This is a genomic window from Pseudomonas sp. ML2-2023-6, from assembly GCF_037055265.1.
GTDB classification, from domain to species: domain Bacteria; phylum Pseudomonadota; class Gammaproteobacteria; order Pseudomonadales; family Pseudomonadaceae; genus Aquipseudomonas; species Aquipseudomonas kulmbachensis.
Genome location: NZ_CP146347.1, coordinates 3,219,423 through 3,277,093, shown reverse-complemented (window position 1 = coordinate 3,277,093; position 57,671 = coordinate 3,219,423). Strand labels below are relative to the sequence as shown.

Here is a 57,671-nt window from a genome sequence, read left to right as displayed (position 1 = left end):
TGAAGGCCGCGTAGTCTCTCGATTAAGCACCTTGCAAGTCCTTGCAGGCTTGGCTATAGGCGCTGTGGGCAGTGTTGCACTGGGCGCCGCAATGGCCCATTGGACAGACTCCGATTTCCCCTGGTCCGATGCCACGCTGACGGCTTTCAGCCTGGTTGCGCAATTGTGGATGGCCCAAAAACGCCTGCAGTGCTGGGCCCTGTGGTGCGTGATAGACGTGCTTTACATCGGTTTTTTCGCCTATCAGGATCTGTACCTGACCGCCGGTCTCTACGCGCTGTTTACCGTGATTGCCATTCAAGGCTTGCGTGACTGGCACCGCGACCCGGCGCTACGGACATGAAGGTATTGGTGCTGGCAGGGCCCGAGTCGAGCGGTAAAAGCTGGTTGTCGGCGCTATTGCAGCAGCGTTTTGGCGGCATTTTGGTGGGCGAATACGTTCGTTACTTTATCGAGCAAAACCCTCGGGATACCTGCCTGGCGGACATCCCGGCCATCGCCCGCGGCCAGCTTCAATGGGAAGATCAAGCCCGTGCCAGACAGCCCGAATTGCTGATTCTGGACACTCATCTGCTGAGTAATATCCTGTGGAGCCAGACCCTGTTTGGCGACTGTCCCTCCTGGCTTGAGCCTGAGTTGTTGAGCCGTCATTACGACCTGCATTTACTGCTGTCCCCCGAAGGTGTGGAGTGGACAGCTGATGGCCAACGCTGCCAACCCTCCCTGGCTGAGCGCCAAGCGTTTTTCAGTGCCAGCCGCCAGTGGCTCGAACAGCATCAGCAACCCATGCTCGTGATTGCCGGCGACTGGCAGGCTCGTCAGCAACAGGCTTGCGCGGCGGTTGAACGATTGCTGGCGAGCAAAATCGATTGCGGGTTACCAACAAGGCCAATAGCCAGCTACGCTCAAGATGTGACACAGCCTGAAAATTGACTTGGATCAGTCCGGTCAAGAAAGTTTTAAAAAAGTGACGAAAGTGTGTGACCTGATACGGGTCTGAAGTCATCAGTACAAGTAACCAACCGAACGGTACGCCCAGCCGACGGTTAATCACTTGATGGGCACACCAGAGAGACGACCCTATGAACGCCCCGCTCCGTTTCAACGAAGCACTTTTGATTGCCGGCCACGCCTTTGAACCTTTTCAATGCGTCGCATGGGCTGCCCAAGATGGCAACGGCGAATTGAGCCTGACTGTCATTGACCGCACCAACACCCGTATCGGCCGCAAACAGATCCCGCGCAGCGCCTGCGCAGACGCTGCCCAGCTCGAAAGCCTGCTGGCACAAGCCCGCGCTGAAATCAGCAGCGAAGGCTACACCCTGCAGCCTTGGGTCATGCCAGCGTAATCAGCTGCACAGCTGATACGTGGGAACGGGTTTGCTCGCGATTGAAACGCAACGGTCTTCCAGCAAAATCAATGCGTTTCGTCGCAGCACCGCTCCCACAGCGGGTTAACCATGTTTACACGGGTTCCAACCCGTCAATATGCTGATAGTCGACATTCAGCTCCGTCGCCATCTGACGCGAGCGACCCAGTCGAATCGGGCCTCTCTCGATATCGATCAACAGCCCCGGGCAGTCTATTGCGGGCATCCCTGACCACTGTTTCAAACGGCCATCGGTCAGCAGTAAAAAGCGCTGCTGCTCTTGCGGGTAGTGTTTGCGCCGCATCTCAAGCCATTTGGCAACTTCCTGCAAAGCTTCCAGTAACGGCGTGCCGCCCCCCGCCCCCAATGCTTGCAGCCACGCATTCAGGGCTGAGGATGCCTTGGCACCACTGACTTGCCACTGCGCAGTCTGCCCGCTGGCCGTCATGACCGCGACGCGGGCACGTTGCCGATAAGCATCCTCAAACAATTGCGCCAACAGCCCCTTGGCGTCACTCAGGGCCTGATGCCGCCGGGTCGAGGCCGATGCATCGACCACAACCAGCCACAGTTCCTGGGCAGCACTTTGCCGGGTTTTCCAGGCCAGATCAGCACGCTGACGTGGACGCCCACGCAGCAAAGTCTGCACCCAGTCGATCATTCCGCTACCAGCACTGCGACTGGCCCCCTGCTTGCCCGTGGCGAGTTGCCCAGGCTGGGGTCTGGCATCCGCCCCCGCAACAGATCGAGGGCGAATGCCTAGGGCTTTTTTGGCCAGCTCGGCACTTCTCGGCGCGCACCCACTGCCTGGGCTTGTGCTGGCAGTTCACCCCACTGGCCCTGCCCCGAACCGGGCGAAGCGCTGCTGGATTGCGGTTGCGACTGCGGCGGCTCAGGTGTCGGCGCCTGCCCCGTTTGCGCGCGACGCCGATGGCGCAAGGCAAACTCGGCCACGGCATCGATATCTTCCAGGCTGATCGCCGTTGCTCCGCGCCATGCGGCATGCGCCCGCGCAGCACGCAGCCACACCAGATCGGCACGCATGCCGTCGACCGCAGCGGCAAAGCAGCGCTCGGTAATCATCGCCAGGGACTGATCATCCAGCGCAATGTTGTTCAGCAATTCACGGGCCTGCTGGCAACGCAGGCGCAAAGCTGTCTGTGCCGTTTCCCACTGCGCGCAAAACCCTTGCGGGTCAGCGTCAAAGTCCAGGCGACGGCGGATGATTTCGCCGCGCTCAGCCGGTTGAGGCTGGCCGCTCATGGCCACGTTCAAACCAAAACGGTCGAGCAGTTGAGGGCGTAACTCTCCCTCTTCCGGGTTCATGGTGCCAATCAGAACAAAGCGCGCCGCGTGCCGATGGGAAATGCCATCGCGCTCGACCAGGTTGGTGCCGCTTGCTGCGACATCCAGCAGCACATCCACCAGATGGTCAGCGAGCAGATTCACTTCATCGACATACAGCACACCACCATTGGCCTTGGCCAGTACGCCTGGGGAAAACTGCGCCTTGCCCTGCCCCAGCGCCGCGTCCAGATCGAGGGTGCCGACCAGACGCTCTTCGGTGGCGCCCAGAGGCAAAGTGACGAACTGACCGCTGGCGAGCAGATCAGCCAGACCACGGGCCAGGGTCGATTTGGCCATGCCTCGCGGCCCTTCGATCAGTACCCCGCCAATTTTCGGGTCGATGGCTGTCAGGCACAGCGCAAGCTTCAAAGAGTCCGCGCCGACCACCGCCGATAACGGGAAATGCGGGGTGTCAGTCATGTTTTCGGGTTCCAAATTTTAGAATATTGATCCACTTCAAAAAGCCCCTCACCCCAGCCCTGTCACTCTTCTTCTATATCCAGCAACAGGTTTTCCAGCGCCGCTTGGTACTCGCCTGGCTCGCTCCAGAGCCCGCGCTGCTGAGCTTCGAGCAAACGCTCAGTCATGTCGCGCAAGGCATGCGGGTTGTGCTGGCGCACAAACTCGCGGGTATCCGGGTCCAGCAAATAAGCATCCGCAAGCAGGGCGTACTGGTGGTCGTCGATCAAATGCGTGGTCGCATCAAAGGCAAACAGGTTGTCCAGGGTCGCGGCCATTTCGAACGCGCCTTTATAGCCATGCCGCTTGACCCCGTCGATCCATTTCGGGTTGGCCGCCCTGGAGCGGATCACCCGGTTCAGTTCTTCCTTGAGCGTGCGGATTTTCGGCAAGTCCGGCTGGCTGTGATCACCGTGGTAACTGGCCGCCGCCTGCCCGCTCAAGCTTTCGACCGCAGCCAGCATGCCGCCCTGGAACTGGTAATAGTCGTTGGAATCGAGCAAATCGTGCTCGCGATTGTCCTGATTCTGTACCACTGCCTGCATTTGCCCCAGGCGCTGGGCGAACTGGCCGCGTGCCGCAGTGCCCTCATCGGCGCCGCCATAGGCATACCCACCCCAGTTCAGATAGACCTGCGCCAAGTCATCGCGGCTTTCCCACAAGCGGCCATCTATCGCGTTCTGGACACCCGCGCCGTAAGCCCCGGGCTTGGCGCCAAACACCCGCCAACCTGCCTGGCGCGCCGCCAGTTCAGGCGCGAGGCCATCGCGCTCAAGCTGTTCGCGCTCAGTACGGACCTTGGCCGCCAACGGGTTCAGATCATCTGGCTCGTCCAGTGCCGCCACGGCTTGTACGGCAGCATCGAACAGGCGAATCAGGTTGGCAAACGCATCGCGGAAAAAACCCGACACGCGCAAGGTTACATCCACTCGCGGGCGGTCCAGCAGGCTGACCGGGAGGATTTCAAAGTCATCCACCCGCTGGCTACCGGTGGCCCATACCGGGCGCACGCCCATCAGTGCCATGGCCTGGGCGATATCATCGCCGCCGGTACGCATGGTCGCCGTGCCCCACACCGACAGGCCCAACTGGCGCAGATGGTCGCCGTGGTCCTGCAGGTGACGCTCAAGAATCAGGTTGGCCGACTGAAAACCTATCCGCCAAGCCGTGGTCGTGGGCAGGTTGCGCACATCCACCGAAAAGAAGTTGCGCCCGGTCGGCAGTACATCCAGCCGCCCACGACTCGGTGCACCGCTGGGGCCTGCCGGTACAAAGCGCCCGGCCAGGGCATCCAGCAGGCCCTGCATCTCGGCTGGGCCGCAGGCATCCAGACGCGGGGCCACGACCTCAAGCAAGGCGTCGAAAATTGCCCGAACCTCGGCCCATTGCGCGGTATCGGGCAGTTGCAGGGTGCCCTGTAAAGCCTGTTCGATCAGTTGCGCAGCGTACAATTCCAGACGCTCGCGAGTGTCTCCGGCTGTACGCCAAAGCTCGGCGCTGATGGCCTGCAACACGCGAGGCTGGCGTGCTGTCCAGGGTTCGGCCAACGCGCAGTCCAACGGGTCAAAGCCCAGCTCAAAGGCTTTGGCCAGTGCCCGCAGCACACTCGATTGCGCGCCACGGCCATCCCCACGGGGGATGCGCAATAACGCCAGCAGCGTGTCAATACGCAGGCGCCCGGCTGGCGATTCACCGAAGATATGCAGCCCGTCACGGATTTGCGACTCTTTAAGGTCACACAGATAGGTGTCGAGCCGCGGTAGCCAGATCGCCGCATCTGCGTCACTGTCCAGCTTCTCGTCCAGTTGCAGCTCGCGGTCGATGCGGGTTTCACGTACCAACGCAAGAATGTCGCGCTGCAGCTCGCGGGCGCGACGTGGATCAAGTAACTGCGCTTCGTAATACTCGTCGGCCAGCAACTCCAGATTACGCAGCGGCCCGTAGGTTTCGGCACGGGTCAGCGGCGGCATCAGATGATCGATGATCACCGCCTGCGTACGGCGCTTGGCCTGGGCACCCTCGCCCGGATCATTGACAATAAAGGGGTAGACGTTGGGCATCGGCCCCAAAATTGCGTCCGGCCAGCAGTTTTCGGACAGCCCCACGCCCTTGCCCGGCAGCCACTCCAGATTGCCGTGCTTGCCCACATGCACCACCGCATGGGCACCATAGGTATTGCGCAGCCAGAAGTAGAACGCCAGATAAGCATGGGGCGGCACCAGGTCCGGGTCGTGGTACACCGCACTGGCATCCACCTGATAACCCCGCGCCGGTTGAATACCGACAAACGTCAGGCCAAAACGCAGCCCGGCAATCATCAACCGACCGCTGCGAAACATCGGATCGTTCTGCGGCTCTCCCCAGCGCTCGGTCACTGCCTGACGATTGGCCTCAGGCAGACGATTGAACATCGCCAGGTACTCATCCAGAGCCAGGCTCTGCATGCACGGGCGCAGATCGAGACTGTCGAGGTCATTGCTGACCCCTCCCAGCAAGGCTTGAATCAGTGCAGTGCCGGTTTCAGGCAGTTCGCAGTCCACGGGATAACCCTGGGCCTGCAAGGCACGCAAAATGTTCAGCGCCGCCGCCGGTGTATCCAGCCCCACACCGTTACCAATCCGGCCATCGCGGGTCGGGTAGTTGGCCAGGATCAGCGCAATACGTTTTTGCGGGTTGGCCACACGGCCCAGCTCAACCCAGCGCCGCGCCAGCTCTGCGACAAAGTCCATGCGCTCGGGGTGGGCGCGATAACACACCACATCCGACTGGCTGCGTTCACTGCGCCATGCCAGGTCCTTGAAACTGACTGGACGGCTGATAATTCGCCCATCCAGTTCGGGCAAAGCAATATGCATCGCCAGATCGCGCGGCCCCAACCCCTGTTCACTGGCTTGCCAGCCGGGTTCGTTGTCTTGGGCGCAAATGGCCTGAATCACCGGAATATTGCGCCGAAACGGACGCAGGTGCGGGGCTTCTGGGCTCGATTGGGCAAAGCCTGTGGTGTTGAGAATGACCCCGGCCTCGACGTCATCCAACAAGTCCTGCACCACCGCCAGGCACCCCGGCTCCTTGAGACTGGCCACGGCAATCGGCAACGGATTCAGCCCGGCGGCCTGCAGCCGCTGGCAAAACACATCGACAAATGCGGTGTTGGCAGCCTGCAGGTGTGAGCGATAGAACAACAGCGCCGCCACCGGTTGCCCGGCTTGCCAGTCGGCCTGCCAGTTCTTGAGCTCGGCGCTGGAGTGCTGCGGATGATAAATCGCGGTGCGCGGCAAGGTTTGCGGTTCGTCCCACTCATAATCGCGGCCCAGCCACTGACTGGCCAGGCAACGATAGAGTTGCAAGGCGTTATGCCGCCCGCCCTGACGCAAAAAATGCCAGAGCCGCTCGCTCTGTTCGACGGGCACGGTGCTCAGTGCGCTGAGTTCCGGGTCGGGGCGGTCGTCGCCGGGCACCAGAATCAGGGTCACGCCGCGCTCGGCCAATTGCACCAGACGCTCAATACCGTAGCGCCAATAGCCAATACCGCCGTGTAACGACAGCAAAATCACCTTGGCGTGCTGCAGCACCTCATCGAAATATAAATCGACTGAACCATGGTTTTGCACCTGCATCGGGTTGGCCAGACGCAGGCTTGGATAATCTTCAGGCAACTGCTGCGCCGCTTCGGCCAGCAGTGCCAGGCTTGAATCACCACTGCACAGGATCACCAACTCGGCGGGGGTCTGGCCTAAATCGGCAATATTGTCGTCCGATACAAAGCCACCGGGCTGGGTCCTGAGCAAATGCATGGCTTATACGCTCAACGCTGTACGCAAGGTGGATTCAAGCAGTGCCGCGTCCAGATCCTGGCCGATCAGTACCAGTTTGGTGGTGCGCGCTTCATCGCTGCCCCAGGCGCGGTCGAAGTGCTTGTCAAAGCGTGTGCCCACACCCTGGATCAGCAAACGCATCGGCTTGCCCGGGATTGCGGCAAAGCCTTTGACCCGTAGAATCCCGTGCTTGACCACCAGTTGGGTCAGGGCCTCCATCAATACGCGTTCTTCGCCCTGTGGCAGCTCGATGGAAATCGAGTCGAAGGCATCATGGTCGTGATCATCGTGGTCGTCATCGCCGTCGTGGTGATGGTCGTGGTGGCTGTGGCGGCCATCGATATGATCTTCCGAACCTGCGCCCAGGCCCAGCAATACGTCCAGTGGCAAGCGGCCGCTGCTGGCTTCGATGATTTTGACCGCAGGCGGCAGTTCTTCAGAAACTTCGGCACGTACTTTTGCCAGGTCTTCAGGGCTGATCAGATCAGCCTTGTTGAGGATAACCAGGTCGGCGCTGGCCAGTTGGTCAGCAAACAGTTCGTGCAGCGGCGACTCGTGGTCCAGGTTCGGATCAAGTTTGCGTTGGGCATCCACCTGATCCGGGAACGCCGCAAAAGTGCCAGCGGCCACAGCCGGGCTGTCGACCACGGTAATCACCGCATCAACGGTGCAGGCGCTGCGGATTTCCGGCCACTGGAAGGCCTGAACCAGTGGTTTGGGCAGGGCCAGGCCCGAGGTTTCGATCAGGATATGGTCGATATCGCCACGACGCGCCACCAGCTCGCGCATCACCGGGAAGAATTCTTCCTGCACGGTGCAGCACAGGCAGCCGTTAGCCAGTTCATAAACACGACCGTTGGCTTCTTCTTCGGTGCAACCGATGCTGCACTGCTTGAGGATTTCGCCGTCGATGCCCAGCTCACCGAACTCATTAACGATCACGGCGATGCGGCGGCCCTGAGCGTTATCGAGCATATGACGGAGCAACGTGGTTTTGCCCGAACCGAGAAAGCCGGTAACGATCGTGACAGGGGTTTTGGCCAGTGTTTTCATCGGATGCCCTTTGGCAAAGCGGCGGGCATACGGGACGACGACCGCAGGCAGAGCGCGGTCAGTCTTCGCCACCGGATCACCCCGCCCGGTTGAAGTAAGAATCTGTCACGAGGCAGGTCTCCTGGCTTACGGCTGTGCATCAAGCTGATGATGCACAACCCTGCGCCTTCCCGCCTGTGAGGCAGTGGCATTGCAGGGTCAATGACCGTTTACAGTTGCGGGGGCAGCCGCGGCATACCGCGTTCCCTTCTTAGCTTCGCGTGGCGAAGAACCTCGAACCCGCAAGGCTACGCAGTGCTTTGTAACAGGTCAACACGCTGTAGATACTCTATTGCGGGTCAAGCCCCTTATGGGAGTGAGCCTGTTCGCGAATGCTCTTCGCGAGCAGGCTCACTCCCACAATTGAAGTATCTCTGTCGCTGAGGAGCGAGGCTGCGGCTACGGTGCTGGCTCATGAGTTGTGGTTTAATTGCCGCCTTTTTTCAGCCGCCACGCTTCAAGGATCTGCCCATGCCCGCCTCTAAACCGACCCACGTCCTGATTATTGGTTACGTGTGGCCTGAACCGCGCTCTTCGGCGGCAGGCGGGCACATGATGCAAATCATCGAGAGCTTTTTGCAGCAAGGCTGGCAGATCACCTTCAGCAGCCCGGCCGGTATCGGCGAGCACAAGGCCGACCTGGCTGTGCTGGGCATCGATGAAGTGACCATCGAACTCAATAACAGCAGCTTTGATGCCTTTATCACTGAACTGGCCCCGGATATCGTGCTGTTCGACCGATTCATGATGGAGGAGCAGTTTGGCTGGCGTGTCGAGAAGCACTGCCCGCAGGCCTTGCGCGTGCTGGAAACCTCCGACCTGCAAAGCTTGCGTGACGCCCGTCAGCAACAGCTCAAGGCGCGCCTCAAGCAAAACACCGAACAGGACGACTTCAGCAGCCTGTTCGCCCCTGCGCAACGCGAAACTTTCGAACAGATGGCAGACGCTGATCTGGCACAACGGGAAATCGCCGCGATCTATCGCAGCGACCTGAACCTGATGATTTCCGAATACGAGATAGACCTGCTGGTCGAGCAGTTCCATGTACCCAAGGCCCAGCTGCACTGGTGCCCGCTAATGGTCGACAGCGTGCCCGCCGAGTTCGTGCCCTATGAACAGCGCCAGCACTTCCTGAGCATCGGCAACTTTCGTCATGCACCGAACTGGGACGCGGTGCTATGGATGAAGACTCATATCTGGCCCCTGATCCGCCAGCAACTGCCGACAGCACAACTGCATGTCTACGGTGCTTATACCCCACCTAAAGCCACCGCGTTGCACAATCCGGCGCAGGGTTTTCACGTGCTCAACTGGGCTGAAGATGCCCTTGAAGTGATGAGCAATGCGCGCATTTGCATGGCTCCGCTGCGATTTGGCGCGGGGATCAAGGGCAAGATTGCTGACGCCATGCTTTGCGGAACCCCCAACGTGACCACCCCGGTGGGCGCCGAAGGCATGCACGGCGATTTGCCGTGGGCCGGCGCCATCGAACAGAGTGCCAGCGCGATTGCCGCGGCTGCGGTTGAGCTGTACCAGAACTCCGAATCCTGGCATCAGGCCCAACGCCATGGCCAGGCATTGCTTGAGGCCCGCTACCTGCAAAGCGAACACGGCCCGGCGCTGGTGCAGCGCATCGAAGCCTGCCGCGCGGGGCTTGAGCAACATCGGCGCAACAACTTTACCGGGGCGATGCTGCGTCATCACCAGCACAAAAGTACCCAATACATGTCGCAGTGGATCGAAGCCAAGAACCGTCCAAGCACCGTCTAAAAGACCCCACCAGTAGGTCAGTGTGTACGCCTGAGCAGGTAGGTATCCATGATCCAACCCTTGCGCTGGCGTGCAGCTTCACGGGTTTGCTTGATCTGCTCACACACGTCAGCCAGCTTGCCGGCAATCAAAATCTCGTCCGCAGTGCCTATATACGCGCCCCAGTAAATATCCAGATCCTCATCGATAAAGGCCTGGAACGCGCAGTTGGCATCGAGCATCACCACCACATTGTCGAGGTCTTCGGCCACCAGACGCCGACCCGTGGTGATACGAATCGGCTGGCCTATGTCATTGAGCGGCACCCGATGCCGCGCCGCCAAAGCCTGAACACTGCTGATGCCCGGAATCACCTGATAGTCGAAACCGCTGCAGCCATTGGCCCGTACCCGATCCAGAATACGCAAGGTGCTGTCGTACAAGCCCGGCTCACCCCACAGCAGGAATGCACCGCACTCGCCTTCGCCCAACTCGTTCTCGATCAAGTTCGTGAACACTTCGGCCCGCTGCTCATGCCAATCCTCAATCCCCTGAGTGTACGAAGGCGTTGAGTTGTTGCGCTTGGGGTCGCTGACCTGCACCACGCGGTAATCCGGCTCACGAATATAGCGCTCGCAGATTTCCAGCCGCAGCCGCACCAGGTCTTCAGTGGCCTGCCCCTTATCCAGCACAAAAAAAACGGCGACGCGGTTCAGCGCATTGATTGCCTGCACGGTGATGTGTTCGGGGTCGCCAGCGCCCATCCCTATCAACAACAGTGTTTTCATCGCGTTTTATCCTTGACTGGCAGGAAGCTTGAGAAGGCGGCATCATCGCCGGAACAAGAAAACCTGAAACGGTTAAGCCCATGACTCGACTCGCCAGAGCTACAGACCCGTCTTACGAACTGATGGACGACCACAATGGCTTGTCGATCATATACCGCCAGCATGGTTTCCCCTGCCCCTTGGTGCGCTGGCACTTTCACAAGGAATACGAGCTGCACCTGATTGTCGCCAGCAGCGGCAAAGTGTTTGTGGGCGACTATATCGGCAATTTCTACCCCGATACATTGTTCCTCACCGGCCCCAACCTGCCCCATAACTGGATCAGCCAGATCACCGAGGGCGAAGTAATCAGCACCCGCGACATGCTGGTGAATTTCACCGATGAGTTGCTCGAAGGCGCCGCATCAGTGTTTACCGAGCTTAAAACACTGACGCCGATGCTGGAGCGCTCCCACTACGGCATCGAGTTTCGCTGCAAAGCCACCCTGCGCAAGGCCGTGGACCTGATGCAGTGCATTGCCAGTTCCACTGGCGTCACCCGCCTGGGGCACTTTTTGATTCTGCTGGAGTTGCTGGCGGACTGTGATGACTACCAGTTGCTGTCAGGGGTCATGGCCGGGCAACTCGCCGACGAACAGACCATCGACCGTACCAACCGGGCCGTGGACTATATCTTCAGCCACTACGCACGAGAGCTGCCGCTTGAAGAGGTGGCCGCCTACATGGGCATGAAACCCACCTACTTTTCCCGCGTATTCAAGCAGGCCACCGGGCGCTGTTTTATCGAGTTCGTCAATCGCTTGCGTATCAGCAAGTCTTGCGAGCTGCTCGCCGATGGCGAAAAACCGGTCACCGATGTCTGCTTCGAGTCGGGTTTCAACAATATTTCCAACTTCAATCGCCGTTTTCAGCAACTAAAAGGCATGACCCCGTCACACTATCGACGCCTGGCGGTGCAGCGTTTGACCGAGCAAAACCATCCAGGGCTGAATGAACGCCTGCGCAGTGCAAAATAGTATCGGTTTGAGTGTTGCCAGTGATTTGTCACAACGGTGATTGAGGGCTGTAATCGGCCCAGGCGCTTGCCCCTTGCGAGCCGCTATAAAAACAATAACCGTCCTTCAAAAGCCGCCTGGCCGATGAAGTGGAGTGCTCAATGAATATTCCTGTCAAAGCGTTATGTGTCGCTACGTGCATGACCCTCAGCGGCTTGAGCCTGGGCGCGCAGACCCTGACCATCGCCACGGTCAACAACAGCGACATGATCCGCATGCAAAAACTGGCGAAAATCTTCGAGAGCGAGCACCCCGAGATCAAGCTGAACTGGGTGGTGCTGGAAGAAAACGTATTGCGCCAACGCCTGACCACTGACATTGCCACCCAAGGCGGCCAGTTCGATGTGCTGACTATCGGCATGTACGAAGCCGCACTCTGGGGCGCCAAAGGCTGGCTCGAACCCATGACCGACCTGCCCGCCACCTATGCCCTCGATGATGTGTTCCCCTCGGTACGCGACGGTTTGTCGGTCAAGGGCACCCTTTACGCCCTGCCGTTCTATGCCGAAAGCTCGATGACCTATTACCGCACTGACCTGTTCAAAGACGCGGGCTTGACCATGCCCGAGCACCCAACCTGGGAGCAGATCGCGGACTTCGCCAAAACCCTCAACAAACCTGCCCAGGAGCAATACGGTATCTGCCTGCGCGGCAAAGCGGGCTGGGGTGAAAACATGGCGTTGATCAGCACTATTGCCAACGCCTACGGGGCTCGCTGGTTCAATGAACAGTGGCAGCCCGAGTTCACCGGACCGGAATGGAAAAATGCCCTGAATTTTTACGTCAACACCATGAAAGCCTCAGGCCCGCCGGGCGCGACCAGCAATGGTTTCAATGAAAACCTGGCGTTGTTCAACAGCGGCAAATGCGCGATCTGGGTCGATGCCAGTGTCGCCGGTTCGTTTGTCACCGACAGCAGCCAAAGCAAGGTGTCTGAGCACGTTGGTTTCACCTTCGCTCCGCACGCGGTAACCGACAAAGGCAGCGCCTGGCTTTACTCCTGGGCGCTAGCCATCCCCACCAGTTCCAAAGCCAAGGATGCGGCCAAAACCTTCAGCACCTGGGCCACCTCCAAGGAATATGGCGCATTGGTTGCCGAAAAAGACGGCGTAGCCAATGTACCACCGGGCACCCGCGCCTCGACCTACAGCGACGCTTACCTCAAGGCCGCGCCGTTTGCCAAGGTCACCCTCGAGTCCCTGAAAGTTGCCAACCCGAAGGACCCAACCCTCAAACCTGTGCCTTATGTGGGTATTCAACTGGTCACCATCCCCGAGTTTCAGGCGGTGGGCACTCAGGTCGGCAAGCTGTTCAGCGCTGCCCTGATCGGCCAGACCACAGTGGATCAAGCCCTGGCAGCCGCCCAGCAAACCACCGAGCGCGAAATGAAACGGGCGGGTTACCCCAAGTAGCACTGCCAACCGCACATATTGGTCTGTGGGAGCGAGCCTGCTCGCGATCAGTCAAACCGCGTCGACTTCTTCGCAAGCAGGCTCGCTCCCACGCACAGCAACTCAGGTGTATTCACCATGACAACTTCAACTGTTATTACAGCGCCGGAGGCCCTGCCAACGGCTCGCCGATCCCGCCTGTTCAACCCCGGCTGGTTTCTGGTCACCCCTTCAGTGGCGCTCTTGCTGCTGTGGATGATCGTGCCCTTGGGCATGACCCTGTATTTTTCGCTGATCCGCTACAACCTGCTGTACCCCGGCGAAAACCAGTTTGTGGGGCTGGAGAACTTCACCTACTTTCTCACCGATTCCGGCTTCCTGCCCGGGGCCACCAATACCCTGCTGCTGGTAGGCAGTGTGTTGCTGATCAGCGTAGTGCTCGGGGTATTGATCAGCGCCCTGCTTGAAGCCAGCGAATTCATGGGCCGCGGGATTGTTCGGGTGCTGCTGATCTCGCCATTTTTCATCATGCCCACGGTGGGCGCGCTGATCTGGAAAAACCTGATTTTCCACCCGGTCTCCGGAGTGCTGGCCGCCGTCTGGAAGCTGTTCGGCGCCCAACCAGTGGACTGGCTGGCGCATTACCCGCTGCTGTCGATCATCATCATTGTGTCGTGGCAATGGTTGCCCTTTGCGATCCTGATCCTGATGACTGCCATGCAGTCGCTGGACCAGGAACAGAAAGAAGCTGCCCGCCTCGATGGCGCCGGGCCCATTGCGATTTTCTGGCACCTGACCCTGCCGCACCTGGCGCGCCCGATCGCTGTGGTGGTGATGATTGAAACCATCTTTCTGTTGTCGGTATTCGCCGAGATTTTCACCACCACCAACGGTGGCCCCGGCTATGCATCGACCAACCTGGCCTACCTGATCTACAACCAGGCACTGGTGCAGTTCGATGTGGGCATGGCCTCGGCCGGAGGTTTGATTGCCGTCGTGATCGCCAATATCGCGGCCATCATTCTGGTGCGCATGCTCGGCAAAAACCTGACAGACAAGCCGTGAGGGCAAAGTGATGACTCTTCAACAATCGCGCCGCTTGCAAAGCCTGCTGCTTGGCACCCTGGCCTGGGCCATCGCCATCCTGATCTTCTTCCCGATCTTCTGGATGGTGCTGACCAGCTTTAAAACCGAGCTGGATGCGTTCGCCACGCCGCCGCAATTTATCTTCACCCCGACGCTGGAAAACTACCTGCATATCGAGGATCGCAGCGGCTATTTCCACTTCGCCTGGAACTCGGTAGTGATCTCCTTCACCGCCACCGCGCTGTGCATGCTGATTGCCATCCCGGCCGCGTATTCGATGGCGTTCTATGAAACCAAGCGGACCAAGGGCACGCTGCTGTGGATGCTCTCCACCAAAATGCTGCCGCCGGTGGGCGTGCTGATGCCGATCTACCTGCTGGCCAAGAGCCTGGGCCTGCTCGACACGCGCACCGCGCTGATCATCATCTACACCCTGATTAACCTGCCGATTGTGGTGTGGATGATTTACACCTACTTCAAGGACATCCCCAAGGACATTCTCGAAGCCGCCCGCCTTGACGGTGCCACCCTGTGGCAAGAGGTGGTGCGAGTGCTGCTGCCCATCAGCAAGGGCGGCCTGGCCTCAACCCTGCTGCTGTCGTTGATCCTGTGCTGGAACGAGGCTTTCTGGTCGCTGAACCTGACGTCGTCCAGTGCGGCGCCGCTGACTGCACTGATCGCGTCCTACTCCAGCCCCGAAGGTCTGTTCTGGGCCAAGTTGTCGGCGGTATCGACCCTGGCCTGCGCGCCCATCCTGATTTTCGGCTGGATCAGCCAGAAGCAGCTGGTACGCGGCTTGTCCTTTGGCGCAGTTAAATAAAAATAATGACTGGAGGCCCATCATGGCCAACCTGAAAATCAAGAATCTGCAAAAGGGTTTTGAAGGCTTTTCCATTATCAAGGGTATCGACCTTGAAGTGCATGACCGCGAGTTCGTGGTTTTTGTCGGCCCTTCGGGCTGTGGTAAATCCACGCTGCTGCGCCTGATCGCCGGGCTCGAGGAAGTGTCTGACGGCACCATCGAGCTGGATGGTCGCGATATCACTGAAGTCAGCCCGGCCAAGCGCGATTTGGCGATGGTGTTCCAGACCTACGCCCTGTACCCGCATATGAGCGTGCGTAAAAACATGTCGTTTGCCCTCGATCTGGCGGGCGTACCCAAGGCCGAGGTGGAGAAAAAGGTCAACGAAGCGGCGCGCATTCTTGAACTGGCTCCCTTGCTTGAGCGCAAGCCCAAACACTTGTCCGGTGGTCAGCGTCAGCGCGTGGCAATTGGCCGAGCGATTGTGCGCAACCCGAAAATCTTCCTGTTCGACGAGCCCTTGTCCAACCTCGACGCGGCACTGCGGGTACAAATGCGCCTGGAGCTGGCGCGCCTGCACCAGGAACTGCAAGCGACGATGATTTACGTGACCCACGACCAGGTCGAAGCCATGACCCTGGCCGACAAGGTGGTGGTGCTCAATGCCGGTAAAATCGAACAGGTCGGCTCACCTCTCGATCTGTATCACCAGCCGGCCAATCTGTTTGTTGCCGGGTTTCTGGGCACACCGAAAATGGGCTTTCTGAAAGGCCGGATCAGCCGCCTCGACAGCCAGGGCTGTGAAGTCGAGCTGGACGCCGGAACCCGCATTCAACTGCCCCTGAGCGGCCCCTCACTGAGTTTGGGAAGCCCGGTTACCCTGGGCGTTCGCCCTGAACACCTGAACCTCGCCAAGCCCGGCGAGTGCAGCCTGACCGTCACTGCCGACGTAGGCGAACGCTTGGGCAGCGACACCTATTGCCATGTCAATACTGCCTGTGGCGAGCCGCTGACCATGCGCATCCGTGGCGATATGGCCAGCCGCTATGGCGAACAGCTGCACCTGCACCTGGACAGCGAACATTGCCATTTATTCGATGCTGACGGCCTGGCCCTTACCCGCCCATTGCGCGCAGCTGCCTAATTTAATGAGATTGCACCCATGAAACTCAATCGCCGAAACCTCGACAATCTCAACGACAAAGTGGCCAAGCCAACCTACCTGGCGAGCAATACGCAGCACGGCATCGCCCATATCGGGGTGGGCGGTTTTCACCGCGCCCATCAGGCGTTTTACACCGATGCCCTGATGAACCAGAGCCGCGATCTGGACTGGAGCATCTGCGGTATCGGCCTGCGCTCCGAGGACCGCAAGGTGCGTGACGATCTGGCCGAACAGGACTACCTCTATACCCTGTTCGAACTGGGCGACAGCGACGACACCCAAAGCCGCGTCATCGGCTCCATCAGTGACATGCTGCTGGCTGAAGACAGTATTGAAACACTGATCGACAAACTGGCCAGCCCGGCGATTCGCATCGTCTCGCTGACCATCACCGAAGGCGGTTATTGCATCGACGACAGCAACGGCGAGTTTATGGTCGCGTTGCCGCAAATCCAGTACGACCTGGCCCACCCCAAGGCACCGAAAACGGTCTTTGGTGTGCTCTGTGCCGCCCTCGGCCAACGCCGGGCCAACGGCGTTCGGGCATTTACCGTGATGTCCTGCGATAACCTGCCACACAACGGCAATGTGGCACGCAAGGCTCTGCTGGCCTATGCCGCACTGAGCGATGCGAGTTTGCATGACTGGATTGGCGCCAACGTCAGTTTCCCCAATGCGATGGTCGACCGCATCACGCCCATGACCAGTAACGCCCACCGCTTGCAACTGCACGATCAATTGGGTATCGACGATGCCTGGCCAGTGGTCTGCGAGCCGTTTATCCAATGGGTACTGGAAGACAAATTCGCCGATGGCCGCCCGGCCTGGGAAACCGTAGGCGTGCAACTTACCGACGACGTTACGCCCTACGAAGAGATGAAAATCAAACTGCTCAATGGTAGTCATCTGGCGCTGACGTATCTGGGGTTTCTCAAAGGTTATCGCTTCGTCCACGAGACCATGAACGACCCGCTGTTTGTGGCCTATATGCGCGCCTATATGGACCTGGACGTAACCCCACAACTGGCGCCGGTGCCCGGCATTGACCTTGCTGCCTATAAACAGACCCTGGTGCAGCGCTTCTCCAACCAGGCCATTGCCGACCAGTTGGAGCGCGTCTGCTCGGATGGTTCGTCGAAGTTTCCCAAGTTCACCATCCCAACCATTAACCGCCTGATCAGCGATGGCGCCGAGTTGAAGCGCGCAGCCCTGGTGGTGGCAGCGTGGGCGTTGTACCTCAAGGGTGTCGACGAGAATGGCCAGACCTATGCCATTCCTGATCCACGGGCGGCATTTTGTCAGGCGTTGGTCGCCGATGATGCGCTGATCGTGCAGCGGTTATTGGCGGTGGAAGAGATTTTTGGCACCACGATTCCTCACTCGGCGGAATTTGTGGCAGCGTTTGAGTGGTGCCTGAACAGCTTGCGTGAACGAGGGGTGAGTAAAACCCTGGAACAGCTTATAGACCGCGATGGGATCAGCGCTCGCTAACTGCCTTAACCGAGGACTTCAAAGATGTATCTAGGCATCGACTGCGGCACCCAGGGCACCAAGGTCCTGATTCTCGACAGCGAGTCCGGCCAGACCTTAGGACTGGGCGCGGCGCCGCATACGCTGATCCAGGGCGAGCACGGACGCCGCGAGCAAGACACCGGGCAATGGCTGCACGCACTGCAAGAGGCCACCCGCCAGGCCTTGGCTGAGGCCGGAGTCAGCGGCCAGCAGATTCAGGGTATTGGCGTCAGCGGCCAGCAACACGGGCTGGTGCTGCTGGACAGGCACGGCGAAGTCTTGCGCCCAGCCAAACTTTGGTGCGATACCGAGTCCACCGCACAAAATCAGCAACTGCTGGAATGGCTGGGGGGCGAAGCCGGTTCTCTGGAGCGTCTGGGCCTGGTGATTGCACCGGGGTATACGGTTTCCAAGCTGCTCTGGACCAAAATCCATCATCCTGAAATCTTCGATCAAATCGCCCACGTCCTGCTGCCCCACGATTACCTGAACTTCTGGCTCACCGGCCGTTGTTGCAGTGAGTATGGGGACGCCTCGGGCACCGGGTACTTCAATGTGCGCACTCGCCAGTGGGACTTCGATATCCTGCGCCGTATCGACTCTGGCGGCCGTCTTGAGCGCGCCTTGCCTGAATTGATCGAGTCTCACCAACCGGTCGGTTGCTTGCGCCCGGAAATTGCCGGTTTACTGGGGCTAAACCCCAGCGCGGTGGTCTCCAGCGGTGGTGGCGACAATATGCTGGGGGCCATCGGTACCGGCAATATCGAGCCAGGAATCATCACCATGAGCCTGGGTTCGTCTGGCACCGTGTATGCCTTTGATCCGCAGCCACAGGTCAGCCCCGACGCGGCAGTGGCCAGCTTCTGTTCGTCCAGCGGCGGTTGGCTGCCTCTGATCTGTACCCTCAACCTGACCAATGTCACCAGCGCCGTGCGCGATTTGTTCGGGCTGCAGCTGGACGCCTTCAATCGGTTGGCCAGCCAGTCACCCATTGGTGCTGAAGGGGTCAGCCTGCTGCCGTTTCTCAATGGCGAACGTGTCCCCGCCCTACCCAACGCCACGGGCAGTTTTCAAGGGCTGACCCTGACCAATCTAAACCAGGCCAACCTGTGCCGGGCGGCCATCGAAGGCACCACATACGGCCTGCGTTACGGTCTGGACCTGTTGCGCCATAACGGTTTGCAAAGTCACGCCATACGGCTGGTGGGCGGCGGCTCGAAAAGCCCGCTGTGGCGCCAGATCGTCGCCGACATCATGGATACCCCGGTGGTTTGCACCGAGCAAAGCGAAGCCGCCGCCCTGGGCGCTGCAATCCAGGCGGCATGGTGTGTCGGCGCAGGATCACTAACGCTGGCGCAGCTGTGCCAGCGCTGCGTGCGCCTGGACCTCACTAGCGAAACCCGGCCCGCCCCCGAAAATATGCGGGCCTATGAACACTACTATCGACGCTACCGACAACAGGTCGCGACCTTAAGCGAGTAATAAATATGTATGTGATATGCGGCGAAGCACTGTTTGATTTTTTCGCGCAAGCGGACACCGGCGCGCAAGCCAATAAAGTGGAGTTCAAGGCCATTGCCGGAGGCTCGCCGTTCAACGTAGCCGTTGGCTTGCGTCGCCTGGGGATCGAGACGGCGCTGTTTGCCGGGCTGTCGACTGACTACCTGGGCCAACGTTTGAAGCAAGTGTTGCTGGACGAAGGCGTGAGTGATCGCTACTTGCTGGAAATGGAAGCGCCAACCACCCTGGCCATGGTCGCACTGGATGCCAACGGCTCGCCCGCCTACAACTTTCGCGGTGAAGGCTGCGCCGACCGGCAATTGCATTCGCGGCATTTGCCGTTGTTGGGCGCTGAAGTGCGGGGGCTGCATGTGGGGTCTTTTTCGCTGGTGGTGCAACCGATTGCCGACACCTTGCTGGAACTGGTCAAGCGTGAAAGTGGACGCCGCCTGATCAGCCTCGACCCCAATGTGCGCCTCAACCCTGAGCCGAATATTGAAGTGTGGCGCCAACGGATCAGTGAACTGATCCCCTATGCCGACGTGATCAAAGTCAGCGATGAAGACCTTGAACTGCTGTATCCGGGGCAAGACCCGCAGCAGATTGCCCGCTCATGGCTGGGCCATCGTTGCCAACTGGTATTTCTGACCCGTGGCAGCCAGGGCGCCAGTGTGTTCAGCCGCGAGCATGGCCAGCGCACTGTCCTCGCTAGCACGGTAAAAGTCGCGGACACCGTGGGTGCTGGCGATACCTTTCAAGCCGCAGTAATTGCCTGGCTGACGGAGCATGAGCTGGACTCCATCGAAGGGTTGCAACAGCTGAGTGCGTCACAACTGGACGCCCTGCTCGACTTCGCCACACGCGCCGCTGCCCTCACCTGCAGCAAAACCGGCCCGGACCTGCCATATCGCACGCAGCTGTAACCCCCCGTAGCTCCTCAGCGGCTACAGAATTGACAGGTTATAGCTGACGATCAGGCGGGTTTCGTCCACGTCGCGGGCGAACTGGCCGTAGTTGGTGCGGTAGGTCGCATTACGCAAGCGCAGGCTGACATCCTTGAACGTGCCGCTCTGCACGATGTATTTAAGCTCGCTGTCGCGCTCCCACTCTTTGCCTTCTTCGCTGCTGCCAACCACTTTGATGTGATCGCCATTCACATAGCGGGTCAGGAACGACAAACCGTCAATGCCAATGGTCTTGAAGTCATAGTCGTAACGCAATTGCCAGGAGCGCTCCTGGGCATTGGCAAAGTCATTGACCTGCAAATAGTTGACCAGATACGGGTTGCTGCCATCCAGGTACGGCATCGACGTCTCGCCGTTCATGCGCTGCCAGCCCGCGCTGACTTTATGCCCGTCCAGCGAGTAACCGAGCATGGCGCCAAGCGCCCGGTTATCGATGGTTGAAGCCTTGGCCGAACCTGCGTCATCACTTTTAAGCACACGTACATCGGCTGAGAGCACACCCGGACCAACCGGCTGGCTGGCCAGCAAACCGATAAATTGCTGACGGTAGATGTCTTGCAGTTCAGCGTAGTGATACTGCGCGGTCAGACGCTCGTTAACCTTGTAGTCCAGCCCGTACATAGTGAAATGATCGGCGGTGATATTGCAGGCATAACGCTTGTTCTTGCAGTTCAGACGCAAGTCCTGGGAGTCGGTAGAATCACGAGCCGTATAGCGATCAAGGCGCGAAGCCATGAACTTCAGATCCTTGATTTCCTGGGACACCAGCATGGCGCCATTGAACATGTTCGGCAGCAAGCGTCCATCGTTGTACTTGAGCAACGGCAGGTCGGGCAGCAGCGCGCCGTACTTGAGCACGGTTTGCGACACGCGCATCTTGGCGGTCAAACCGAATTTCGCGTATTGATCCTTGGAACGACGCGGATCGCTGCCGGTCGAAGGCAATAGGCCGCTGTTACTGTCAGCCGGGCTGGAGTCCAGTTTCAGACCCAGCATGCCCAATGCATCAAGGCCAAACCCGACGGTACCTTCGGTATAGCCCGATTGCAGGTTGAGGATAAACCCTTGCGCCGTTTCATCGCGCTTGGAGGCACCTTGGGGGTTTGAGCTGCTGCCATCGCGAAAGTCGCGATTGAAGTACACCGTACGCGCTTCCAGTTTGGCGCTGCTGTCTTCAAAAAAACCGGCGGCCTGTGACTGCCCAGCAAAACCGGCACACACTGCCAGCGCGCCCAAGTGTGTTACCCGGCTCTGCGCCAACAATGAAAAAGGATGAACCATGTACAAGCTCCAGCGCCAAACATTGGCAAGATAAAATCGATCGAAGACACACTGCGGATCCGTGCGATTGTTCAACCCAAAAAAGGGGCGCAATTGTACGAAAGGCTTAGCCCGCGCCTCATTGGACCTTAGTCGCACGGGCAAGATAGAGCCTTGCAGCATGCTTAATGGGCTTTAGCCTGGATCGAGCATTAAATAGGCATATTTCGAGATTCGCTCTCAGGACCTACCATGGCAATCAAGAGTTCAAGACGGCGCCAACGCTTGCAGGCCAACGCCACCCGACAAGCCTTGCTTGAGCTGAACGAAACCCTTGAGGAGCGTGTAGCCGAACGCACCCGGGAACTGGCTGAGGCCAACCAGCAGTTGCAACGCGAGATGCAGGAACGCGAGCGGGCGGAAGAGGCCCTCCGGCATGCGCAAAAAATGGAAGCTGTGGGCCAGTTAACCGGCGGCATCGCCCATGATTTCAATAATATGCTGACCGGGATTATCACCAGCCTGGATTTGATGAAGCGCTACATTGCTGCTGGCCGCATTGATGAAGTGCAGCGTTTTGCCGATACCGCGGTGAATTCCGCCCAGCGTGCCGCCGCGTTGACCAACCGCCTGCTGACGTTCTCCCGCCGCCAGTCACTGGACCGCAAACCGCTGGACCCAAACCAGCTGGTCAGGTCTCTGCAAACGCTGTTCAGCAGCACCAAAGGCACCCATATCGACCTGATCCTCGAACTGGGCCAGAACATCTGGCCGGTCAACACCGACACCGGCCAGCTCGAAAGCGCCCTGCTCAATCTGATGATCAACGCCCGCGATGCGATGCCCGACGGTGGAACCCTGGTGGTCAAAACGGCCAACCAGTATCTCGATGCCAGCGATCTCGGCACCCTGGAATCGGTCAGTTCAGGCGACTACGTGATGCTCGAGGTCCGTGACAACGGCTCCGGCATGACCCCGCAAATTCTTGCCAAGGCCTTTGATCCCTTCTTCACCACCAAGCCGGTTGGCCTGGGTACGGGGCTCGGGTTATCGATGATTTACGGATTTGCCCAGCAGTCGGGCGGGCATGTCAGTATCAACAGCAAGAGCGGATGTGGCACCCGCGTGTGCCTGTACCTGCCGCGCTATCACTGCCTCCCGGGGAAAACTCAGGCATAATCCGCGCCCGCGCACTATGCCCCACAGTTCCAAGGTAAAGATCCCATGAAAGCTCAAGCCCGCCATATTCTGGTGAAAACCGCCGAAGAAGCCGAATCGCTCAAGCAACGCATCGCCAAGGGCGAAGCCTTCGATGTGCTGGCGAAAAAATTCTCCACCTGCCCGTCGGGCAAACGTGGCGGTGATCTGGGGGAAGTGCGGCCGGGGCAGATGGTCGGCATTATCGACCAGATCATCTTTAAAAAGCCGCTGCGAGTGGTGCATGGCCCGGTCAAGAGCAAGTTCGGCTATCACCTGGTGCAGGTGTTTTATCGGGACTGAAACACAACCGCTCCCATCATTGACTTGTCTGGATCAGATTTGGCAGCACCCACAAAACTCAAACTTTGCAGGGGTCATTGTGGGAGCGAGCCTGCTCGCGATGCAGGCGGTGATCTGTCAAGCAAACCGCGCTGATGCCATCGCGAGCAGGCTCGCTCCCACAGGTTATGCGCCCAGCCGTAAATCAGAACTCGATTGCAAAGCTCTCGATCACAGTGAACTGCTCATCCACCAGACACCCCGTGCGCCACTTGTCGAAGGTCAGGCAAGGATGCGAGGTGCCAAAGCTGATGATGTCGCCTACACGCAGCTGCGTACCCGCAGCAATCGACATAAAGGCATGTTGATCCATTACCGCCGTGACCTTGCAGCCGCTGATGTCCTCACCCACTGCCGGCAACACGCCTTCTCGATAACGCTTTAGCGGCAGCGGCAGGCCCGCATCAAAGGCCACGTCACGCTTGCCCAGCGCAATCACCGCAAAACCGGGTTCAGGCAACGACTGTACGTGGGCCCAAACCTCCAGCGCCGGACGCAACCCCTCGTGCAGATCACTGCGACGCTCCAGCACACAGCACTGCGCATCCTTGTAGATGCCGTGGTCGTGGACCACATAACTGCCAGGGCGCAACACACTGAGAAAACGCCCACTGGCAGCCTCAGCCTCGAAGCCCTCGGCAATCAGGTCATACCAGGCCGAGCCCGACGCAGTAATGATCGGCTTATCCAGTGCAAATGCACCGTCCCTCTGCAGTTGCAGGGCCAGACGCACCAACGAAGCAGCAAACTGGCGAATCCCGCTGACCGCCTGTTCGCCGTGAATTACCCCTTCATAACCTTCGATGCCGGTCAGGGCCAACGCTGGTTGGGCCTCGATCGCAGCCGCCAGGGCCATCACTTCCTGTTCGCTGCGGCAGCCACAACGCCCACCTACCACGCCGTATTCGATCATCACGTTCAAGCGCTGGCCGCGCTCGGCAAAATAAGCACCCAGGGCCGCCACGTTGTCAGGGTGATCGACCATGCAGTGAAATTCGAATACCGGGTCTGCCTGCAAATCGGCAATCAGTGCCATGTTAGCCCGGCCCACCAGTTGGTTGGCCATCAGTACTCGCCGTACCCCGGCGGCATAGGCGGTGCAGGTTTGCACTGCCGTGGCCAGGGTCAGGCCCCAGGCGCCCTGCTCCAGCTGGCGACGAAACAGCGCCGGGGCCATGCTGGTTTTGCCGTGTGGGGCCAGTACCGCACCACTGCGGGTAACGAAATCCTGCATCCAGCCAATATTGTGCTCCAGCGCGTCACGGTGGATCACCAGCGCGGGCAGGCTTACGTCACGCACCAAATGGTCGGCGGGGTTAGCTGCGCCTTTGAGTACCTGTGGGTTCGACACATTCAAGTCCTCGGGTTTCAGCGTTTGGCCTTATAGGCGATACAGTCGATCTCGACCTTGCAGTCGACCATCATCATTGCCTGCACACAGGCGCGGGCCGGGGCATGTTCGCTTTTGAAATACGCGGCGAACACCTTGTTGAAGCTCCAGAAGTCGCGAGGGTCTTGCAGCCATACGCCAGCGCGGACCACATCCTCAAGGCCATAACCGGCTTCTTCGAGGATAGCGATGAGGTTCTGCATGGTTTTGTGGGTTTGCTCGACAATCCCTCCGTTAATGATTTCACCGTTTTCCATGGCAACCTGGCCGGATACGTGCAACCAGCCATCGGCTTCTACTGCACGAGCGAAAGGCAAAGGCTGACCGCCTGCGCCCACGGCGCCGGTACCGAAACGTTTGATGCTCATTGGGGTGAACTCCAGGATAAAAAAGGCGCCTCATGCGCCACGGGTAGAGCAGTCTGCCATACCCTGGGCCATCAGCCCAATTGCCACCAGCGCGGCAACAGTTGCTGCACCTTGGGCTCGGCAAAGCGGTCATCAATCAGGAACAGCGTGCCCTGATCACTCTGGGTGCGGATCACCCGCCCGGCGGCCTGCACTACTTTCTGCACACCGGGGTACAGGTAGGTGTAGTCATAACCGGCGCCAAACAATGCCGCCATACGCTGTTTGATCTGCTCGTTGACCGGGTTCAGTTGGGCCAGCCCCAAGGTGGCAACAAAGGCACCGATCAAGCGTGCTCCGGGCAAGTCGATACCTTCGCCGAATGCCCCGCCCAGTACCGCAAAACCGATGCCTTGGCTCGACATCGTGAATTGATCGAGAAAACCCTGGCGCGCAGCTTCATCCATGCGCCGCGCCTGCAGCCACTGGGTAACCTGAGGATGGCGTTCGGCGAGCAGCTCGGCGACCTGTTGCAGGTAGTCGAAGCTGCTGAAAAACGCCAGATAGTTGCCCGGGCTCTGCTCGAACTGGCGAGCGATCAACTCGACAATCGGTTCCAGCGAGGCCTGGCGGTGCACAAACCGGGTCGAGATCCGGCTGACCAGATGCACACTTAGTTGCTCCGCCTGGAACGGCGACTCGACATCCATCCACACCGTGTCTGACGGCAAGCCCAACAGGTTGGCGTAATAGATTTGCGGGCTCAGGGTGGCCGAGAACAGCACATTGCTCTGCGCGCTCTTGAGTCGCGGGCCGATAAACCCGGCGGGCACCACATTGCGCAGGTTGAGCTGCGACAAGCGACGCTTGCCGTCTTCGCGCAAACTGACGTCAAACAGAAAATGCCCGTCGAACAGCTCTGCCACCCGGTTGAACTGCAGGGCTTCAAAGTAAAACCCTTGCAGATTGCCGCTCAGCCCTTGGGGGTGATCGTTGAGGTAGTCACCGATAGCGGTGATGCACGCCGACAAGGCACTCAGCCATTTGGCCGGCAATTGCGGGTGAACCTGATACGGCCCGACTTGCTCCTTGTGCAGGGCATTCCATTCGCGATTAAGGCGCTTGAAGGGTTTTTCCAGCGGCGCCGGGGCCGAATGACGCACGCTGTTGAGGGTTTGCTGGTCCAGGCTTGCGCTGTACATCTGACGCGCCCGCTCTACCAGGTTGTGGGCTTCGTCCACCAGGGTCGCGACCCGCCACTGGTTGGCCTGGGCCAGACCATAAAGCAACGCACTGAAGTCGAAGTAGTAGTTGTAATCAGCAATCACCAGGTCCGCCCAGCGCGCCATTTCCTGACTCAAGTAGTACGGGCACACCTCATGGGCCAGAGCGACGTTGCGCAAGGTCTGCTGGTCAAGGGCCGACTGGGCGACCGCCGCTTGGCGCGCAGCAGGCAAGCGATCATAAAAGCCTCTGGCCAACGGGCAGGAGTCGCCATTACAAGCGTTTTCGGGGTACTCGCAGGCCTTGTCCCGCGCTACCAGCTCCAGCACCCGTAACGGTGCAGCCACCCCCTCGGGATAGAGCACCTGCGCGGCATCGAGCGCCAGCTTGCGCCCCGGGGTCTTGGCGGTCAGGAACAACAATTTATCAAGCTGCTGACCGGGCATGGCCTTGAGCAACGGAAACAGGGTGCCGATGGTTTTACCAATCCCGGTGGGTGCCTGGGCCATCAGGCAGCGCCCGGTGCTGGCGGTCTTGTACACCGCCTCGGCTAATGCTCGCTGCCCGGTACGAAACTGCGCATGGGGAAAGGCCAAGGCACGGGCGGCGGCATCGCGGGCCTGACGATGGGCCATTTCCTGCTCGGCCCAGGCCAGAAACAACCCGCATTGCTGCTCGAAGAACTGCTGCAAATCCGCAGCCGACCAGGTTTCCTGAAGGCGGGTTTCCTTTTCGCTGACAATATCGAAGTACACCAGCGCCAGATTGACCTGCGCCAATTGCAGGCTTTGGCACAGCAACCAGCCATAGACACGGGCCTGTGCCCAATGCAATTGGCGGTGATTGGCCGGTATCGCGGTGAAATCACCGCGATAGGTTTTCACTTCCTCCAGCACATTGGCGTCGGGATCATAACCGTCTGCCCTACCGCGCACGGTCAATGCCTGGTATTGACCTTCAAGGCTCAGCTCCGCCTGATACTGCGCACTGCGCCGCGACGCTACCGTGCGGTGCCCGGCGATCCCCTGTTGCGCCGTGGGCGACGGGGTGAAACGCAAATCCAGATCACCAACCTTGGCCGTGAACTCGCACAAGGCACGCACTGCAACGCGATAGCTCACTCCTGCGGCTCCTGCCATTGCACGTAGCACACGGTCACTGGCATTTGATGCGCCTCGCAAAACGCAAGCCAGCGCAACTGGTTGTCTTGCAGGCGGTCACCCGGCCCCTTGACCTCAATCATGCGGTAGGTTTTTTGCCCCGGGTCAAACTGGATCAGGTCAGGCATACCGGTTCGATTGGCCTTGATATCCAGCAGCAGGCGCCGAAACCACAGCTTCAGGTGCTCGGGCGGCAGGCACAGCAGCGCTTCTTCGAGCAGGTCTTCGCTCAAGTAGCCCCAAGCGACAAAGGACGATTGCACACCGAACTTGGCGGTATACGCCCCGCGGATGGTCGCCAGGTAACGCTCGTCATCCAATTGCGCCAGGCAATCTTCAAACAGCGCGGCACGCTGCTGATAGAAGTCGTCCTCAAGCAAGTCCGCCGGGCCACTCTGGTACGGGTGGAAAAACGCTCCCGGCAGCGGCGCAAAAATAGCGGGCCAGCACAGCAGACCGAACAACCCGTTGATCAGGGTATTTTCCACGTAATGCACTGGCGCTTCGGGGGCCTGTAAATGCGCTACGACCATTAGCTCGACGCAACTGGCGTCGTCCCGTGGCAGGCTCAGGTCAAGCCGCTCGGGAGCTTTCGGCTTGGTCACCGCAACCGCTGGCAGCCCTAGCTTGCGCCGTAGGCGCGGAATGATCCGCAGCAGGTGCTGATCTTCGGCGTCGGTAAGTGGCGCTTGTTGGGCGGCCTCAGCCAGAGACAACGCCGATTGGTATTGTTGCTGACGCTCAAGCACGCGAATGCTGCGCTGACGGGCTTCGGGGTGCTGGCTTTGTTGGTAGACCTGCAACACCCGGGTCAAGTCCCCTGCCCGCTCCAGATGCTGACCCAACTGAAACAGCAAGCGCCCGCGACGGCGCTGCAGCCAGCGGTTATCCGCCTGGTAGTCGAGTACCTGTTGTAATACAGCGTCTACATCGCCACTGCCTTCAAATTGCTCGCGACAGGCATAAAGGTGCAAGTAACCCTCAATATCGGCGCGACAACGCAACGCCCGGGACTCACGGCAGAAGTTGACCTTCTCGTAGGTAAACAGGCCCAGGTCTGCCAACACCAGATCTGACCAGCTCTGGCTAAGGTTGCCAAAGAACATCAGCCGCAGACGATCGCATAGCGCCCGGTGGTTGAGCGTGTAAAGCGGCTCCGCCAGGGCGGGATGCCATTGGGCCAGACTCTGACGCTGGGTGAAAGTGGCGGCAAGCTCATCGAGCCAGTCCGATTTTTTGGCCTTGGGCCGGGCAATATCTGCGCTGAACCGGGCCATGATTTCAGGTTTTTGCAGCACCTCGAACACCTCGGCCAGGGCCAGCGGTGCCTGATCGTCCAGCCACCCCAAGGCCAGCAAGGGAGCTGCCGCCTGCGGTGTATCGCCGATTTCCGGGTAATTGAGCTTGCTGGCCCTGAAGTGCTCCCCCTTGCGCATCACCATGCGTACCCACAACGCTTGCGAGGGACCGGGCAGCAAAGCAAAACCTTGGATAAACCGCTGCTCGTCGACACTTAATACGTCGTCATAACGGGCTGCAATCCAGTCGAGCACATGCTGGAAGTTTTTAAGGTAATAAAACGGGTCTTCAAGGGGATTGGAAATCACTGACAGAACAAACCACTGGCTTTGGATACTGGATATGCGTACAGATAGCAGTTTGCTCCGTGGTCTGGCAAATCCTATTGGATGAGCGGTTTGCGTCGCGGGTACCCTTCTGCGCGCTCATATGGCTAAACCTGGCCTGCTGGTGCTGCACACCAGGGCTTGTTGTTCGGATCGTGGGCCCATAGGGTGGCAATCAAAGAGTTACCTGGCCTGGAGTCGATTTTTTGCATGTGATACAGCGCCTGCAGCGATGCCAGAGACAGCCCGCTCACGGACTCAAGCCAACTCACATCAGCCTGGGATGCTGCATTGTGGTCTATCAACACCTGCCGAAACCGGTGAATGAATTGCAGCTTCTCGGGGTAGCAACTTTGCAGGAAAGATTCAAGGCCACGCGCCTGATTCACAAAGGGCGAACATATCAAACAGCCCAGTTGCTCATCGCTGACACCGTGCAACTCACGCAAATACCGGGTTGCAGCGCCGTGCAACTTGCTTATCCTTTTGGGTGTATTAAACACCGTTCCCAAGTGCTTTATCAGCTGCCCTTTAAATCGCTCATTGCATTTGTTTTCAATCGAAGCGCGGCGCAAAAAAGCATCCACTCCGACGCTGTATTCAACTCCATGTTGATAGGCTCCCCGTAATCCGTGCACATGAGCGGCCAGCAACACTACGGCGGTTTGAGGCTCTTCAATATCCAGGGTCTTTATATTCCACGGCCCCTCAATAAACATCAGCACCTGAGAGTGCAAAACATCCACTTCATGACAGAGACAATCAAATACATTGATCACATTTATATCATTATCCGTTTCCACGGCCGAGATTTCACGGCTGGGCACCGTCGGCAGCTGCAACTGCTGTTTATAGTCGTCATCCAGTTTGCTGCACAACTTGACCGCACCTTCAAAATCTTCGCGGTGCTCGCCATAGGGCGCATGCCCGTGCTGCCTGGCTACCTGTTGGATCCACAGCACATATTGCCCAAGGTGGGCGGGAGGGCGACGGTCAATCAACGCGTCAACCTTGACCCCCCACTCGCAGGCACGCCGGTACAACTTGGCACGCGCCAACAGATCGGCATAAAAGAATGTGGCCCGTGCATCACCCTGGGTCAGATGGCCCGACATCAGTACCTGCGTTCGGTCCATGACCGACGAGAGGCTTTCAAACGCAACCTGCTTATGCAATTGCGCAGTGCCCTGCTCATCCACCAGCAGCAGTTCCACACGGCTATCGTCATAGATAAACAACTCGCTGCATTGGGCCTGGATGCGCTCCATCACATTGGCCGTCATTCGCGGCTGGCGCAATATTGCAATGCGCAATATGAATGTATGCGGCGAACGCCCCGCAATACTGAGCTGGGCGGCGCGCAAAAATGCCAATGTATAAGCACACTCCTTGCCGCCTTCATGAACAACCATCACCCGATAGTGCCCTATATGCTCCACGCCTCCTGCCGCGACCAATAAACGTTGAATCAACAACTGCAATGCAATGCGCTCGGGGCGGCTGAAAAACCCAAGAAGGCGCTGCAATACTTGCTGATAGACAAAACACATGGCTTGCTCATGAAAGTTGTTCATGGATTATTCCTCCAGATCGACTTCCGCATTATCAGCAGCCCGATTAGACGCGCCCACACTTACCTCAACTCTTTGACCCATAACAGACCTGGCGTACGTACGCACAGGAATACGCCTACAAAAATACATTCAAAAAAATACATAACGTTTTGAATTACATTTTTATGAATTCATAAAAAAACATTGATCTTCCGTTGAGGTGTATTAATTCACACATGTATTTCGTAAATACGGGGCAGCAAAAAGTCTTTCAGCGAGCACAAAAAAACACGCCCCGGAACATTATGTTCCAGGGCGTGTTTATCGCTTGAGCAATTACGGCGGTTACCCGCCAGGCTTCAGGCCGTGGTCAGTTGCAACGCAACTCGCCCACGACACGGGCAGTCATCCATGTAGCGATGCGCTTCGACATAGGCTTCAAAAGGGAAAACCTTGATCTCCAGTGGCGTCAGCACCCGGTCAGCGGTCAACTGGTTGATATCACGCAGGGCGCGCTTCATGGCCTCTTCGTCCTGGCTAATGCCCAACTCCGGCTTGCCGGTGAAATTGCCGATGCAATGCACAAAAAACTTGATGTTCTTCTGGAAGCACGCACAACCCGGGAAGCGCGTTTGATTGCCGCCTTGCAAACCATACAGAACCAGGCTGCCACGGGGCGCCAGCACATCACCCAGCACCGACATTTGCGGACCGCCCAGGCCATCCAGCACAACGTCCACGCCTTTGTTGTCGGTGATCTTGTTGACCTGCATCAGCAGGTCTTGCTCTTCGGTGACGATCACATGATCGGCACCCAGGCTCAGCAGGCATTCGCGCTCGGCTGCATCCTTGGTCGCGGCAATCACCTTCAGGCCCAGGGCTTTGCCCAACTGTACAAACGATGGCCCGGCACAATGGCTGGCGTCGGTAATCAACACTGCTTGCCCAGGCTTGACCTGTGCCAGATCGACATACGCAAAGTAGGCAATCAGCAGAGGGGTGTAATGCACGCTGGCTTCAACCGCAGACAACACATCCGGGTAACGGGTCAGCGTGGAGCGCGGCATCAGGATCAGCTCGCCGTACGTTGGGTAATCGTTGGCACTTTGACCGGGAAAGCTGGCGACCTTGTCACCAATCGCCAGGTCATCCACACCCGGACCAACGGCGGTAACAATACCTGCCATTTCATGGCCGATACCGGCAGGCAAACGAGCCTGGCTGGGAGCCAGGTTCTGGCGCCACAGCACATCATACCAACTGATGCCAATAGCCTGGACACGGACCTGCACTTCGCCAGGCGCAGGCGCGGCGACTTCGTGCTCTTCGCACTTGAGCACCTCGGCCGGGCCAAACTTGTGAAAACGGATCGTGCGCGACATTACAAACCTCGCCTAATTAATCGCTAATACCACAGGACTTTATCCGGGCTTTGTGCGCAAGACTAACAGACAGCATTAATAGTCGACATGCCTGACATTGATCCGCCGACAGATTGGAAGCCAGAGTGGTCGATAAAAGCCAACGAAACCGCAGTAAACAGATGAGAAGCCAACCATCCGTCAGCAAGAAAGAAAATCTACCGAGTGACGAAAAATCAATTTTGCCAGTAAGATCCGTTACTTCACTACCTGTTGCCCCCCAGCGAAGCCTGCCTGATGAACCGTAACGACTTGCGTCGCGTCGATCTGAATTTGCTGATCGTCTTTGAAACCTTGATGCATGAGCGCAGTGTGACCCGCGCCGCCGAGAAGCTTTTTCTCGGGCAGCCGGCCATCAGCGCAGCACTGTCACGCCTGCGCAACTTGTTCGACGACCCGCTTTTCGTACGTACCGGTCGCAGCATGGAACCCACAGCCCGGGCGATCGAGATTTTCGCCCTGCTGTCGCCTGCCCTGGATTCGATTTCAACGGCAGTCAGCCGTGCTTCCGAGTTCAACCCGGCAACCAGTACCTCGGTGTTTCGGATCGGCCTGTCGGACGATGTCGAGTTCGCCCTGCTGCCCCTGCTGCTCAAGCGTTTGCGTGCTGAAGCGCCAGGTATCGTCCTGGTGGTGCGGCGGGTCAACTACATCCTGATGCCACCGCTGCTGGCCTCCGGTGAAATCTCGGTGGGCGTAAGCTACACCAGCGATCTGCCCGCCAACGCCAAACGCAAGGTATTGCGCCGCAGCAGACCCAAACTGCTGCGCGCCGACACCATGCCCGGCGCACTGAGCCTGGACGACTTCTGCGAGCGACCCCATGCCCTGGTGTCATTCGCCGGTGACCTGAGCGGGTTTATCGACACCGAACTGGAAAAAATGGGCCGCAAGCGCCACGTAGTGCTGGCCGTACCGCAGTTCAATGGCCTGAGCACCCTACTGGCGGGCACCGACATCATCGCCACTGTCCCCGACTACACCGCCGAAGCCCTCACCGCGGCTGGCGGCGTGCGCGCCGAAGATCCACCGCTGGACGTGCAAAGCTTCGAACTGCACATGGCCTGGCGCGGCGCCCAGGACAACGACCCTGGGGAACGCTGGTTGCGTTCGCGGATTCAGATGTTTTTTGGCGACCCTGAGAGTCTTTAGATTTCGTCGGGCAGACTGTTTATCTGATCATTTTTGCCTGCCATCATTTAGCGTAGTGCCACTGAGCGGTAGATCGCGGCGAATGTCGCTCTAAGCGATCAGGCGGGAGAGCGCTCCCCCGCCTGTTGGCCCGTAGTCAGAAATCCACCGAGGCCGACAGTTGTAGCGTACGTGGCGTACCCAGGCCACCGGACAATCCGCTGCCGTCGCCACCGTTGTACGAACCGATCCAGTAAGCGCGGTTAGCTACGTTCTCGACATTGGCGCGCAAGGTCACTGGCTTGGACATGACCTTGGTGGTGTAACGGCCGCCCACATCAAACACAGTGTAGGACGGCAGTTCCATACGATGGTCGTCGGTGACGTAGCGGCTGCCAACGTAGTTGGTGTTGGCGGTCAGGGTCAGCCCCGGCACCATCTCCAGGTCGTATTCGGCGCCCAGTTTGGCGATGATCTTCGGTACGCCGGTCACTTGGTTGCCTTCGTTGGATTTGACCAACGCCTTGGTCAGCTCAGCCTGGGTATAGGACGCGCCGCCCATCAGGCGCAGGCCGGGTTGGGCTTCACCGAAGAAACTCCATTCCACGCCACGGTTACGCTGCTCGCCGTTGGTGGCGTAAATATTGGTGACGGGGTCGGTGTAGGCGCTCGGTTTTTCAATCTGGAACACGGCCAGCGTAGTGGCGAAGGTGCCCAGGTCGAACTTGGCGCCGACCTCATACTGCTTGGTCTGGTAAGGGCTGAGGATTTCCCCCGAGTTGGCGGCGCTGGTGGGTGCCGTGCCCCCTTGGGACAAACCTTCGATGTAGTTGGCATAGAGCGAAACATCGTCGGTGACCTTGACCAGCAACGCCGTCGCCGGCGACACCTTGCTGTCGCTGTAACGGGACGTCTTGACCCGAGCCGGCGTCAGGCTGGCGCTTTCCACGGTCTGGTTGCGCCAGCCAACGGTCCATTGCACGCGGCCATCGAGGAACGACAGCGTGTCGAGGAACGCAAAGCTTCTCAGCTTGGCTTCGCTGCGGGAGGTGACGGCGCCGTATTTGCCCAGAGGCGGTGTTGGGCCGAAGTCGATGTTGTCGTAGTTGGTGACCACATAGTTGGGGATCATCAAGTCCTTGTAGCTCATCTCCGATTTGTACTGGGTGGCTGCCAAGGACCAGGCGTGGCCTACCGGGCCTGTGTCGAAAGTGCCCTTGAGGCCGGCTTCACCGGATTTCTGCGTGCCCTGCCCGTCCGAGCGATAAGCCAGCACGTTGATGTCCCCTGCGTTGTTGATCAGCGTGTCACGGGTCATCAGGGCATTGCGGCCACCGTCGCGCTGGCCATAGGCGGCAAAGGCGGTGAGCGAGTCATTCAGGTCGGCCTCGCCACGGATCAACACGGTTTCGGTGTCGTTGATGGTATAGGCCCAGTCCGGCGCCAGGGAGTTGTTGCCCTTCTTCGGGCTGGGCACTTTATTGACCGTCGGTGAGATGCCGAAAATGCCGAAATAGTTGGCGCCATCCAGGCGCTCGCGCTGCTTGTAAGCGTCCAGGGACAGGCGTACGCGCTCAGTGCGCCAGTCCAGGCCCAGGGCGTTGAGTTGCATCTTTTGCTGCTGGTCGTCCACGTTGGTATCGCCATCGCGGTACACGCCGTTGTAGCGAATACCGAACTGGTTCTGCTCGCCAAAACGTCGACCCACGTCAGCGTGGGCGCCGTACAGACCGTTGGATTCGTAACTGGTGGTGATCCGCGTCAGCGGTTCGTCGGCGGCGCGTTTGGGCACCATGTTGATGCTACCGGCGACGCTGCCATCGGGCGGCATGCCGTTGAGCAGCGCAGACGGCCCCTTGAGCACTTCGATGCGTTCGGCCAGTTCGGTCGAACCGCGCAGGTTCGGCGCCATGCCGGCCAGGCCGTTGAAGGTGATGTCGTTGGCGCTGGTGTTGAAGCCCCGGATGAAGAAGGTTTCGAGGATGGCCCGCTTGGACGGCACGTTGACCGACGGGTCAGTGGCACCGATCACCGAGCCGATGTCCTTGGCCTGGTGGTTGCGCACGAATTCATCGGTGTAGCTGATGGCGTTGAACGGTGTTTCCATGAAGTCCTTGTTGCCCAGCAGCCCGATACGACCGCCCGTGGCGACCTGCCCACCCGCATACGCAGGTGGCAGGTCATCTGTGGCGAGCCGCTCGCCCTCGATGGTGGTTTCCGACAGCACCAGGCTGTTTTTTTCCGCTTCGGCCCGGACCTGGGTGGCCGGCTCCGGTTCAGGCGCCGCCGACACTGCCAGCGAGCCGCCGCTCAAACCGAGCAGCAAGGCGATCTGCACGGCGGAGTACGTGCGGTTCAAGGTAAACGGGAAAGTACGCGGTGTGGCCTGGGATAAATCAGGGTGGGCGCGAGTTGGGCGGCCGTGTTCCGACATGCTGGATTCCTTTCGATGCGAAGTATTGAAGTGCATTCACTAGATTTCCGTACCAGAACCACAAACCCTCAATCTAAATGATAAATATTCACAATAAAAAGCCGCAACCTGAATGGCAGCGGCTTTGGGTACCACGAACGCGTGCCTGGATCAGCCTTTGTAGCCTTCGACCACGTCGTCCGCCATGCGGTTAAGGCAGGTCACACTGGCCGTGCACAGGTACCAGGTCTGGGCGTCGACGAAGATCACCCGGCCGTTGTTCCATGCCTTGGTCTTGCGCAACAGTGGGTTGTCCAGGCTCTTGAGGTCGAGGGCCGGGCGGTGCTCCATCACTGCCGTACGGTCGATGACGTACAGAATGTCCGGGTCGGCCTGCTGAATGAACTCATTGGAAATCGGCTGACCATGCAAGCCGGCCTCGATGTCGGTGCTGGCCGGTTTAACGCCCAGGGTATCGAACACAAAACCGTAGCGCGATTTCACGCCGTAAGAGGTGAAGGCACCGTTGTTATGCAGCACGATCAAGGCCTTCTCGGGGCGACCGGCAGTGACTTGGCGGGTCTGCTCGACCTTGGCATCCATTTCCGCGACTTTCTGGCGGGCGAGTTCCGGCTTGCCGAGGATGCGCCCCAGCAGGGTCAAATGGGCCTTGGCGGTCTCGATGAGATTGCCTTTTTTGTTGGTCAGGTCCACGTCGTCGTACACGGTTGGAGCGATCTGGCTGAGTTCCTTATAGCTCTGGGCCTGGAGCGGAGAGATCAGGATCAGGTCGGGCTTGAGCGCATGCAGGCGTTCCAGGTTGGGCTGGATGGTCGATCCCACATCCGCGACATTCGTGTCGTCACGGTAGCGAGTGAGGAAGCTGGTGACGTAGTCCTTGGCGATGCCGACCACCGGGGCACCGAGTTGATCCAGGGTGTCGAGCTCGCTCATGTCGAAGGCCACTACACGCTGGGGCAACTGAGTGACCACGGTGGTGCCCAGCGGATGCTCGATGGTGATCGGCGCATAGGCCGCCTGCGCCGCAACCGGGGCCTTGGCCTCTGGCGCCGGTTTGTCACACCCCTGCAACCCGGCCGCCACGGCCATCGTCAGCAGCAGCGCGCGCAATCTGTTCGTGTGATCAGTGCTCATGTCAGTTCCCTTGAAGGTGATGGGTTGAAGTAGTTGCAAACGAAGCCTTGTTGGCTGTGCAGAATCTCGAAATCCAAGTCGAACAGCTCGCGCAGGTTGGCCTCAGTCACTACCTGGTCGACTGGGCCGTGACGGTGGATGGCGCCGCCTTTCATCGCCACGATATGGTCGGAATAATTGGCCGCGAAGTTGATGTCATGCACCACCAGGATCACCGTGCGACCTTGCTCATCACACAAGCGGCGCAAGGCGCGCATGATTTGAACACCGTGTTTCATGTCGAGGTTATTGAGCGGCTCATCCAGCAGCAGGTAATCGGTTTGCTGGGCGATGGTCATTGCCAGGAACGCCATCTGCCGCTGCCCGCCGCTGAGCTCGTCGATGTAGCAAAGGCGCAGCGGTTGCAGTGAAAGGAACTCGATGGCCTCGTCGATCACCACCCGGTCCTGGGTGGTGAGCGCGCCTCGGCTGTAGGGGAAACGCCCGAAGGCCACCAGCTCTTCGACGGTCAGGCGCAGGTTGAAATCCGGCGACTGACGCAAGGTGGCGACGCGCTTGGCATAGTCGCGTACCGGTACGTCGGCGATGCTGCGGCCGCCCATCAGTACGTCGCCACGGGTAGGCGTCAACAGACGGGCGATCAACATCAATAAGGTGGATTTGCCCGCCCCGTTGGGGCCGATCAATGAGGTCACTTGCCCCGGTGGGAACTGCACGCTGACGTCACTCAGCACATGCTTGGCGCCATAGGTTTTGTATACGTGTTGGAGAGAGATCATGCCGTGCCTCGGGTTCGGATCATCAGCGCGAGGAAATACACACCGCACACCAGGTTGATGAGAATGCTCACCGAGGTGTTGTAGTTGAACCATTGCTCTACCAGATACTGAGCGATGATGAAAATGCCAATAGCAATCGCACAGCCTAGGGGCAAGGTGACCCGGTGCCGCGTGGTGCGGGCCAGGGCATAGGCGATGTTGGCGACGAACACGCCCATGAACGCGGTCGGCCCCACCAGGCTGGTGGATACCGCCACCAGAATGGCGATCAGTGCCAGTTGCAGGCGCACGCTGCGTGGGTAGTCGACCCCCAGGGAAATCGCTTGGTCACGTCCCAGGGCCAGGACATCGAGCACCGGCAACGTGCGCTGGGCGATCAAACACACCACCGCCACCAATACGCCCGAATAGATCACCTGCCCCGGTTGCGCTTTGTTGAAAGAGGCGTAGTTGAATCCCTGGAAAATCGAGAACTCCCCGGGGCTGATCTTCAACTGGATGAATTGGGTGAAGGTGCCCATCACCATGCTCAACACCAACCCCAGCAGCAACAGCAGGTACACGTTGTGACTGCCGTCGCGGAACAGCCAACGATGGATGAACCACGAATAGCCGAGCATCAACAGCACCGATAACAGCACGTTGCCGTCACGCCACAGCAGCACCAGGCTCTGGGTGCCCAGCACCAGAATCAGCAACGCCTGGAACAACAGGTAGATCGCCTCATAGCCCATCATGGCTGGCGTGAGGATGCGGTTGCCGGCGATGGTCTGGAAAATCACCGACGAATACGCAATGCACACGCCGGCAATGCCCATTGCGGCCAGGCGGGTAAGCCGCTTGGGAATGACGTAATCGAAATCCAGGCCCGAGCCCAGCAACAGGAACCCAAGGGCCAGCAACAGGACCAGCAGCCAAAGGCCATAACGGGTAGCCATGTGTCTCATGTGTACTTCCGGATCAGCAGCACCAGGAACACCACACCGCCAATGCAGCCGGCAGTCAGACCGATCGGCACTTCGAAGGGGTAGATCAGCAGGCGGCCGAGGATGTCGCAGGCCAACAGCAACGAGGCACCGCACAGGGCGACGATGGGCAGCGTGCGCTCCAGGTTTTCACCGTAGTGCAGGGCCACTAGATTGGGAATCACCAACCCGACGAAAGGAATCGCGCCCACGGTAATCACCGTGGCGGAGACGGTGACGGCCACCAACATCAAGCCCAGCGCCGCGTTGGCGGCGTAGTTCAGGCCCAGGCTGCTGGCCATACCCTCGCCCATGCCCAGTACGGTGAAACGATGGGCATACAGGTAGGTCAGCACGACAATGGGCAGGATCAGGTAGATGATCTCGTAATTGCCCTGCACGATCTTCGAGAAATCGCCGAGCATCCAACCCTGCATGCTCTGCAGGATGTTGTGGCGGTAGGCGTAGAACTCGGCAATGGCGCTCAGCACGCTGCCGTACATCAAGCCGATCACCGGCACCATCACGGTGTTCTTGAACTGGATGCGCCGGATGATCGCGACATAGATCAGGCTGGCGGCAAAGCAAAAGGCCAAGGCGAACAGCATTCTACCGGCGGCACCGGCTCCCGGAGCTACCGTCAGGGAAATCAGGATGCCCAGCTTGGCGGCATCCAACCCACCGGAAGTACCGGGCTCGACGAAGCGGTTACGCACGATCTGCTGCAGGATCACCCCGCACACGGCCAACCCGACCCCGGTGAGGATCAGAGCGGCCAGGCGTGGCAGCCGGCTGGCGGTGAAGGTCAGCCAGGCATCATCGGAAAAGCTCAGCAGCTCGACCCACGACACCTGTTTGACCCCCACCGTCAGCGACAGGCCGCACAGCACTACAAACAGGACGGCTAACGCTGCACGACTCAAGAAGCGTCCTCACCCGCGATCCGCCAGCCTTTTGCCGCCCTGCGCTGTGCGAGAAAGTGGGCATACAGCCCAGGCTTGGCGCTCAATTCGGCATGGGAACCTTGTTCGCTGAGTTGACCTTGATCAAGCACCAGGATCTGGTCGGCCATGACCACGGTCGAAAGCTGGTGCGCGATAACGATCAGCGTACGTTTGCCACGCAGCCGTGCCAGCGCTTCGGCGATGGCGGCCTGGTTCTCGGCATCGAGGGCGGCGGTGGCTTCGTCGACGAGCAGTATCGGTGCATCCTTGATCAGCGCACGGGCGATGGAGATCCGTTGGCGTTCGCCACCGGACAACCGGGTCCCGCCCTCGCCCACCGGCGTGTCCAAGCCTTGGGGCAGTCGCTCGATGATTTCCAGAACGCCGGCTTGTCGCGCCGCTTCCATCACGTCGGCATCGCTGGCCGCTGGCTTGCCTATACGAATGTTGTCGGCAATGCTGCCCTGGAACAGGTAGGCATCCTGGAAGATCTGGCTGATCTGGCCGGCCAGTTGCTCACCGGACATCTGGCGCACATCCACGCCGCCGACGATCACGCTGCCCTGGGCCACATCGAAGAAGCGTGCGATCAAGCGCACCAATGTGGTCTTGCCCGAGCCGGAAGCGCCCACCAGTGCGGTCATACTGCCCGGTTCGATGCGCAGGCTGACATCGCGTAGCACGTCGGGCTGGCCGTCGGCATAAGTGAAGCTGACGTTGCGCAACTCGACGGAGCCATCGAGAGGCGCCTCGGGTGCCTGTGACTGCGGCAGTGGCTTGACCGCAAAAATCTCGCGCACGGCGCCCAACTGGCCACGGGCACCGCGCAGCACTTCGCTGTAGCCGGCCACTTCCAGCAGCGGGTCGATGAAGCGGCTGACCAGCAATAGCGTAATCATCACGGCGATGACCGAGCCCACTTCCAGACCGGCGCCCAGCAGGTCGCCCAGCCACAGAGTGGCAGCCACCAGCAGCGCAGCAAAACCGGCCTGCACCGCCCACGCATTGAACACCACTGACATCGCCGATACGTGGATCAGATGCTTGGCAGCCTGCTGCTGGCGACCGATGGCCTGTTCGAGGAACTGTGTACCGCCGTCCTCGCCATTGAAGGCCCGCAATACCGACTGCGCCTGGGCGAACTCGACCATCCGCTGGCTTGTCAGAGCGGCGTTGTGCTGGAAGTCGTGGTCGGCTCGCTGCCCCAACCGTGCAGTCAACACGAACACGCCCAGCAGCACCGGCAGGGTCGCCAGGGCAACCAGTCCCATTTGCCAGTGCAGGGTGAACAGCGCGATAAGAATCACCACCGGCGTAACCACACCGGTCAACAGTGGCGTGAACACGTGTGCGGGCAACTGCGCCAGTTCCATCATGCCCGAGGTCGCCAGATGGCTGAGCCGCGCCGTGTTTTGCGCGCTGAACCAGCCTACGGGCAACTGCGCCACATGGTCGCCAAGGCGGTGACGGCCGCGCTGGAGCACGGCGATGCCAACGCGGATGCCGGCTTTTTCCACGCTGCGCCGCAGCGCCCAGCACGCAACCACACCAATGACCAGCGCGATCAGCCATTGCGCGGCGGCGTAGGTATCACCACCCAACAGGTGGGTGAGGATCGGCACCAGCATGACAATCGTCACCCCGCAGAGCAGGCCATAGACCAGGGCCATCGCCAGATAGCGGCGCAGGACCGAAGCGTCTTCGCCGAGCAGTTGAATAAAGGTTTTCAGCATGACGACACCGCCTGTTCCTTGGCTTGTTCATAACCGCCCAACGCCCACAGCCTGGCGTAGCGGCCTTTGCGTGCGAGCAACTCGGCGTGGGTGCCTTGCTCGCAGAGGATGCCGTTGTCGATCAGGATGATCTGGTCGGCGTGCATCACCGTGTCGAGCCGGTGAGCGATCACCATGAGGGTGCGACCCTGGGCGAATCGCGACAGCGCTTGTTGCAGCTTCACCTCATTCTCGGCATCGGCTGCCGCCGTGGCTTCATCCAGTACCAACACGGGTGGGTCGAGCAACACGGCGCGGGCGATGCTGACGCGCTGCAACTCACCGCCGGAGAGCTGTACATCTTCACCGATCACCGAGTCATAGCCCCGTGGCAGGTCCAGGATGCGTTCGTGGATGTTCGCGATACGCGCGGCGGCCTCGATTTCCTGCTGGCTGGCCGAGGGACGGCCCAGGGCGATGTTGTCGCGCAGGCTGGCGTGAATCAGGCGTACTTCCTGCAACACGAAACCGATGCGCCGGTACAACTGGGTGCTCTCGATGTGGCGCAGGTCGACACCACCCAAGGTGATACGCCCTTCGGTAGGGTCGAAAAAACGCAGCAGCAGGCGGGCCAGGGTCGACTTGCCGGAACCTGATGCGCCGACAATGGCGGTCACGGTGCCCGGCTTGAGGGTGAAGCTCAGGTCCTGGAGCACCGGGGATTCGTCGTTATAGTGGTAGCTCAGGTGTTCGACGCGAATTTCAGCGTTTGCAGGCAATTGTGCTGACGTGCTTGGCAGGGTTTCGAGCACAGGGGTTTGTAGCAGGGTCTGCACGCGTTGGGCGGCGGCGGTCGCGTTGTTCAGGTCGTGGGTGATATAGCTCAGGAGCAACAGCGGCGCGCAGATGCCCGGGGCAACCAGAGCAAACGGCAGGATGTCTACCGGGGCCAGCCAGCCCTGGCTCACCCCCAGCGTACCGAAGGCCAGCACCACGCCGAGTACCGCCACGGGCGTGATCATGGCGTGGGCGTTGGCCATCGCACTGACCAGTGGCCGGGTGAAGTCGGTAAACGCAGCAGCAAAGGCATCCACCGCACCCCGGTAGCTGCCATGGGCCTTGCCCTCGGCGCCAAATGCCTTGACCACGGGAATGCCGTTGACGAACTCGACCACGGCATTGTTGATGCGCATCATGCCCGCGCCGAACGTTTGCATGCTCGCCCCACTGGCCTTGGTGGCGCGGGTGAAAAACAGGAAAAACAGCGGGAATGGCAACAGCGAGACAATCGCCATGCGCCAGTCCATGGCAAACAGGTAAAGGATAGCGATGATCACGGCCCCAAGCGTACGGCCGAGGGTCGTGAAAAAGTGCGCCGTCAGGCTGTGCAAGGTGCCGATGTCATCCTGCATCGCCTGCTTGACCTCACCCGAAGCACGACTGGTGAACCAACCCAGCGGCACCCTGGCCAACCGACGGGTGATGGCTTGGCGCAGGTAGCCGGTGATGTGATTGTCGGCCAGGTGGGCGACCATCTCCCCCAGCGAAATCAAGGTCATGCCGAGGAACAGGCAGGCCAGACTGACACCCACCACTTGCCAGACTGGGCCTTGCAGCTGGACCCAACTGGCTGCTTCACTCATGGCCAGTTGCGCAATGTGGGCGATGCCAGCCAGGGGCACCATGGTCAGCATGGTCCCAAGAGCGGCCAGTACCGCGGCGAGTATCAGCCGCCCACGAATAGGGCGTAATACTTGGGATACCGAACCGACGGGTGTGTCTTTAACGCTCATGAGCTCTCCTGAATAACCACTGCCGGCCACCGTGTGGCGTGCCTGGCGTCCTTTGCGTTTGAGCGTTTTGCACGGTGCATACCGTGTATTCCGAACAACGCGGCAAAACCCTCAATGGCGCTGCGGATTTAATTGTTCACGGCCCGGTCGCCGATGCGAAGGGATGACAGGCCCGCAGGCCCGCCGCGATGTATTTTTCGACAGAGGACACCGACACTTTCAATTCGGCGGCGATGTCCCGATGGCCCATGCCATGCAGCTTGCACAGCAACAGTGCTTCGCGGGCCTTGGGCGGTTTGGCATGCAGCGCGTCATCGATTTGCACCAGCGCCTCGGTGGCCAGCGCCCGCACCTCTTCCGACGGCACCAGCGGTTCGGCCTGCTGCATCAGGGACTCCAGGTGGCAGGCTTCGCGGTGACGGCGACGATACAGGTCAATCACCATGCCTTTGGCGATCTGGGTCAGGTGGCAGCGCGAGTCTTCAATCGAAGGCACGCAGCCCTTCTTGATGAGGTTGAGATAGATATCGTGGGCCAGATCCGCAGCGTCCGCCGAATTGCCCAGCCTGCGCCGCAGCAGGCTGCACAGCCAGCGGTGATGGTCGACATACAGCTTTTCGAATTGCTGTTTGGACGCAAACGCTCCGTTGTTCACAACACCTCTCCTGAGACGAATCCACCCGCGATCAGCTTTTGACTAATGCGAATATGTATGATTATTATTTGCGATCATACGGTGTTCATAAAGCTCCTGCAACGCAACCGGATTGCACGTCCTCTGACGCCCGGGTTCCCAGGCGTTACACCAGACCGAGGATGGGTCTGTCGGCACTTGGTGCCATCTCTACTTCTTACTGTTCAGTTTGATAAGGCGGGAAACTTCCATGATGGAACTCACTCCAGATACGTTTTCGAAACGGTCTGCCACCGATTACGAAGCGCATATCTGGCTTTTGCAGCAGCAATATCCTGATCGCATTCTCAAGCACTTGAGTGCCTGGAAACTCGACGCGGATGCCGATTCCGCAAGACTGGAGTCAGCACTCCAGGCGGTGATCGAATCAATCCCCGAGCTGAATGCCCGCTACCAGTTCAACGATGACGGCGAAGTCGACAAGGTCCAGGCGCGCGACTGGCAAGCGTGCATCGAGCGCATTCAGGTGACCGGTGACGCCAGCCACTACCTGCTCCCCGAACAAGCCGCGCCGTGGGACGCTGAGCATCAGCCGCCGTTCAAGGCGCTGATTATGCAAACGCCGGATGCGCCCATCCTGGCGCTGGTCCTTCACCCGATTCTTGACCAGACCTGCCAGGCAAACGACCTGTACCGCAAGATCATGCACACAGCAGATACGCCACTGCCTTGGCTGCACTGCCAGGCGGACATCGGCGAGAACTCCGCCCAAACCGAAACACCTGAAGTTGCAGCCATTATCCTCGCCGAGTTCCGCGAAACCCTGGCGGAACCGGGCATGCTGGCGACGGATGACTTCTTCGACTTTGGCGGCCACTCGCTGCTGGCCACCCGCATCATCGGCAAGCTGTTGAGCAGCCACGGCATCGAAGTCCAGTTCAACGATTTCTTCAGCGCACCCTCGGCAACCGCCTTGGCGGCACGCGCCCAGGTCATCGCGAGAAACGCTGCACCAACGACCGCCACCTGCTCGCCGCAAGACGTACAAAAAGCACCGTTTGCACTCGCCCAGGCATCCCTCGGACGCGCTTACGCCGCCTTCGAATTCGGCACGATCTTCAACCTGCCGTTTGCCATGGAGTTTCTCGACACGGTGGACGAAGCGCTGTTGGAGCAGGCATTCCATGACCTGCTTGAGCGTCATGCCAGCCTGCGTAGCACCTTCCACTTCGAGAGTGGCGAGGCTTACCAGCAAATCGTGCCAACCTCGCAGCTACCGCAGTTCAAGTGGTTCTGGCCGAGCCGCGAAAGCCAGGGTGCCACCCTGCAAAGCGAAGCCACCTATCAGTTCGATCTGACCCGCGAGTTGCCCCTGCGGGTGCGCTTCATTCAGGACGCGCAACATCAACGCCAAACCTTGTCGCTGCTCGTCCATCACATGGCCATTGATGAATGGTCGCTCAACGTGATGATGGAAGAACTGGCCCAGGCTTACCTGGCCCGTGCGGCCGACAAAGCGCCCGTCTGGAAAAGCCCGGCACCGTCCTTCCATGAATTCGCCGTGCGCCAGCAAGCTGCCGGGATCAACCAGAAGCACCTCGACTACTGGACCAGCATGCTGCGCGATGCCACCCGTGGCCTGACGCTGCCCTCCTCCGAGGCACAGCCCGCACAGGTATCGACCAAGGCCCAGTGGTTTGAGATCAAGCCCACCCAAGGCACGACCGACCACCTGTACGCCTTCGCCCGGCAGAACAACGCTTCACTGTTCGGCGTGGTCTATTCGGCAATCGTGCTCTCCCTGCACAAGCTCGGGGATTTGAAAGACCTGGTAGTGGGCACGTCGGCTTCCGGTCGCACAGATCCCGCGTATTACGACACGGTCGGCTACTTCACCACCATGGTCGCGCACCGCGTGCAATTCGATTCCCGGCAAGCCGTCGGCGCCATGATTGAAAACGTCAGCCGCTTGATCAACGATTCGATGGCCTACGCCGATGTGCCGATGGAGCAGATTCAACAGGCCCTGGGCATGACGCCAGCGGATGGACTGCTGTTCGACGTGTACATCCAGATTCACGCCAACAACGCCTTGAACGGCGCCCTGAGCACACCGGATAACGGCGCGATCCGCTACCGCCAGATTGACCCGGACAAGAACCAGTCGATGTTCGGTATTCAGTTCGAGATCATGGAAAACACGCTCGACGGCAAACGCGCATTGCGCCTGGTGATTACCTACCGTTCGGATCGCTACAGCGCAGCGCAGATGACCCGCATGAGCGCTACAATCGAGCAGATGTTCGCGCTGTTCGCGACACCTGGCGCCGACGGCATCACCCTGGACCACATCCGCGTCTGACCTTCAACAGGGCCTTGGTAACACCAAGGCCCTGCCTTTCACGCACTAAACCTCATGCATGCCATAACGCTGGAACGACGAGCGCTTGGGCAGGCGGTAGTGCGGCCGGCCGAGCAGTTGATTGGCAATGCTCGCATTACGAATCGCGGCAACGCCCAGGTCCGGCGAGCCCACGCCATGCTGGAAGATCTCTGCGTTCTGCACAAAGATACGCCCTGCCCCGTCATCACAGCGACGTGCGGTGAAGTCATCCTCCACAAGGCAATCACCGTACTCATCGGTTTCCAGCACCGTGCCTTTGAGCCGCTCAAACCACTGCGGCCAGGCATGCCCGTAGCCCGTCGCGGCCACAATCGCGTCCGCCTCCAGGCTGCTGGTCTGGCCCAGTTCACGATGCCGATAGGCAATACGCAGCGTACCGGCGACATCCTCGACCGTCTCGACTTCACAGTTCGACAGCAACGTCAGACTCGGATCACTGCCGCCAATGGAGCGCTCATAGATCAAGTCGTAGATAGCGGCGATAGTGGAAAAACTGATGCCCTTGTACAACAAGCCCTGCTTGGCCACGACCTCACGACGGCGCTCACGCGGGAGGCTGTGGAAGTACTCCATGTAGGACGGCGTAAAGCACTCCTGCCCCAGCTTGGAGTATTCCATGGGATGGAAACCCGCCGAACGAGTGATCCAGCAGATCGAGGCGCCTGCGGCAATCCGCTCGGGGGTCAGCTCATTGAACAATGCGAGCACGCACTCGGCGGCACTCTGGCCAGAGCCAATCACGGTGACACGCCGACATTCCGACAACTGCGCCTGGCGCTTACCAAACTCCGCCGAATGCATGATGGGTACCGTACTTTTCACCTGAGCCCATTGCGGTAATATCGGTGTAGTGCCGATGCCTACCGCCAGGTTTCGGCTGGAATAGTAGCGCTTGAAGCCTGACACGGACTGGCTTTCAATCAGGAATTTCCCGGCTCCCGCGTCGTAAGTCACATCACAGATATCCTCGCCGAAGTGGCACGTCGGCAACTGCTGCGAAGCCCAACGACAATAGTGGTCATACTCGCGGCGCGGCACCTGGAAGTTCTCGTAGTAATAGAACTGGTACAGGCGATCGTGCTGGTGCAGGTAATTCAGATAGCTGAGTTCGTGCGTCGGGTCGGCCATCGTCACCAGGTCCGCCAGAAACGGCACCTGCAACGTGGTGCCCGGCAAGAGCAACCCTTCATGCCAACGAAATTCAGCTTTGCGATCCAGGAAAAGGCTGGTCACGCCGGAATGTTTGGACAATAAAGCGGCCAACCCGAGGTTAAAGGGCCCGATGCCTACACCGGCGATATCTACAGTGGGTAAATCCGTCATCCAATCTGTCTCCCTGGGTATTGCTATGTGGTTATGCGCAGGCGAGCAATCGCTCGACATCTTGTGCGTTACGGCAACGCAGTAATTGTCCGGGGGAAAGCGTCACTGCAAGTTCCTCTTGGAAGCGCGCGGCGATGGCTTTCAAATGCTGGGGCCGCAGACCCAGACTGATGAAGTCGACCGAGGCATTGGCGCCGTCCTGCGAGGGCCTGCCCAACACACTCAGGTAGATTGCCAAGACCTTGTTGCCCTGCGTTTCAACGACCTCTTCGGCAGGCTCCAGCAACAAGCTGCGGGCACGCGGGCGATCAGGCTTGCCGTTTTGCGACAACGGCAGCACCTCCACCGCCAGGAATTGCGTGGGCACATGGGATTGCGGCAAGTGCTCGCGGGCGAACTGGCGCAACGCGGCGGCGGTCAAGGGTGCGGCGTCTTCGGCACTCACGTACAGCGCACCGATGTTGACCTCGCCCTGGCGCTGTTCGCCGTAGTCCACCACCAGCACGTGCCTGACCGCAGGATGCTTGATCAGCTCGATCTCGATGTCGGGCATCGACACGCGCACACCGCGCACCTTCACGTAGCCATTCACGCGGCTGTCGAACATCAACGTGCCGTCATGGCGATAGCGCCCGCAGTCACCGGTACGAAATGCACGTACGGCCCGGCCGTGCTCATCGATGACGCTGATGAATTCGGTTTGTGCCAGCGCGCCGTTTTCCAGGTAGCCCAGGGCCAGGTTGACGCCTGCCGTATGAATGCGGCCGACAACGCCTGCTGGGCAATGCGCTCCCTGGGCGTCGAGAACCAGATAGCGGTTGCCCAGTAACGGTCGCCCGTAGGGAATTTGCAGCTGGTCATCGGCAGTGATGTCGTGCCAGATGCTCCAGATCGTGGTTTCTGTCGGCCCGCCCAGGGAAATCAGGCGGGACGATGGCAGCAGCCCGCGCAACTCGGCGATCACGCCCGGCTTGATGTAGTCGCCGCCCTGGGCGATCAGGCGCAGGCTGGCCAAGTCATGTTCGCCACGGCACGACAGCAGCATTTCCAGAATAGCCGGTACGGAACACCACAGCGTCACACGGTGCCTGGCGATCAACTGATTCCAACGCACCGCATCCTTTTCCTCGCCGACGCCAGGCAGTACCAGAGTGGCGCCGGCCGTCAGGCAGCCGAGCACATCGAATACGGACATGTCGTGGTGCAGCGGGGTTACCGACATGAACACGTCGATCTGGCTCACGCGCCAGTGTGACAAGGTGCTGCCGATGACATTGGCCGTGGCGCGGTTGCACAGCACCACGCACTTGGGCTTGCCAGTGGTGCCCGAGGTGTAGAGGTAATACGCCGGCGCTTCGCTCATTGAGCGATCATCCAATATTGGCGCACTGGCTTGCGGCCCGGCCAGCAACTCGTTCGGCGTGGCCTGGGCATGCCCGACCGTCTCGCCCGAGCTGATGACCACCAGATCTGGCCGGCAGTTTTCCAACAGATACTGCCGACGCTCTTCTGGCGCCGAGGCGTCGATAGGCACCCAGATCACGCCCGTCAATGCAGAGGCCAAGGTCAGCATGGTGTGCTCCGGGCTGCGTGGCAGGCAGATGGCGACCACTTGGCCCGGCCCGATGCCACGGGCCTTGAACGCCGCAATGACACGCGACACGCCCGATCCCAGTTCGGCGTAGCTGATCTGCCGCTCGCCGCTGATCAGGGCGATCCGTTGGTTGGCGGGGTCGAACAGGTGCTTGGCGATTTGCGCCAGGAACCCTTCGGCACTAGCTTCGGTCGTCGAGCTATTGAGGCAATAGTGAGACGTGTCGATGATCGCGGCGGCGTCCATGGTGAACTCACCGCTGGCGCTGATTTGGCTGATGGCCTTTTCCAGCGCATCCAGGATGTCGTGAACCACCGCTGGGTCCAGGACTTCCCGTGCATAGTCGATATCCAGCACCAGCGCGCCCTCGGCGTTGGTCCAGAAGCGAATATCCATGGCCACCTGAGGCGTCTGGGTCAGGCCGCCTTGCAACTGCATGAGACTATCCGCCGCCAACACCGGCCAGGAAAAACCATTGGTAATCACCACCGGCAGCACCGGTCCAGGGCCGTGGGATTCGAATAGCAACCGGGCGAGGTCCACGCCCGAATAGGCCAAGTGTTGCAGCCCTTCCAGCACGTCCACTTGCAGCTTCGCCGCACGCTCCGTAAAGGTGCTGGGAGCCTCGCTTCGGTTGATCGCGATAAAGCTGGAACGGTTGGCAAATGCACCGCCCGTTTGCGGCGCAACCGGTACCGCCACGCACAAGCCACCTTCATCGAGCCAGTGGGACAGCACTTCCATCACCAGCGCCATCAGGGCGGAGTTCTTGAATAGCCGCTGCCGGGCGCCTAATTTGCAGAATGCGTTGAATACCGCCTTGGGCACTTGTCGGCTTTGGCGCTCGTAGCGCGATGCCCGCACTTGATCGAGCGGCACGCGCCATGGCAGGCGTGGTGCGCCCGTCACGTCGGTGAGTTTGGTCTTCCAGTAAACCGCGTCGGCCTTGCGCTGGCACGTCTGATCCACAGAGGCAGGCACAGCCTCGGCAGCGGGCTCATCGCTTATCAGGCCATCGAACAGCTCGACCAACAACGCAGCAATGGAGCGGCCGTCGAGGATCAACGCATCCAGGCGCACGAACACTGTCAGCTGATCGTCGGGCAGGTGGAAGATCGTGACATTCCAAGGCGAACGGTCCAGCTCGAAGATGGTGTGGGCGTATGCCTCACGATACTCATCGACGTGCGCCAGCGCTGCTTGCGACGACATCGATGTGAGGTCAACTTCCTCAAGATTGATGCAAGTTTCATCGCTGACATAACTCACCAACTTGAGCGCATCCACCCGTGTGCGCAAGCTGTCATGGCGCTGCACCATCGCCACCAGGCGACTGCGCAGCAGCGTCGGGTCCATGGCCCCGTGGTATTCACGAAACTCCTGCATGGCCACACCGCCAAGAGGCATCTGAGTGCCACGGCCCAATAAGTACGCCTGCTGTAGGGCTGACAGCGGTTTTTCGAGAGTGCGCGAAACACCGACGTTGAGCGTTTGATCCAACGCACGAGAATCGGCCGCCACTTCCTGCGTGATCGCCACAAAACGGTCAAAGAGCGTCGTTACCCACGGCAGTGGCAACGCATCAAGACGGATATCCCAATTGATCAGGATACCGCCATCGGCGCAGGCAATCTGTGCATCAAGAGCCACCTGCGGCCCTTGGGAGATGACCCAATTCATCGAGCCGAATACACGCCGCACGCGCGGCGAAAGCAAGTCGCCGCCGGGCATGTCCAGCGCGGCAGTAAAGACCACCGGCGCCAGCTGTGGTGAGCCCTGATGGCGGGACAGATCGCGCATCACATTCACGCCCGGATAGGCACAATGCTCAAGCAGGCCGACCACTTTTTTCGCCAGTTGCGCACACAGCGCGGCCGGCGTGGCGGCGGACTCGATGTCAACATCCAGAATCAACACATTGGCGAAGTCACCCACCACGCGCTCAACATCATCCACCAACGGCTGGCGCCAGAACGTCGGTACATTGAGACGGAAACTACGGTCGCCGGTCTGCGCCCCGAGCGCCGCCGCAAACAGCCCCATCATCAAGGTCGACAGGGTAATCCTGCGTTCCCGTGCCACTTGTTCCAAGGCCTGGCGCTCGGCGGGACCCAGCCAGGTATGGAGTCGGTGGCTATGCGCTTGCTCCGGCGGGTGTTCAAGCAATGGCAAGGTGGGTGCCGGGGCAACGTGCGCCAGGCGCTCACGCCACCAGGCACGGTCGCGATCGCGGGCGGCCTTGAGTGCCGGGTCGACACGGACCTTATCGTACCAATCAAAGAAGGATGGCGTATTCGGCAGCGTGTCATCGGGCTGCTCGTAAAGCCGGGCCAGGTCTTCCATCAGCGTGCGGAAACTGGATGGATCGATGGCGATCATGTCGGTATCGACATGCAGGCGAAACCTATCGTCCGCCAACAGGCTCACTGAAAACCGGGCGCCCGGCTCATGACCGAGGTCCAGTTGCTGATGTGTCCACGTTTCCCGTTTGGCTAGCAGGTGCCGGGCGGCCTCCGGCTCGGTCATCGCACGCAGGTCTTCGACTTCCAACTGAGGCGATTGGTCCACGGCAGCAATGGATTGCAGCCCTTGCGCATCCACCCGCATCCGCAGCATCGGATGCAGCAGGCTGGCCCGCCCAAGCGCTTCGCGTAACCGGTCGAGTTCGATGGAATGTCCATCGAACTCGACATAAAGATGAGCCGAAACTCTCCCTAAAAAGGCATGAGCAGTACGCCCGATCCAACAGGCGGCTTGCATCGAAGTTAACTCTCTCATGGTCCACTCATGTGATTGACAAATCTAAATGATTAGCGTCACCTATTAGAAACGATAATGATTATATTTCAAGGTAAAAATTTTTGACCACAAGCCACGGAGGCTTTCTGCAAATGAGAACGGGCACCCTTAGGACGAGCGACATGGATGAGGTGCAACAGCTGGACCCAACGCGGAGTTTTTCATTCACCTCCGGTGATCATGAACTAGCTGTCAGCGGCATATTGCAACGCATCGAAACTCCGGCCATCGCCGGCGAAAACGCCAGCAGCCTGTTTCAAAAAACCGTTTCGCATGCCTTTGAACAAGCGCGCAAAGCGGGCCAGGCCAACCCGATCATCGTCGGCGCCATCCCCTTCGATCCCGCTGAAGCGTCCTGCCTCTACATCCCCGAACACGCCGAGTGGCGCGCCCGCAGCGGTGCCGTGCAAACCGGTGCGGCCTCAATGCCGGAACTGCTTGAACAAAAAAACATACCGGACGAGCAAGGCTTCAAGCGCACGGTCGAACACGCCATCGTCAACTTCCGCTACAGCGACGTACGCAAGGCAGTGCTCTCGGTTCAGCGCGAATTGCTGTTTGCCCAAGATGTGGACGTGAGCACCATGCAGAACAATCTGCGTACCCAGAACCCCAGCGGCTACCACTTCCGCGTGCCCATGCCGGACGGCGCCACGCTGATCGGCGTCAGCCCCGAATTGCTTGTGCACAAGGACGGCCTGGACTTCGTGTCCAACCCCCTGGCCGGCTCGGCCAAGCGCATGGCTGACCCCGAAGCCGACCGTCGCAACGCCGACTGGCTGGCCGCCTCGGAAAAAGACCACTACGAACACCGCCTGGTGACCGAAGACATCGCCTCCCAGCTCGGTGAATTGTGCACACAACTGAACGTGCCACGGCGCCCCAGCCTGATCAGCACGCCTGCGCTGTGGCACCTCTCCACCCGTATCGAAGGCACCCTGGCCGACCCCAATATCTCGGCCCTGCAGCTGGCTTGCCGCCTGCACCCTACCCCTGCGGTCTGTGGTTTCCCGACCGAACGCGCCCGGCACCTGATCCGCTTCGTCGAACACGTCGAGCGAGGCCTGTTCACCGGCATGGTCGGCTGGTGCGACGCCCAAGGTAACGGCGAATGGGTCGTGACCATCCGCTGCGGCACCATCAAGCGCAACAAGGTCCGCCTGTTCGCCGGCGCCGGCATCGTCGAAGCCTCAAGCCCCGACTCCGAATGGACAGAAGTCCAGACCAAGCTCGGCACCATGCTGCGCGCATGCGGCCTGGCCCACTAACTTCCCCATTTTTATCAGTGACCCCCATGACTCTAGAATTCACGCACTGGCCCCTCGACAGAGCACAACGCTATCGGGAAAACGGCTACTGGATCGATCAACCCCTCACCCACTTGCTCCAGGCCCGCAGCCAAGCACAGCCCCAGGCTTGCGCGATCATTTGCGGCGAGCGTCGCTTCAATTACGGCGAGCTGGACCAACTGTCCTCCAACCTGGCCTCGCACCTGGCCGCCAACGGGCTTGGCCACGGCGACACCGCGCTGGTGCAACTGCCCAACATCGCCGAGTTCTACATCGTGCTGTTCGCGTTGCTCAAGGCCGGCATCGTGCCGCTCAACGCGCTCTACAGCCATCGCAAACTGGAACTCAAGAGCTACGCCAAACAAATAACGCCGAAGCTGTTGATCGCCTCCCGTGAGCATGAAGTGTTTCGTGATGACGGCTACCTCGCCGACCTCAACGAAGTCGGCGCAAGCCCTCAGGTCACGCTGTTCCTCGGCGAACAGCACGCCCCCAACAACCTGGCTGCCTGGATCAAAAGCCCAAGCGACAGCCGCGTGGATTTCTCCCCCAGCGCACCGGATGAAGTTGCCCTCTTCCAGTTGTCCGGCGGCAGCACCGGAACCCCCAAGCTCATCCCACGCACCCACAATGACTACCACTACAACGCCCGTACCAGTGCCGAGGTGTGCGGCCTGACCGCACAAACACGCTTCCTGTGTGCCCTGCCGGCAGCGCATAACTTCCTGCTCAGCTCGCCGGGCGCTCTGGGCGTGTTGTACGCGGGCGGTACCATCATCATGGCACCGAGCCCAGAGCCGCAGACCTGCTTCGCAATGATCCAGCGCCACGAAGTCAACACCGTCGCCCTGGTGCCCAGTGCCGTCGCGTTGTGGCTGCAAGCCGCGCCGGAGCACAGCGAGCAACTGCAATCGCTTGAATACCTCCAGGTCGGCGGCGCTGTATTCGCCGACTCGCTGGCCCGCCAGGTCCCCGGTGTGCTCGGCTGCAAGCTGCAGCAGGTGTTCGGCATGGCCGAGGGCCTGATCAACTACACCCGCCTAGATGACACCGACGAGCAAATCTTTACTACCCAAGGCCGCCCGATCAGCCCAGGGGACGAAATCAAAATCGTCGATGAACAAGGTGTGCCCGTAGCGAACGGCGAGCCCGGCATGTTGGCTACCCGGGGCCCCTACACCTTCTGCGGCTACTACAAGAGCCCCGAACAGAACGCCCAAGCCTTCGATAACGAGGGTTACTACTACTCCGGTGACCTGGTGCAAATGACGCCCAGCGGTGACCTGCGCGTCGTCGGCCGGGTCAAGGATCAGATCAACCGAGGTGGCGAAAAAGTCGCTTCCGAAGAGATCGAAAACCTCATCGTGTTGCACCCCGACGTCACCCATGCCGGGCTGGTCGCCATGCCCGACGCCGCACTGGGGGAAAAGAGCTGCGCCTTCGTCGTCTCGCGCAATCCCAACCTCAAGCCGCCCGCCCTGCGCCGCCACCTGATGGAGCTGGGCATCGCCGAATACAAACTGCCCGACCGCATACGGCTGATCGACACCATGCCGCTCACCGCCGTAGGCAAGATCGACAAAAAACAGCTGCGCCAACTGCTGACGGCGGAAACCACCCGCGCCTGGCTGAAAACCCGCGTGTTGCAATTGATCGAAGACGGTGAAGAACTGGACCCGGAGGAAAACCTGATTTTCTACGGACTCGACTCCCTGCAAGTGATGAAACTCGCCGCCGAACTCAAGGAACGTGGCATCACCGTCACCTTTGAAGAGCTGGCCGACTCGCCCACGCTCGCCAGCTGGTGGTTGCTGGTGGACACACGGCAAATAGCGGCCTGACCGGGCCGCTTCGCCCAGTCGATTTAAAAGGAGTTAGAGATGACCTTATCAACGGCCGACCAAAGCAGGCTTGAACACTTCTGGCAGCACTGCGTGACCCACCAGTACTTCAATATCGGCTACCCCGAATCCGCCGATTTCGATTACTCCCAGTTGCACCGCTTTCTGCAGTTTTCGATCAACAACTGCGGGGACTGGAACGAGTACAGCAACTATGTGCTGAACTCGTTCGGCTTTGAAAAGGACGTGATGACGTACTTCTCCCAGCTGTTCGACATTGAACTAGAAGACAGCTGGGGCTACGTCACCAATGGCGGCACAGAAGGCAATATGTTCGGCTGCTACCTGGCCCGCGAATTGTTCCCCGACGGCACGCTGTATTACTCCAAGGACACACACTACTCGGTGGCCAAGATCGTCAAGCTGCTGCGCATCAAATGCCGTGCCGTCGAATCCCTGCCCAACGGCGAGATCGACTACGACGACCTGATGCTCAAGATCGCCGCAGACCAGGAGCGTCACCCGATCATCTTCGCCAATATCGGCACGACGATGCGTGGCGCGGTGGACAACATCGCGACCATCCAACAACGCCTGCAACTGGCGGGTATTGCCCGGCACGACTACTACCTGCATGCCGACGCGGCGCTGAGTGGGATGATCCTGCCCTTCGTCGACCATCCGCAACCCTTCACATTTGCAGATGGCATCGATTCGATCTGCGTGTCCGGGCACAAGATGATCGGGTCGCCGATCCCGTGCGGCATCGTGGTGGCAAAGCGCAAGAACGTGGCGCGCATTTCCGTGGAAGTCGACTACATCCTGGCCCATGACAAAACCATCAGCGGCTCACGCAATGGCCACACGCCGTTGATGATGTGGGCAGCGCTGCGCAGCCACTCGTTCGCCGACTGGCGCCAGCGTATCCGCCACTGCCTGGACCAGGCGCAATATGCCGTGGATCGCTTTCAGGCAGCCGGCATCGATGCATGGCGCAATGAAAACTCCATCACCGTGGTGTTTCCATGCCCGTCAGAACGCATCGCGAAAAAGTATTGCCTGGCTACCTCCGGCGACACCGCGCACTTGATCACCACGCCCCATCATCACGACAACTGCATGATCGATGCCTTGATCGATGAGGTCATCGCCGAGCGTGACACCGATGCCTGGGGCATTGGCGCTACCCGTACCCATCAAGGCACTCACCAACGCCCGCCCGCCGCTTCCCGGCTGGCATGCCCACGATTCGACGTCATCTGAAACCGAACTTTTTTATTAGAGACAAACACCATGTCGTCACTGAAAAAACCCGAGGCGTGCGAAAGCCTCACCGACATCCGCGCCGGCATCGACTTTTTCGACCGCCAGATACTGGAGTCACTGCAACAACGCTTGGGTTACGTGAAGGCCGCCGTGCGCTTCAAGGCCAACGAACAAGCGATCCCCGCACCGGAACGGGTTGCGGCGATGCTGCAGGACCGCCGCGATTGGGCCGTCGACGCTGGATTCGATGTGGATTTTGTGGAAAAACTCTACGAGCACATCATTTACTGGAACATCCAACAGCAGATTTCACATTGGCAGGCGCTTCATTCGGAGCGAAGCACCGAAAAAACCCGCTAAAGCGCCGAGAGCCCCGCCAATTCAAGTCCACCCACGAGGCTGGACTTGAAACTCACCTCGCCCCCTCACCCAATTCTGTCGAATAGTTGCCCGATCCTTTGAACTTGCCGATTGGGGATATCCTGAAGAAGACTTCCTGATTTTGGGAAAATGCTGGGACTCCACCTTTGAAGAACTGAATATCTGGATCGGTCAAAGCTGCCGGTCGCTCTGGAGCGAGCTTGTGCAGTACAACGGACTGACGGTGGCCGAGGTCTTGAAAAGTACGATGGCAAGGCCGGGAGAATAGCCCAGGGACTGCTTCGCAAAGACCTGGTGATACTTGATGAGCTGGGGTATTTTCCTTTTAACCAAAGCGGGGGCGCCCTGCCATTTCACTTGCTGTCCAAGCTGTACGAGCATACCTGAGCACGCGGGCACTCGCATTCGACCGCCCGCGTGCTGCGCCTCGCTACCCGACATGTGTCGAAACCGAACCGGTTACTTTGCATTAGCAGGGCCGAACAAGAATTGGGTTACGCCTAACCTGCTTTGGTTCCGGTTCACCAAGGGAGAACCTTTGAACGTGCCACTTCCCTACACCCCAGCCAACCCCAGTTTCGCTCGAACACTAGGCGCAATTGGGGGCATAATTCTATCTTTTAAGCTGAAACCACTTTCCTAGAGCCAAGTCAAAATGTTCTTTGGCGACGCTGAGAGTCTTTAGGGGCCGTCTGGCGGGCTGTTTATCTGATCATTTCTGCGTTTTCATAGACCATGGAGATCCATACACTTCCAGTGGATTGCTACATTGGGGGCATATCTGAAGGCATGCTTTGGATTGTTTGAAAAGAATGCCCTCAGCCTGAAGTCCAACAGCCCCCTTCTCGAAAAGTCACACGCTGCTGCTCTCAAATCGCCGTCGAGCGCGATCCAATCACGTCCGTTTGTAGACTTGAAGCGATCTCCTGGCGCCTCTGAAATCCTGAAAATCCTGTCCAGGAACGCCAACCGCAGCGGTCGTTGGAAGAAATAGCAGGAGTAACCATCATTGTTCTCGAACCAGAAGCCATGCGACTCGCAGATCTGATCAAACTAAGCCCGAAAAGGAGGGTCAATATCTTCGTCCAGTAAGCGAGCGAGATCTCCACTGCTTTAAAGGATGAAGACCACTGCCTCCTATCCTGGCTCACCTCACACACGCTCTGCATATGAAGTGAAGCCGCTGTCGTCCCAGAGGTCGTTTCTCTCCGTCCATGACTTGATGTCGTTCTGAGCGTTGAGAAATCGTTGCTCGAGATCGCTTCGGCCAACTGCAGGCTCTTCTCCCCGCTCCTGTGATACTTCACTCACCCAATCGTCGACTCGGCGCCTTTGGGTTTCGACCACATTATCCACCCCGGGCCATTCAGGGATTGACCCTTTTGGGAGACATTTGCTCCAGCCAAGAAAAAAAATCACATCTGACGAGTACTAGTTTCAGGGGATATTTGTTCACAAAAAAAATTTAGCACTGTCTGTTTTTTGACGATGAAGTTCGTTTTTCAAAAACAATGTAAAGCTTCGACCATCTGCCTGACACCTTAGTAAATTGAATTTTAAGGCTATCTATCCACTCAAGATCTCATTGGCAAGCTACTTACTGATCTTAAACACATAAATAATATTAGACAGG

The 57,671-nt window shown here is 59.4% G+C and carries 41 protein-coding genes, 2 pseudogenes and 1 riboswitch (1 of these 44 only partly in view); of the genes and pseudogenes, 21 read left to right on the top strand and 22 right to left on the bottom strand.

All coding sequences use genetic code 11. The features are described 5' to 3' along the window. The 3 genes from pnuC to V6L79_RS14940 form a co-directional block, all read left to right on the top strand. On the top strand, positions 1–343 hold the 3' portion of the coding sequence (pnuC, locus tag V6L79_RS14950) for a nicotinamide riboside transporter PnuC (RefSeq protein WP_261742257.1). The gene continues 221 nt to the left of window position 1, outside the view; the window shows 343 of its 564 coding nt (coding positions 222–564); its start codon lies beyond the left edge, outside the window; the stop codon is at positions 341–343. Further along, positions 340–933, top strand: a complete 594-nt coding sequence (locus V6L79_RS14945) for an AAA family ATPase (protein ID WP_321836471.1) — start codon at positions 340–342, stop codon at positions 931–933. Before pnuC ends, V6L79_RS14945 begins: the two co-directional genes overlap by 4 nt. A gap of 149 nt (positions 934–1,082) precedes the next feature. Then, on the top strand, positions 1,083–1,349 hold the full coding sequence (locus tag V6L79_RS14940) for a hypothetical protein (RefSeq protein ID WP_261742255.1): 267 nt from the start codon (positions 1,083–1,085) through the stop codon (positions 1,347–1,349). 115 nt (positions 1,350–1,464) lie between these two features. Here V6L79_RS14940 and V6L79_RS14935 read toward each other — a convergent pair whose 3' ends face one another. The 4 genes from V6L79_RS14935 to cobW form a co-directional block, all read right to left on the bottom strand. Next, positions 1,465–2,031 carry a VWA domain-containing protein gene (locus V6L79_RS14935; RefSeq protein WP_315968158.1) on the bottom strand — a complete coding sequence of 189 codons (567 nt, stop codon included), beginning with the start codon at positions 2,029–2,031 and terminating at the stop codon, positions 1,465–1,467. Between the two features lie 98 nt (positions 2,032–2,129). Further along, positions 2,130–3,137, bottom strand: a complete 1,008-nt coding sequence (locus V6L79_RS14930; protein WP_338579077.1) for an AAA family ATPase — start codon at positions 3,135–3,137, stop codon at positions 2,130–2,132. A 62-nt stretch (positions 3,138–3,199) separates the two neighbouring features. Continuing rightward, positions 3,200–6,970, bottom strand: a complete 3,771-nt coding sequence (gene cobN / locus V6L79_RS14925; RefSeq protein ID WP_338579076.1) for a cobaltochelatase subunit CobN — start codon at positions 6,968–6,970, stop codon at positions 3,200–3,202. A 3-nt stretch (positions 6,971–6,973) separates the two neighbouring features. Next, the gene (gene cobW, locus V6L79_RS14920) at positions 6,974–8,044 is read right to left on the bottom strand and encodes a cobalamin biosynthesis protein CobW (RefSeq protein WP_261742423.1); all 1,071 of its coding nucleotides are present in this window, start codon (positions 8,042–8,044) and stop codon (positions 6,974–6,976) included. 93 nt (positions 8,045–8,137) lie between these two features. Then, positions 8,138–8,335: riboswitch (cobalamin riboswitch) on the bottom strand. Between the two features lie 219 nt (positions 8,336–8,554). Here cobW and V6L79_RS14915 point away from each other — a divergent pair. Further along, the gene (locus V6L79_RS14915; protein ID WP_338579075.1) at positions 8,555–9,853 is read left to right on the top strand and encodes a glycosyltransferase; all 1,299 of its coding nucleotides are present in this window, start codon (positions 8,555–8,557) and stop codon (positions 9,851–9,853) included. 17 nt (positions 9,854–9,870) lie between these two features. On the opposite strand, the gene cobF is transcribed toward V6L79_RS14915, so the two are convergent. Beyond that, the gene (gene cobF / locus V6L79_RS14910; RefSeq protein ID WP_338579074.1) at positions 9,871–10,620 is read right to left on the bottom strand and encodes a precorrin-6A synthase (deacetylating); all 750 of its coding nucleotides are present in this window, start codon (positions 10,618–10,620) and stop codon (positions 9,871–9,873) included. Positions 10,621–10,700: 80 nt separating this feature from the next. Between cobF and V6L79_RS14905 the strand changes: the two genes are divergently transcribed. The 8 genes from V6L79_RS14905 to V6L79_RS14870 all read left to right on the top strand — a co-directional run bounded on the left by V6L79_RS14905 (position 10,701) and on the right by V6L79_RS14870 (position 20,054). Continuing rightward, positions 10,701–11,636: an AraC family transcriptional regulator gene (locus tag V6L79_RS14905; protein ID WP_261742250.1), complete on the top strand. Its 936-nt coding sequence runs from the start codon at positions 10,701–10,703 to the stop codon at positions 11,634–11,636. Positions 11,637–11,776: 140 nt separating this feature from the next. Next, complete coding sequence (locus V6L79_RS14900) at positions 11,777–13,087, top strand: sugar ABC transporter substrate-binding protein (RefSeq protein WP_261742249.1); 1,311 nt, start codon at positions 11,777–11,779, stop codon at positions 13,085–13,087. A 117-nt stretch (positions 13,088–13,204) separates the two neighbouring features. Then, complete coding sequence (locus V6L79_RS14895) at positions 13,205–14,131, top strand: carbohydrate ABC transporter permease (protein WP_261742248.1); 927 nt, start codon at positions 13,205–13,207, stop codon at positions 14,129–14,131. Positions 14,132–14,138: 7 nt separating this feature from the next. After that, on the top strand, positions 14,139–14,972 hold the full coding sequence (locus V6L79_RS14890) for a carbohydrate ABC transporter permease (protein WP_261742247.1): 834 nt from the start codon (positions 14,139–14,141) through the stop codon (positions 14,970–14,972). 22 nt (positions 14,973–14,994) lie between these two features. Continuing rightward, positions 14,995–16,098, top strand: coding sequence for a sn-glycerol-3-phosphate ABC transporter ATP-binding protein UgpC (locus tag V6L79_RS14885; protein WP_338579073.1), 1,104 nt, complete (start codon positions 14,995–14,997; stop codon positions 16,096–16,098). A gap of 18 nt (positions 16,099–16,116) precedes the next feature. Next, positions 16,117–17,610: a mannitol dehydrogenase family protein gene (locus V6L79_RS14880; protein ID WP_261742245.1), complete on the top strand. Its 1,494-nt coding sequence runs from the start codon at positions 16,117–16,119 to the stop codon at positions 17,608–17,610. 24 nt (positions 17,611–17,634) lie between these two features. Further along, positions 17,635–19,113 (top strand): xylulokinase, encoded by a 1,479-nt coding sequence (gene xylB, locus V6L79_RS14875; RefSeq protein ID WP_338579072.1) that lies wholly within the window; start codon positions 17,635–17,637, stop codon positions 19,111–19,113. Between the two features lie 5 nt (positions 19,114–19,118). Beyond that, positions 19,119–20,054 carry a carbohydrate kinase gene (locus V6L79_RS14870; RefSeq protein ID WP_338579071.1) on the top strand — a complete coding sequence of 312 codons (936 nt, stop codon included), beginning with the start codon at positions 19,119–19,121 and terminating at the stop codon, positions 20,052–20,054. A 21-nt stretch (positions 20,055–20,075) separates the two neighbouring features. Here the strand turns inward: V6L79_RS14870 and V6L79_RS14865 are convergent, their stop codons facing one another. After that, positions 20,076–21,377, bottom strand: coding sequence for an OprD family porin (locus V6L79_RS14865; RefSeq protein WP_338579070.1), 1,302 nt, complete (start codon positions 21,375–21,377; stop codon positions 20,076–20,078). A gap of 279 nt (positions 21,378–21,656) precedes the next feature. On the opposite strand from V6L79_RS14865, the pseudogene V6L79_RS14860 reads away from it, so the two are divergent. Next, positions 21,657–22,508, top strand: a pseudogene (locus V6L79_RS14860) (sensor histidine kinase); the annotation flags it as partial. Between the two features lie 72 nt (positions 22,509–22,580). Then, positions 22,581–22,856 (top strand): peptidylprolyl isomerase, encoded by a 276-nt coding sequence (locus V6L79_RS14855; RefSeq protein WP_083369510.1) that lies wholly within the window; start codon positions 22,581–22,583, stop codon positions 22,854–22,856. Positions 22,857–23,040: 184 nt separating this feature from the next. Here the strand turns inward: V6L79_RS14855 and V6L79_RS14850 are convergent, their stop codons facing one another. The 6 genes from V6L79_RS14850 to V6L79_RS14825 all read right to left on the bottom strand — a co-directional run bounded on the left by V6L79_RS14850 (position 23,041) and on the right by V6L79_RS14825 (position 31,576). Continuing rightward, positions 23,041–24,252 carry an amino acid deaminase gene (locus tag V6L79_RS14850; RefSeq protein ID WP_338579069.1) on the bottom strand — a complete coding sequence of 404 codons (1,212 nt, stop codon included), beginning with the start codon at positions 24,250–24,252 and terminating at the stop codon, positions 23,041–23,043. 11 nt (positions 24,253–24,263) lie between these two features. Further along, complete coding sequence (locus V6L79_RS14845; protein WP_261742240.1) at positions 24,264–24,653, bottom strand: RidA family protein; 390 nt, start codon at positions 24,651–24,653, stop codon at positions 24,264–24,266. Positions 24,654–24,724: 71 nt separating this feature from the next. Next, positions 24,725–26,977, bottom strand: a complete 2,253-nt coding sequence (locus tag V6L79_RS14840) for an ATP-dependent DNA helicase (protein WP_338579068.1) — start codon at positions 26,975–26,977, stop codon at positions 24,725–24,727. After that, positions 26,974–28,623, bottom strand: a complete 1,650-nt coding sequence (locus V6L79_RS14835) for a VRR-NUC domain-containing protein (protein ID WP_338579067.1) — start codon at positions 28,621–28,623, stop codon at positions 26,974–26,976. The genes V6L79_RS14840 and V6L79_RS14835 overlap by 4 nt, the downstream gene beginning before the upstream one ends. 125 nt (positions 28,624–28,748) lie before the next feature. Continuing rightward, the gene (locus V6L79_RS14830; protein WP_338579066.1) at positions 28,749–30,215 is read right to left on the bottom strand and encodes a hypothetical protein; all 1,467 of its coding nucleotides are present in this window, start codon (positions 30,213–30,215) and stop codon (positions 28,749–28,751) included. A 338-nt stretch (positions 30,216–30,553) separates the two neighbouring features. Beyond that, positions 30,554–31,576 (bottom strand): zinc-dependent alcohol dehydrogenase family protein, encoded by a 1,023-nt coding sequence (locus V6L79_RS14825; RefSeq protein WP_338579065.1) that lies wholly within the window; start codon positions 31,574–31,576, stop codon positions 30,554–30,556. A gap of 276 nt (positions 31,577–31,852) precedes the next feature. On the opposite strand from V6L79_RS14825, the gene V6L79_RS14820 reads away from it, so the two are divergent. Next, a complete protein-coding gene (locus tag V6L79_RS14820) occupies positions 31,853–32,767 on the top strand; it encodes a LysR family transcriptional regulator (protein WP_257622947.1) in 915 nt (304 codons plus the stop codon). 136 nt (positions 32,768–32,903) lie between these two features. Here the strand turns inward: V6L79_RS14820 and V6L79_RS14815 are convergent, their stop codons facing one another. From V6L79_RS14815 to V6L79_RS14780, 8 genes are all read right to left on the bottom strand, one after another. After that, positions 32,904–35,180, bottom strand: a complete 2,277-nt coding sequence (locus V6L79_RS14815) for a TonB-dependent siderophore receptor (protein WP_321837107.1) — start codon at positions 35,178–35,180, stop codon at positions 32,904–32,906. A gap of 150 nt (positions 35,181–35,330) precedes the next feature. Then, positions 35,331–36,314, bottom strand: coding sequence for a siderophore ABC transporter substrate-binding protein (locus tag V6L79_RS14810; RefSeq protein ID WP_338579064.1), 984 nt, complete (start codon positions 36,312–36,314; stop codon positions 35,331–35,333). Beyond that, positions 36,311–37,093, bottom strand: coding sequence for an ABC transporter ATP-binding protein (locus tag V6L79_RS14805; RefSeq protein WP_261742231.1), 783 nt, complete (start codon positions 37,091–37,093; stop codon positions 36,311–36,313). The genes V6L79_RS14810 and V6L79_RS14805 overlap by 4 nt, the downstream gene beginning before the upstream one ends. Then, the gene (locus V6L79_RS14800) at positions 37,090–38,040 is read right to left on the bottom strand and encodes an iron chelate uptake ABC transporter family permease subunit (RefSeq protein ID WP_338579062.1); all 951 of its coding nucleotides are present in this window, start codon (positions 38,038–38,040) and stop codon (positions 37,090–37,092) included. Before V6L79_RS14800 ends, V6L79_RS14805 begins: the two co-directional genes overlap by 4 nt. Continuing rightward, positions 38,037–38,981 carry an ABC transporter permease gene (locus V6L79_RS14795; protein ID WP_261742229.1) on the bottom strand — a complete coding sequence of 315 codons (945 nt, stop codon included), beginning with the start codon at positions 38,979–38,981 and terminating at the stop codon, positions 38,037–38,039. The genes V6L79_RS14800 and V6L79_RS14795 overlap by 4 nt, the downstream gene beginning before the upstream one ends. Then, positions 38,978–40,735, bottom strand: coding sequence for an ABC transporter ATP-binding protein (locus V6L79_RS14790; protein ID WP_338579061.1), 1,758 nt, complete (start codon positions 40,733–40,735; stop codon positions 38,978–38,980). Before V6L79_RS14790 ends, V6L79_RS14795 begins: the two co-directional genes overlap by 4 nt. Next, positions 40,729–42,507, bottom strand: coding sequence for an ABC transporter ATP-binding protein (locus V6L79_RS14785; RefSeq protein ID WP_338579060.1), 1,779 nt, complete (start codon positions 42,505–42,507; stop codon positions 40,729–40,731). The genes V6L79_RS14790 and V6L79_RS14785 overlap by 7 nt, the downstream gene beginning before the upstream one ends. A gap of 136 nt (positions 42,508–42,643) precedes the next feature. After that, entirely contained in the window at positions 42,644–43,162 is a 519-nt protein-coding gene (locus tag V6L79_RS14780; protein WP_321836454.1) for a sigma-70 family RNA polymerase sigma factor, read from the bottom strand. A 229-nt stretch (positions 43,163–43,391) separates the two neighbouring features. Here V6L79_RS14780 and V6L79_RS14775 point away from each other — a divergent pair, with 229 nt between their 5' ends. Then, the gene (locus tag V6L79_RS14775; RefSeq protein ID WP_338579059.1) at positions 43,392–45,503 is read left to right on the top strand and encodes a condensation domain-containing protein; all 2,112 of its coding nucleotides are present in this window, start codon (positions 43,392–43,394) and stop codon (positions 45,501–45,503) included. Between the two features lie 45 nt (positions 45,504–45,548). On the opposite strand, the gene basC is transcribed toward V6L79_RS14775, so the two are convergent. Together basC and V6L79_RS14765 are read right to left on the bottom strand one after the other, a co-directional pair. After that, positions 45,549–46,868: a putative histamine N-monooxygenase gene (gene basC, locus V6L79_RS14770; RefSeq protein ID WP_338579058.1), complete on the bottom strand. Its 1,320-nt coding sequence runs from the start codon at positions 46,866–46,868 to the stop codon at positions 45,549–45,551. 31 nt (positions 46,869–46,899) lie between these two features. Next, positions 46,900–51,240 (bottom strand): amino acid adenylation domain-containing protein, encoded by a 4,341-nt coding sequence (locus V6L79_RS14765; RefSeq protein ID WP_338579057.1) that lies wholly within the window; start codon positions 51,238–51,240, stop codon positions 46,900–46,902. A 113-nt stretch (positions 51,241–51,353) separates the two neighbouring features. Between V6L79_RS14765 and V6L79_RS14760 the strand changes: the two genes are divergently transcribed. From V6L79_RS14760 to V6L79_RS14740, 5 genes and pseudogenes are all read left to right on the top strand, one after another. Further along, positions 51,354–52,529, top strand: coding sequence for an isochorismate synthase MenF (locus V6L79_RS14760; protein ID WP_405046595.1), 1,176 nt, complete (start codon positions 51,354–51,356; stop codon positions 52,527–52,529). A gap of 26 nt (positions 52,530–52,555) precedes the next feature. Next, positions 52,556–54,391 (top strand): (2,3-dihydroxybenzoyl)adenylate synthase, encoded by a 1,836-nt coding sequence (locus V6L79_RS14755; protein WP_261742221.1) that lies wholly within the window; start codon positions 52,556–52,558, stop codon positions 54,389–54,391. 39 nt (positions 54,392–54,430) lie between these two features. After that, positions 54,431–55,654, top strand: coding sequence for a histidine decarboxylase (locus V6L79_RS14750; RefSeq protein WP_338579055.1), 1,224 nt, complete (start codon positions 54,431–54,433; stop codon positions 55,652–55,654). Between the two features lie 30 nt (positions 55,655–55,684). Beyond that, complete coding sequence (locus V6L79_RS14745) at positions 55,685–56,017, top strand: isochorismate lyase (RefSeq protein WP_261742219.1); 333 nt, start codon at positions 55,685–55,687, stop codon at positions 56,015–56,017. A gap of 258 nt (positions 56,018–56,275) precedes the next feature. Beyond that, a pseudogene (locus V6L79_RS14740) lies at positions 56,276–56,422 on the top strand (ATP-binding protein); the annotation flags it as partial. Between the last annotated feature and the right edge of the window lie 1,249 nt (positions 56,423–57,671).

What these genes read in the sequence shown, in the direction of transcription:
- V6L79_RS14945 (WP_321836471.1), top strand. Translation starts at nt 340, where the DNA reads ATGAAGGTATTGGTGCTGGCAGGGCCCGAGTCGAGCGGTAAAAGCTGG.
- V6L79_RS14940 (WP_261742255.1), top strand. Translation starts at nt 1,083, where the DNA reads ATGAACGCCCCGCTCCGTTTCAACGAAGCACTTTTGATTGCCGGCCAC.
- V6L79_RS14935 (WP_315968158.1), bottom strand. Translation starts at nt 2,031, where the DNA reads ATGATCGACTGGGTGCAGACTTTGCTGCGTGGGCGTCCACGTCAGCGT.
- V6L79_RS14930 (WP_338579077.1), bottom strand. Translation starts at nt 3,137, where the DNA reads ATGACTGACACCCCGCATTTCCCGTTATCGGCGGTGGTCGGCGCGGAC.
- cobN (WP_338579076.1), bottom strand. Translation starts at nt 6,970, where the DNA reads ATGCATTTGCTCAGGACCCAGCCCGGTGGCTTTGTATCGGACGACAAT.
- cobW (WP_261742423.1), bottom strand. Translation starts at nt 8,044, where the DNA reads ATGAAAACACTGGCCAAAACCCCTGTCACGATCGTTACCGGCTTTCTC.
- V6L79_RS14915 (WP_338579075.1), top strand. Translation starts at nt 8,555, where the DNA reads ATGCCCGCCTCTAAACCGACCCACGTCCTGATTATTGGTTACGTGTGG.
- cobF (WP_338579074.1), bottom strand. Translation starts at nt 10,620, where the DNA reads ATGAAAACACTGTTGTTGATAGGGATGGGCGCTGGCGACCCCGAACAC.
- V6L79_RS14905 (WP_261742250.1), top strand. Translation starts at nt 10,701, where the DNA reads ATGACTCGACTCGCCAGAGCTACAGACCCGTCTTACGAACTGATGGAC.
- V6L79_RS14900 (WP_261742249.1), top strand. Translation starts at nt 11,777, where the DNA reads ATGAATATTCCTGTCAAAGCGTTATGTGTCGCTACGTGCATGACCCTC.
- V6L79_RS14895 (WP_261742248.1), top strand. Translation starts at nt 13,205, where the DNA reads ATGACAACTTCAACTGTTATTACAGCGCCGGAGGCCCTGCCAACGGCT.
- V6L79_RS14885 (WP_338579073.1), top strand. Translation starts at nt 14,995, where the DNA reads ATGGCCAACCTGAAAATCAAGAATCTGCAAAAGGGTTTTGAAGGCTTT.
- V6L79_RS14880 (WP_261742245.1), top strand. Translation starts at nt 16,117, where the DNA reads ATGAAACTCAATCGCCGAAACCTCGACAATCTCAACGACAAAGTGGCC.
- xylB (WP_338579072.1), top strand. Translation starts at nt 17,635, where the DNA reads ATGTATCTAGGCATCGACTGCGGCACCCAGGGCACCAAGGTCCTGATT.
- V6L79_RS14870 (WP_338579071.1), top strand. Translation starts at nt 19,119, where the DNA reads ATGTATGTGATATGCGGCGAAGCACTGTTTGATTTTTTCGCGCAAGCG.
- V6L79_RS14865 (WP_338579070.1), bottom strand. Translation starts at nt 21,377, where the DNA reads ATGGTTCATCCTTTTTCATTGTTGGCGCAGAGCCGGGTAACACACTTG.
- V6L79_RS14855 (WP_083369510.1), top strand. Translation starts at nt 22,581, where the DNA reads ATGAAAGCTCAAGCCCGCCATATTCTGGTGAAAACCGCCGAAGAAGCC.
- V6L79_RS14845 (WP_261742240.1), bottom strand. Translation starts at nt 24,653, where the DNA reads ATGAGCATCAAACGTTTCGGTACCGGCGCCGTGGGCGCAGGCGGTCAG.
- V6L79_RS14830 (WP_338579066.1), bottom strand. Translation starts at nt 30,215, where the DNA reads ATGAACAACTTTCATGAGCAAGCCATGTGTTTTGTCTATCAGCAAGTA.
- V6L79_RS14825 (WP_338579065.1), bottom strand. Translation starts at nt 31,576, where the DNA reads ATGTCGCGCACGATCCGTTTTCACAAGTTTGGCCCGGCCGAGGTGCTC.
- V6L79_RS14820 (WP_257622947.1), top strand. Translation starts at nt 31,853, where the DNA reads ATGAACCGTAACGACTTGCGTCGCGTCGATCTGAATTTGCTGATCGTC.
- V6L79_RS14815 (WP_321837107.1), bottom strand. Translation starts at nt 35,180, where the DNA reads ATGTCGGAACACGGCCGCCCAACTCGCGCCCACCCTGATTTATCCCAG.
- V6L79_RS14810 (WP_338579064.1), bottom strand. Translation starts at nt 36,314, where the DNA reads ATGAGCACTGATCACACGAACAGATTGCGCGCGCTGCTGCTGACGATG.
- V6L79_RS14805 (WP_261742231.1), bottom strand. Translation starts at nt 37,093, where the DNA reads ATGATCTCTCTCCAACACGTATACAAAACCTATGGCGCCAAGCATGTG.
- V6L79_RS14800 (WP_338579062.1), bottom strand. Translation starts at nt 38,040, where the DNA reads ATGAGACACATGGCTACCCGTTATGGCCTTTGGCTGCTGGTCCTGTTG.
- V6L79_RS14790 (WP_338579061.1), bottom strand. Translation starts at nt 40,735, where the DNA reads ATGCTGAAAACCTTTATTCAACTGCTCGGCGAAGACGCTTCGGTCCTG.
- V6L79_RS14785 (WP_338579060.1), bottom strand. Translation starts at nt 42,507, where the DNA reads ATGAGCGTTAAAGACACACCCGTCGGTTCGGTATCCCAAGTATTACGC.
- V6L79_RS14775 (WP_338579059.1), top strand. Translation starts at nt 43,392, where the DNA reads ATGATGGAACTCACTCCAGATACGTTTTCGAAACGGTCTGCCACCGAT.
- basC (WP_338579058.1), bottom strand. Translation starts at nt 46,868, where the DNA reads ATGACGGATTTACCCACTGTAGATATCGCCGGTGTAGGCATCGGGCCC.
- V6L79_RS14765 (WP_338579057.1), bottom strand. Translation starts at nt 51,240, where the DNA reads ATGAGAGAGTTAACTTCGATGCAAGCCGCCTGTTGGATCGGGCGTACT.
- V6L79_RS14760 (WP_405046595.1), top strand. Translation starts at nt 51,354, where the DNA reads ATGAGAACGGGCACCCTTAGGACGAGCGACATGGATGAGGTGCAACAG.
- V6L79_RS14755 (WP_261742221.1), top strand. Translation starts at nt 52,556, where the DNA reads ATGACTCTAGAATTCACGCACTGGCCCCTCGACAGAGCACAACGCTAT.
- V6L79_RS14750 (WP_338579055.1), top strand. Translation starts at nt 54,431, where the DNA reads ATGACCTTATCAACGGCCGACCAAAGCAGGCTTGAACACTTCTGGCAG.
- V6L79_RS14745 (WP_261742219.1), top strand. Translation starts at nt 55,685, where the DNA reads ATGTCGTCACTGAAAAAACCCGAGGCGTGCGAAAGCCTCACCGACATC.